This is a genomic window from Vibrio sp. 10N.247.311.49 (genome assembly GCF_041467655.1).
GTDB lineage: Bacteria > Pseudomonadota > Gammaproteobacteria > Enterobacterales > Vibrionaceae > Vibrio > Vibrio crassostreae_C.
Window position 1 is genome coordinate 1 of the sequence record NZ_JBFSVA010000005.1, and the last position, 57,671, is coordinate 57,671.

Genomic DNA, 57,671 nt, shown 5'->3' on the forward strand with positions numbered 1-57,671 from the left:
AACCGAGGTCCACGGATTTGCAATCCGCTGCATAGCCACTCTGCCAAGGCGCCTTAGTAACTCCAATCGAATCGCTCATTGCCATCCTCTTGGGTACGGGATGCATTCTACGGATTCAGACGATTGAGTCAATATTATTTTTGTATTTTTAATTCGTTTGAATAGATTTCATACGAAACAGGCCAAATAGCTGACTTTATGTTCAAAACACACTGTGAGCGGGTTATTCAAAGGAGATCTATATCACATTAGATATCCACTATTGATAACTTAACCTTAGGTTAAAGATCAAAAAAGCGAGCCTCAGCTCGCTTCTTCATCAATGATGTTTTTCGTCTAACAAATCGTCTTTGGCAGCCATCAAGTATTGTGCCATTGACCAATAAGTAAGAACGGTGGCGACATACAGTGCAATGTAACCTACCCACACCATCCAGTCGTCGTATCTCCAGATAAGTACCCAAAGAGCGAACATCTGAGAAACCGTTTTGACTTTACCAACCCAAGATACCGCAACACTTGCGCGTTTACCGATTTCAGCCATCCATTCACGAAGCGCTGAAATGATGATCTCACGAGCAATCATGGTCACGGCTGGAATAGTTATCCAAATAGAGTGGTAATGCTCTGTAATCAGGATAAGAGCCGTAGCGACCAACACTTTGTCAGCCACAGGGTCAATGAAGGCACCGAAGCGAGACGTTTGCCCTAACTTACGAGCTAGCATGCCATCTAGCCAATCAGTGAAACCGGCTACCCAAAACACCATCGCAGCAGCGAAAGGAGCCCATTGATAAGGTAGATAGAAAACGACAACGAATACTGGGATCAAAAATAGTCTCAGTAAGGACAAAATGTTAGGTATATTCAAACGCATATTATTGGGCTCTTATTAATTGCGCTTTAATGGTGCGGGATTTTTACTATTGTTTCAATGCTTGATAAATGTTTTCTGCCAAAGAATGACTAATGCCCGGCACTTTGGCTATTTCTTCGACAGTTGCACGCTTAAGTTCTTGTAAGCCACCCATATATTTCAGCAAAGCTTGACGACGTTTAGGTCCTACCCCTTCAATTCCTTCCAAAGCACTGGTTCTGCGCGTTTTACCACGTTTCGCCCTGTGCCCTGCAATCGCATGATTATGGCTCTCATCACGAATGTGCTGGATAAGATGCAGCGCTGGTGCATCGCTAGGTAAATTAAACTCTTCACCTTCAAGGGTTACCAAAGTTTCTAAACCCGGTTTACGCGTCACGCCTTTCGCAATACCCATCATTCTTGGTCTAAACGGCCAATCACCCCAATATTGAGAAATGATCTCATGAGCGCGGTTTAGCTGACCTTTACCACCATCGATAAAGATGATGTCTGGGATCTTGTCGACATCGAGTTGCTTCGAATAACGTCTCTCAAGCGCCTGAGCCATCGCTGCATAATCATCGCCACCTGTAATGCCGGTGATGTTGTAACGACGGTACTCTGGTTTAACCGGGCCTTCTTGATTGAACACCACACACGACGCAATCGTGCTTTCACCCATGGTATGACTGATATCAAAACATTCCATGCGCTTGATAGCATCCATCGACAGCACTTCTTGGAGCTCTTTGAAGCGCTGATTAATCGTCATCTTGTGATTAATCTTGGTGGTAATAGCCGTCAATGCATTGGTATTAGACAATTTAAGGTAACGACCTCGAGTACCTGAAGGGTTGGTATTGAAGTGAATCTTACGACCCGCTACTTCACACAAGGCTTCTTGAATCGGTATGACATCTTCCATCAAATCGGCATTGAGAATCAAACGGGTTGGGATGGTTCTCGCTTCACTATGCGCAAGATAGTATTGGCTTAAAAAGCTCGAAAAGACCTCTTCTCGCACCGTATTGTTGGGAATTTTAGGGAAATGGCTTCTACTGCCTAAAACCTTGCCTTGGCGAATCATCAAGATATGAATACACGCTACGCCATTCTCTTGAGCAAATCCCAACACGTCCATATCTTCCATTGAATCGTCAGATACGTATTGTTGTTCTTGCACACGTCGAATCGCTTGGATTTGATCACGGAAAGCGGCAGCTTGTTCAAAACGAAGCTCACGGCTTGCCTTGTCCATTTTGTCGATGAGCGTCTCAAGGACTAATTTGTCTTTCCCTTGCAGGAACAGACGAACGTAGTCGATAAGTTCACTGTACTCTTCATCAGAGATGATTGAGCTAACACATGGCGCAGCACAACGACCAATCTGATACATCAAACACGGGCGCGTTCTATTGGCATAAACCGTATCTTCACACTGGCGGGCAGGGAAAATCTTTTGGATTAGGTGTAGCGTCTCACGCACAGCGCCGGAATCAGGGTAAGGACCAAAGTATTCGCCCTTTTTCGTCTTAGCACCACGGTGCATCGACAAACGAGGATGCTTGTGACCGCTAATAAAAATATAAGGGTACGACTTATCATCACGCAAAAGTACGTTGTATTTAGGCAAGTACTGCTTGATGTAGTTGTGCTCAAGAATGAGCGCTTCTGTTTCCGTGTGCGTTACAGTGACATCGATATTGTCAATATTACTAACTAGAGCGCGTGTTTTTTCACTGTCGACTTTTTTACGGAAATAACTGGAAAGGCGTTTTTTGAGGTTCTTAGCTTTACCGACGTAAATAACGGCAGCCTCGGCGTTATACATTCGATAAACGCCGGGCTGCTCTGTTACTGTCTTGAGGAATGAGACTGAGTCAAACAAGTTGGTCACTATACGATCTCAGTGTTAAAGGGTCTCAGTGTCTAACATTCCATGTCTAATCGCTAAATGCGTCAGCTCTACATCGCCACTGATATCCAGCTTACTGAACAAGCGGTAGCGGTAACTGTTGACTGTTTTAGGACTTAGATTGAGTTGTTCTGAAATATCCGTCACTTTCTGACCTTTGGTAATCATCATCATGATTTGAAGTTCACGTTCAGATAAGTCTGCGAATGGATTTTCAGACGCAGGCGAGAATTGGCTCAAAGCCATCTGCTGCGCAATTTCTGGTGAAATGTATCGTTGGCCACTATTAACCACTCGAATTGCATTTACCATTTCATCCGGACCTGCCCCTTTAGTAAGGTAACCAGCAGCTCCAGCTTGCATCACTTTAGTTGGAAACGGATTTTCCGTATGAACAGTTAAAACGATGATTTTAACATCAGGGTTGAAACGCAAGATCTTCTTGGTTGCTTCTAAGCCACCAATACCAGGCATATTCATATCCATCAAAATAACGTCAGTATTGTTAGTACGACACCATTTTGCAGCATCTTCACCGCTTTCAGCTTCCCCTGCTACGTTCATTCCACGGACGTCTTCAATAATACGTCGTATCCCTGTGCGAACCAGCTCGTGATCATCTACAAGGAAAACATTTATCAAACTTGTATCTCCACACTATTAATTGGCTCTGCAACCACTGTGTCATTTCATCTGTTTGAAACAATTGAACAAAGGAACAGTGGATGCAGCATTGAGTACATCTTAACTTAATTACTAAAAAAAAGCTCTGTTGAATATGTGCTGAAACACGAACTTTAGCAAGTACTTATTAACAAATAAGCTAACTAAAACAACAAGCTTTTTCTAAAAATCAACCAGTTAAAACAACACCCAATAAAATTACATAAGATAAAGATATTTTCAATACCATTGAATAACCATTCGCGACAATTTCACTTATTTGCTTATAGAGTCCCGTTATTTGCCTCTACTAACTAGAATTTAGTTAGTATTTTTACTGCCTTTTGTGCGCAGAGGGTCGCTAGATGGTAGTATTCGATTCCCCATTTCAATAGGTTACTACATTGGATATTCAGCAAGGCTTTGTACTCACAAGACAAGCAAGAGATTTTTCAGGGCGCACACAAATCGACTTGTGGTTAAGCACCCCTCAAGGCCCTACTCTGCTGACGATTCAAAATGAAAAACCGGTATTTTTTGTCGCTCAATCTGACGTTGAGGCATGTCAGGCAATCGCAGCGAAAGAGTCGATCGATTGCCAATTTAAGCCTCTAGAATTAGCCACATTCGAGCAAACACCTCTCGCCGCGTGTTACACCTCACTGTCGAGAAGCAGCTTTGGTTTAGCGCAAGCCTTTCACAACGAAGAAATCCAAACCTTTGAAAGCGATATTCGACTCGCCGATCGATTCTTGATGGAACGTTTTATCAAGGGAAGTATTGAGTTCACCGGATCTGCTGTGCAAAAAAATCAGCATCGTCGAGTCTCAAACGCAAAATGCCGAGCAGGTGATTACTTACCTAACTTGTCAGTAGTGTCACTTGATATTGAATGCTCAGAAAAAGGCGTGCTTTATTCCATTGGCTTAGACAGCCCGATGGACAGCCGAGTCATCATGGTCGGCGAACCACAAGAAGCAGACACCAACATCCAATGGGTTGTCAACGAAAAAGTGCTGCTTGAAGCGATGATAGCTTGGTTCTCGGAGTTTGATCCTGACATCATCATTGGTTGGAATGTTATCGACTTCGATTTTAGGCTGCTGCACAAACGTTCAGAATGGAACGAAGTGAAGCTCAACATCGGCAGAGACAACCAACCGAGCTTTTTCCGCAGTTCTGCTCAAAATCAGCAAGGTTTTATCACGATTCCGGGGCGCGTTGTCTTGGATGGTATTGATATGCTCAAGACAGCGACCTACCACTTCCGTTCTTGGTCTCTTGAGTCGGTATCGCAAGAGCTGCTTGGGGAAGGCAAAGACATCCATAACGTTCATGACCGTATGGATGAGATAAACCGAATGTTTAAGTTCGATAAACCCTCACTCGCTAAGTACAACCTTCAAGACTGCGTACTGGTAAACAGCATCTTCGAGCACACTCACCTACTCGACTTCGCGATTGAGCGCTCTCGATTAACCGGTGTTGAGCTGGATCGCGTTGGTGGCTCTGTTGCGGCCTTTACTAACTTATATCTGCCTCAAATCCACAGAGCGGGTTATGTCGCACCGAACTTAGAGCCAGAGAATTGGATTGCGAGCCCCGGCGGTTATGTGATGGATTCAATTCCCAATCTGTACGACTCGGTTTTGGTACTCGATTTTAAGAGCCTGTATCCATCGATCATTCGCTCGTTTCTGATTGACCCTATGGGACTAATTGAAGGGTTGAAGCTTGAACTAGGCCCAGCAGAAAACCAAGCCGTTGATGGCTTTCGAGGTGGGCAATTCCACCGCTCTAAACACTTCTTGCCCGAGATGATCGAAAACCTTTGGGCTGCACGTGATGTGGCGAAGAAGAACAACGAGAAAGCGTTCTCTCAGGCGATTAAGATCATCATGAACTCATTCTATGGTGTGTTAGGTTCGTCTGGTTGTCGTTTCTTCGATACCCGGTTAGCGTCTTCAATTACCATGCGTGGACATGAGATCATGAAGCAAACCAAGGTTCTGATCGAAGACAAAGGCTATCAAGTGATTTACGGCGATACCGATTCAACCTTCGTGTCTCTGAACGGCAGTTATGATCAGCAAAAAGCAGACGAGATCGGGAACACACTGGTCGCTTACATCAACGATTGGTGGACGAATCACTTAAAAGAGACCCACAACCTAACCTCAATACTCGAATTGGAATACGAGACTCACTATCGCAAGTTTCTAATGCCGACCATTAGAGGTTCAGAAACCGGCTCGAAGAAACGTTATGCCGGATTAATCACTCAAGGCGATAAAGAAAAGATCATATTTAAAGGGCTTGAGAGTGCACGCACCGATTGGACACCTCTCGCACAGCAATTCCAACAAACCTTGTATGAGATGGTGTTTCACGATCAAGATCCAACCGACTACGTCAGACAGTTTGTTGATGAAACCTCTGCTGGCAAACATGATGATTTATTGGTGTATCAAAAGCGCTTACGCCGCAAATTACATGAATACCAAAAGAACATTCCGCCGCAGGTTCGCGCAGCTCGTATGGCCGATGAGATCAATGCTCAGTTAGGGCGCCCTCTTCAATACCAAAATAAAGGACGCATTGAGTATTTGATTACTCTGAGTGGCCCTGAGCCCAAGGAGTATTTAAAGAGTGGTATCGATTATCAGCACTATATCGACAAGCAGATTAAACCGGTCGCAGAGGCAATACTGCCCTTCATCGGTTTAGACTTTGAAAGAGTTAGTGGGCAGCAGTTGGGTTTGTTCTAGCACTATATTCAATATGCTCTTAAAACGAAAAAAGCAGAGATATGTTCTTCAGCACACTCTGCTTTTTAGTATCAATGGATCGGTTATAAATCTCTATCCGATTCTGAACTCGGTTTTCTGATACTGCTTAATCAACCACTCACCAAAGCCATCAAGAATACCGATCACCGAACGTTTAGGGATTGGTCGACCAGAAAGTAAAATGCCCAACCTTTGGATTTCGACTTCTCGATCTGGGTGATACTTCAAGAACTGTTGGCCACATTCAACAGGATCATCGTACCAATATTTATCGCGGTACATCACCAGTGAGTAACTCGCCCGTAGAAGCTTCTTGGCAATAATCACCTGCACAGCGACTTGTTGTTCTGGCGTTGTCGCTCGTGCGATCTTGTTGCGATACACCGCCAACCAGTTTTCCGCATCCATATTCCAGTGCTTAGCGATTTCCCAACTTGTTTCAAAATCACCATAGCAGTCTGATAAGTCTTCACCATGCACACACACGGCTAAATGCTTGAGCATAAAACCCCAAGTGAAGATATTGTCGAAATCGACTATCTCACTCACTAAGGTAGTTTTTATCGCCACTTGAGTTACCTGCGGGAAGCTCTTTTGGAAACGCCATTTGATGGTGTTCAACAAAGTGGTTCGTTGGTCAGGAAACGGTCGATGGGTCACCACAACCACATCTAGATTGGAGCGACCGAAGACGGCTTGCTTACGAGCCACACTGCCATAAATATAAATACTGTGCAGATTAGATCCTAACCCACCTTTTAGAAAGGTAATCAGATCGTTAACCACAGGTTGAAATTCAGGTTGAAAAGGCTGTGTTGGGTCAATAACGGGTAGCTGCATAGGTCGTTTCGGTAAATAAAATAATGATTTAACTATAACTCTATGATCGCCTAGGTGACTTTATGATTCAAGCTATTCCTATTTATAGCATCTCCGAGATATAATCAGCGGATAGACCCACTAAGGACAAACACAAAATGCCTAGAGCAAGTGAAATTAAAAAAGGTTTTGCTATCACAGTAGAAAGCAAAACAGTGATCGTTAAAGATATCGAAGTAACAACACCAGGCGGCCGTGGCGGCCAAAAGATTTACCGCTTCCGTGGTAACGATGTAGCAACTGGCGTTAAAACTGAAGTTCGCCACAAGGCTGACGAAATTGTTGAAACTATTGACGTAACTAAGCGTGCAGTAATGTTCTCTTACGTTGATGGCAACGAGTACATCTTCATGGACAACGAAGATTACACACAATTCATCTTCAACGGTGAGACTATCGAAGACGAACTACTGTTCATCAACGAAGAAACTCAAGGCATGTACGCGATCCTTATCGACGGCAACGCTGCAACGCTTGAGCTACCAACATCTGTTGAACTAGTTATCGAAGAGACTGATCCTTCAATCAAAGGTGCATCAGCGTCTGCTCGTACTAAGCCTGCTCGTCTTTCTACAGGTCTTACTATTCAAGTACCTGAATACATCGCGACTGGCGACAAAGTAGTAGTAAACACTGCTGAACGTAAATACATGAACCGCGCAAGCTAAGACACTTATTATGACCGAAGCTAACGACCTAATGTCTTATGACGACGCAATTGACACTGCATACGACATCTTCCTAGAGATGGCACCTGACAACCTAGAGCCTGCAGACGTGATTCTTTTCACTGCTCAGTTTGAAGATCGTGGCGCAGCAGAGCTTGTTGAAACTGGCGATGATTGGGTTGAACATGTTGGCTTTGAAGTCGACAAAGAGATCTACGCTGAAGTGCGCATTGGTCTTGTGAATGAAGCTGATGACGTTCTAGACGACGTATTTGCTCGCATGTTAATCAGCCGTGATCCAGAACATAAGTTCTGTCACATGCTGTGGAAACGCGACTAATACCGCTGTTGACGCTCATCTGCATGAGTAAACAAGTATTCATGTAAGCGAGTTAAAAGTTAGCCGAGCCCATTGCTCGGCTATTTTTATCACGCTATTTTCCATCGTGATTCATCACTTTCATCATCAACGTTAGATTCACTGATTATGACCAAAGCAAAAACAGACACACAATCAAAAGGCTATGCCTGCATTGGCCTAGTTAACCCAAAGACGCCAGAAAACGTAGGCTCAGTGATGCGAGCAGCTGGCTGCTACGGCGCCAACTCTGTGTTTTACACTGGCACACGCTACGACCATGCGCGAAAATTCCATACCGATACCAAAGAAAAGCACTTAGCCCTGCCTTTGATTGGTGTTGAAGAGCTGAAAGATATTATTCCAGTAGGCTGCGTGCCGGTTGCTGTTGATCTGATTGAAGGTGCTAAGCCTCTACCTGATTACAAGCACCCACCACGTGCGTTTTACATTTTTGGCCCAGAAGATGGCACGCTAAAGAAAGAAATCACAGATTTCTGTCGTGAGACGATTTACGTTCCGACCAACGGCTGTATGAATCTAGCGGCATCAGTGAATGTTGTGCTTTACGACCGACTGGCGAAAGGCGATAACTTTTCGAATCATAAGTAAAAGAAACGAGATACGAGATACGAGATACGAGATACGAGATACGAGATACGAGATACGAGCAGATTATAGATGCGCCTACACGAGATAAGAGATGCGAAAAGCTCGCTTACTGTCACTTATGGCAGCATGTTTTCGATACTCGGTTACTCGCATCCCGCATCTGCTATTTCTCCAGACGTAAAAAAACCTGCTCAATGAGCAGGTTTTTTAGTATTCAGTGCTTTCAGCTAATGAAGCTTTACGCGTAAGAAATTACGTAATTACTGACGTGTTCTTGGCTTAGCTGGTTTAGCCGGACGACCGTTGTTCTGTTTAGGCTTACTTTTGTTAGCCTGAGGTTTGCCTTTGTTTGCAGCTGGAGCGCTACGACCTGAATCAGGTGTTGTAGTACCGCGAGTTGCAGGCTTCTTACGCTTAGTTTGGTTGCTACGGCCTTTTGGTGCGTTTGCACGCTCTTCGTGACGTTTAACAGCACGACGAATTTTTTGGCTACGAGAACGCTCACGCTTACGAGAAGTGTTTGAAGGATCAAGATCCAACAGTGTCTCTTTCTCAGGCTTAAGCTCAACAAGCTCACGCAGGTAGTTAACTTCTTGAAGATCTAGCTCTTTCCAACCGCCACGAGGCAGTTTCTTATCAAGGTAGATATCACCGTAACGTACACGTTTCAGGCGGCTTACTGTCGTTTCTTGAGATTCCCAAAGACGACGAACTTCACGGTTACGACCTTCGTTAATCGCTACGTAGAAAGTATGGTTCATACCTTCACCACCAGCGTAAACAACATCTTCAAAACGAGCCATGCCGTCTTCTAGTTGTACACCACGAGTAACGTTTTTAACTTTTTGCTCAGTCACTTCACCGAATACACGTACTAGGTACTCGCGCTCAACCTGACGGCTTGGGTGCATTAGACGGTTTGCAAGCTCACCATCAGTAGTGAAAAGCAAAAGGCCTGATGTGTTTGCATCAAGACGACCAACTGAAATCCAACGAGAACCACGGATCTTAGGTAGACGATCGAAAACAGTACGGCGGCCTTCAGGGTCGTGACGAGTACAAAGCTCACCTTCAGGTTTGTAGTAAGCAAGTACACGACAAACCACTTCTTCAGAAGCCTTGCCTGAAACAGTATGGCCATCGATACGGATCACTGAGTTCTCGTCTTCAAGACGCTCGCCCAGTTTCGCAACTTGACCGTTAACACTTACACGACCAGATTTGATTAAACCTTCTAGTTCACGACGAGAACCGTGACCAGCTCGCGCTAAAACCTTCTGTAATTTTTCGCTCATTTACTCTTTTCTACCTAATTGTCGTCTTCACAGACGTCGAATGAATTTTTCGCGACCAAATCGCGGTCGCGTATTATCGCAAATAACCTGCCAAAAAGCACTTGTTATTTACTGTGGCAGGTTTGCTGTATCGTTACAGACTGTTAATCAGTAAAGCGATTATTCAAACGGCGCAGGATCGCCAGCACCACGACGTAGAACCACGGCATCATCGTCACTGAAGTCAATAACGGTCGTCGGTTGCTCACCTAAGTAACCGCCATTCAAAATCACATCAACCGCATGCTCTAGGCTGTCACGAATTTCTTCTGGATCCGACTCTGTAGTCTCGTTACCCGGAAGAATCAGAGACGTCGACATCAGTGGTTCGCCCATCGCTTCCAACAGGTCGAGTGCAATCTTGTTGTCTGGGACACGAATACCAATCGTTTTACGCTTGGCGTTCATCAAACGCTTTGGCACTTCTTTAGTTGCTTTAAAGATAAACGTGTAAGCACCTGGCGTGTGTGCTTTCAGCAGACGGAAAGCCACGTTATCAACGCGTGCATACAGTGATAACTCAGAAAGATCACGACATAACAAGGTGAAATTGTGCTTGTCATCGATGCGACGAATTTTACAGATACGTTCAAGTGCTTGTTTGTTTTCAAGCTGACAGCCCAGCGCATAACCGGAATCTGTTGGATAAACCACAACGCCGCCATTGCGAATAATCGCAACCGCTTGAGTAATTAAGCGTGCTTGTGGGTTATCTGGGTGTACATAAAAAAACTGGCTCATTGTTGATCCTCGTTATCGAATCTCTCGACTCTATCATCAGAAGGAGCTGGCTCACCTAAAGACTATTCAGATGGTGAAACCGTTTGAAACTCCCAATCTTTCCATACTTCTTCGACCCCAGAAGGTAGCCAGAGATTGCGTCCAAGTTCCATCCACGGAGATGGGTAATGGAAATCACTGCCTTGGGAGGCTAATAGTTTGTATTGTATAGCATAATCCGCGAGTGTGCGTCTTTCTTGTTGCGCTTGCTGAGGTTGAGCTACTTCCATCGCATCCCCTTTCGCTTCAACAAATGCCGCTAGCAGGCGCTTAACCCACTTGGCTGTAAGTCCATATCGCCCAGGGTGAGCGAGTACGGCTTGTCCACCAGCAGCATGAATAGCCGTGACAGCATCACTCATTGAACACCAAGTTGGCGGCACATAACCTGGGTTATTACGAGTAAGAAACTTTTTAAACACCTGCTGCATAGTTTTCGCATAGCCATTGTCGACTAGCCATTTAGCAAAGTGAGCGCGAGTGATTGGTGCATCACCCGCAATCAATTTAACTTCTTCTAACACCCCTTCACGAGTCGCTTTCTCAAGACGGTGAGCGATCATCTCAGCACGCCCAATACGGTGTTGCTTCTGTTGTTCAATGAGCGCTTTGAGTTCTGGTGACTCAGGATCAACGTTTAACCCAACAATATGGATATCTTTGTTTTGCCAAACAGTCGAAATCTCAATGCCGTTTATCAACTGAATAGGAAGGTTGTTATCCGCAATGTAGCTGCGTGCTTCAGCAAGCCCATCAGTCGTGTCATGATCTGTAATCGCTAGCGCTTCGATGTTAAAGCCAAGCGCTCGGTCAATTAGCTCAGGTGGAGTAAGTCGGCCATCTGAGGCTGTTGTATGACTATGTAGATCAATTCTCATATATTCTTTTTCATTGTTTTCAATTTTTATCGTTATATTTGTGTCAACACACTTGACCCGCAAGCAGAAAACTAGTTAACTAGTACACAAATACGAAGTATCACATTTGATAGGTTCACCATGTTACAAGAATTTAACCAAAACCATAAAGATAAAGATAAAGTTTTAGAACTTTCTTCAGTAGAAGCAAGTTCAGAGCTTAATTGGTGGCGCACTTGGACAAGTTCTTGGTGGGCTAACGTGTACTTCTAGTTAAACAGTTTGTTTATAAAAAAGTTATCACTAAGCCCGCTTTAATAGCGGGCTTTTTAATTTGTCGAACATCTCACATTCAACTGACTAACAAATCATCGAATTGACCATATTCTAGATTGGGTGAAAGGTATCTTTATGCGACTATGTACGGCAGGAAATTTAAAGAATCATAAAGGAGGTCTTGTGAACAAGGCCATTGAAATCAAAAAGCTGGGAACCATTGAGGTCATCAATTCCTCAGTTCCTTACTCGCAAGATCCAACCAGCGTTTTTCATACTTTGTGTGAAAACAAAACTGATAGTCTTTTGTTGGAATCTGCCGAGATTGAATCTAAACAGAACCTGACAAGCCTACTCCTTATCGACTCTGCTGTTCGCATCGTATGTCGCGGACATGAAGTAACCTTTCAAGCATTGACTGAAAACGGTCAAGCGCTTATCGAACATCTCACTCAAAACGTGAAAGCAGAAATTAAATCTGACCTTACTGATAACGTTTTGACGCTGACTTTTATCGAACCAAGCAACGAATTAGACGAAGACTCACGTTTAAGAGAAGCCTCTTCATTCGATGCACTGCGTTTGGTTCAGCACAGCTTTGAGCAAGACGCGGATAACAAACACGCATTATTCATGGCGGGCTTATTCGCTTACGACATCGTGGCAAACTTTGAGCCACTAGGTGATGCTGAAGCAACCAACAATTGTCCTGACTTTGTATTCTACGTAGCTGAAACACTATTGCGTTTCGATCACCAAGAGAACGAAGGCCTACTTCACGCGAGCTTATTTGCTCAAGATGACAACATCAAAGCGCAATTAACTGACCGTCTAGCCGACATTCAAACTCAGTGTCAGTCCCTGAAAGCCATCACTGAAGTAACGCCGTTAGACAACGTTGAAGCTGTACCTAGCGTTTCAGATGAAGACTTCTGCCAAACGGTTAGTGATTTAAAAGAGTACGTAGTTAAAGGCGATGTATTCCAAGTGGTACCTTCACGCCGCTTCACTCTACCTTGCCCAGCCCCACTGGCGGCTTATAAAGAACTCAAACAAAGCAACCCAAGCCCTTACATGTTCTACATGCAAGACGAGCTGTTTACTCTGTTCGGTGCATCTCCAGAAAGCTCGCTGAAATACGAGACAGAAACCAACCAAATCGAGATCTACCCGATTGCTGGTACTCGTCGTCGTGGTAAGCGCCCTGACGGTCAAATCGATTTCGACCTAGACAGCCGTATCGAGCTTGAACTGCGTACCGACAAGAAAGAAAACGCCGAGCACATGATGCTAGTTGACCTAGCGCGTAACGATGTGGCACGTATTGCCGAAGCTGGCACTCGCCACGTAGCAGACTTACTGAAAGTAGACCGCTACAGCCATGTAATGCACTTGGTTTCTCGTGTTGTTGGTCAGCTCCGTGAAGACTTAGATGCTCTGCACGCTTACCAAGCTTGTATGAACATGGGCACGCTAACGGGCGCACCAAAAATCCGCGCAATGCAGCTTATTCGTGACGTAGAAAAAACGCGTCGTGGTAGCTACGGTGGTGCAGTCGGTTATCTAACCGGTGAAGGGACTCTAGATACTTGTATCGTAATTCGCTCTGCTTACGTTGAAGATGGCGTAGCACAAGTACAAGCTGGCGCTGGTGTGGTATTCGATTCAGACCCACAAGCAGAAGCCGATGAAACTCGCGGCAAGGCACAAGCGGTTATCTCAGCGATTCAAGCAGCTCATACTAAGAACCTAACAAATAAGAAGGAGTCGTAATCATGGCTGATATTGTATTCATCGATAACTTCGACTCGTTCACTTACAACCTTGTAGACCAGTTTCGTTCATTAGGTCACAGCGTAAAAATTTACCGTAACAACATTCCTGCAAAAGTAGTTGAAGCGGCGATCAACGAACTAGACAACCCTGTTGCACTGCTTTCACCAGGCCCTGGCGCTCCAGCAGATGCGGGCTGTATGCCAGAGCTGATTCAGCTTCTAAAAGGTAAAGTGCCAATGATTGGTATTTGCTTAGGCCACCAAGCGATTGTTGAAGCCTATGGCGGCACCGTTGCAGGCGCTGGCGAAATCATTCATGGTAAGGTGTCGATGATGGAACACCAAAACCATGCGACTTACCAAGGCTTACCTTCGCCATTGGCTATCGCTCGCTACCACTCTTTAGTGGCAACGCATGTATCTGATAGCCTAACGGTGACCGCTGAAGTCGATGATTTGGTGATGTCTGTGGTTCAAGAACAAGACAAGGTGTGTGGATTCCAATTCCACCCTGAATCAATTATGACGACCTACGGTGCAACGCTTCTAGCAAACGCTATCGAATGGGCTCTTGAGAAACCTCTTCGCCTTGAAAAGACTGGAAAATAGGAAACGATCATGGAACAGATTAATAAACTTTACGAACAGCAGTCTCTTACTCAAGAAGAAAGCCAACAGTTATTTGATGTGATCATCAAGGGTGAACTAGACCCAATCTTGATGGCTTCTGCGCTAACTGCACTGAAAATCAAAGGCGAAACGCCCGATGAAATTGCAGGCGCAGCAAAAGCACTACTTGCGAATGCAAACCCGTTCCCGCGCCCTGATTACGATTTCGCAGACATCGTAGGTACAGGTGGCGACGGTCACAACACCATCAATATCTCGACGACTTCTGCATTTGTTGCCGCAGCGTGTGGCTTAAAAGTCGCGAAGCACGGTAACCGCAGCGTATCGAGCAAATCAGGTTCTTCTGACCTATTGGATTCGTTCGGTATCAACCTAGCGATGACAGCAGAAGACACGCGTACGGCTGTTGATGAACTTGGCGTAGCGTTCCTATTTGCTCCGCAGTATCACGTTGGTGTACGTCACGCGATGCCTGTTCGTCAAACCATGAAAACGCGCACTATCTTCAATATCCTTGGCCCACTGATTAACCCAGCTCGCCCTAACATCGAGCTAATGGGTGTTTACAGCAAAGAGCTTGTACGCCCTATCGCGGAAACCATGCTGCAAATGGGCATGAAGCGCGCGGCGGTTGTTCACGGTAGCGGCCTTGATGAAGTAGCGATTCACGGCGAAACCATGGTTGCTGAAATCAAAGATGGCACAATTCACGAATACACAGTGACACCAGCAGACTTCGGTTTGAACACTCACCCTCTTGAAGCAATCAAGGGCGGCGAGCCAGAAGAGAACAAAGCCATCACAACCGATATCCTGACGGGTAAAGGCACTGATGCTCAAGTTGGCGCAGTGGCAGTCAACGTTGCTCTACTGATGCGTCTGTTTGGTCACGAAGACCTAAAAGCCAACGCACAGCAAGCAATTGACGCGATGAACTCTGGCAAAGCATACGAGCTTGTACAAAAGCTTGCTGCACACGCCTAACGAACGACGAATCGAGACAAAGAACATGACACAGACTACCGATAAACTGTCGACCCACGTTTCAGTCAAAGAAGCTGAAATGGCGGAAGTATTAGCAAAAATCGTTCGTGATAAATACCAATGGGTTGAAGCACGTAAGCAGACTCAACCATTAGACGAGTTTAAAGCGTCACTAACTGCAACAGACCGCAGCTTTTATGACGCTCTGAGCGGAGAACAAACGGTTTTCATCACTGAATGTAAAAAGGCCTCTCCGTCAAAAGGTTTAATCCGTGACGAGTTTGACCTCGACTACATTGCTTCTGTTTACAACAACCACGCAAACGCGATTTCTGTGCTGACAGACGAGAAGTACTTCCAAGGTGACTTTGAGTTTTTACCTAAAGTTCGCAGCATTGCTAAGCAGCCTATCCTGTGTAAAGACTTCATGGTTGATACCTACCAAGTGTATCTAGCTCGTCATTACTCAGCTGATGCTATCTTGTTAATGCTATCGGTATTAGATGACGAAGAGTACAAAGCGCTGGCGGAAGTCGCTCACTCACTCAACATGGGTGTATTGACCGAAGTCAGCAACGAAGAAGAGCTTCACCGTGCAGTCGCTCTAAACGCTAAGGTGATCGGCATTAACAACCGTAATCTTCGTGACCTTTCGACTGATTTGAACCGTACTAAAGAGTTGGCGCCGCTGATTCGCGAACTGGCTCCAAACGCAGTTGTGATTTCAGAGTCTGGCATCTACACACATCAACAAGTTCGTGACCTTTCAACGTTTGCAGATGGCTTCCTAATCGGTAGCTCTCTAATGGCAGAGAAGAACCTCGAGCTTGCGGTACGCAAAGTAACACTGGGTGAAAACAAGGTGTGTGGTTTAACTCACTCTGACGATGCAGCAAAGGCTTATCAAGCTGGTGCGGTATTCGGTGGTCTGATATTCGTTGAAGCATCTAAGCGTCATGTGGATATCGAAGCGGCTCGTTTGACTATGAGCGGCGCACCTTTGAACTACGTGGGTGTGTTCCAAAACCACAGCGTTACTGACGTTGCGAAAACGGTTTCTGAGCTAGGCCTGTTCGCTGTGCAATTGCACGGTGATGAGTCTCAAGCGTTTGTCGATGAGCTAAAACAGTCACTACCTGAAAGCGTTGAGATTTGGAAAGCTTACGGTGTTGCTCCCGATGCTGAGAGCTCGCTACCAGAATTACTGGAAAGCAACGTGACTCGTCACCTGCTAGATACTAAAGTGGGTTCTCAAACTGGTGGCACAGGCCAAGTGTTCGATTGGAACCTAATCAACAACCAAAGCGCAATCATGTTGGCGGGTGGTCTAACCCCAGAAAATGCTAACCAAGCGGCTAAGTTGGGTTGCTTAGGATTAGACCTAAACTCTGGTGTTGAATCCGCTCCAGGAAAAAAAGACGCAGACAAACTGCAACGTGCTTTTGCAGCGATTCGCAATTACTAGTCCAAACTCGGCGCTAGAAATTAGAAAGCAGAAACTAAAAACATATTTGTGAGCTTTGCCTTTTGCGAAGCTCAAACAAGATTAAATGACTTGGTGTGAATACACATCGATAGAATTGAAGGAATAACACAATGGCTAAACTCGATGCCTACTTCGGTGAATACGGTGGTCAATACGTACCGCAGATCCTAGTGCCAGCACTAGACCAACTAGAACAAGCATTTATCGATGCACAAGCCGATCCTGAGTTCCGCAGTGAATTCATGACGCTTCTGCAAGAGTACGCAGGCCGTCCAACGGCACTAACGCTAACGCGTAACCTGACTAAAGGCACAAAAACCAAACTGTACCTAAAGCGTGAAGATCTACTTCACGGCGGTGCTCACAAGACAAACCAAGTTCTTGGTCAAGCATTGCTAGCAAAACGTATGGGTAAACAGGAAATCATCGCTGAAACTGGCGCAGGCCAACATGGTGTTGCAACGGCTCTAGCTTGTGCTCTATTGGGCCTTAAGTGTCGTGTTTACATGGGTGCAAAAGACGTTGAACGTCAAAGCCCGAACGTGTTCCGTATGAAGCTAATGGGCGCAGAGGTTATCCCTGTTCATTCTGGCTCTTCAACGCTAAAAGATGCATGCAACGAAGCGCTACGTGACTGGTCTGCAACTTATGAAGACGCGCACTACCTATTGGGTACTGCGGCTGGCCCTCACCCATTCCCAACGATTGTTCGTGATTTCCAACGCATGATTGGTGAAGAAACGAAGCACCAAATCTTAGCTCGTGAAGGTCGCCTTCCAGATGCCGTTATCGCTTGTGTCGGCGGTGGTTCAAACGCTATCGGTATGTTCGCGGATTTCATTGAAGAAGAGTCTGTACGCCTAATCGGTGTAGAGCCTGCTGGTAAAGGTATTGATACCGACCAACACGGCGCGCCGCTTAAACACGGTAAAACTGGTATCTTCTTCGGTATGAAAGCACCACTGATGCAAGATGAGAATGGTCAAGTAGAAGAGTCTTACTCTGTATCTGCGGGTCTAGACTTCCCATCAGTTGGCCCTCAACACGCGCACCTAAATGCTATTGGCCGTGCTGAATACGACAACGTAACCGATGACGAAGCACTAGAAGCTTTCCAAGCTATCGCACGTAACGAAGGTATTATCGCAGCGCTAGAGTCATCTCATGCTTTGGCTCATGCAATCAAAATGGCTCACGATGATCCAGAGAAAGAACAGCTATTAGTCGTTAACTTATCTGGCCGTGGTGACAAAGACATTTTCTCTGTACACGACATTCTTAAAGAGAAAGGAGCATTATAATGGATCGCTATCAATCACTCTTCACTCGCTTAGCTGAAAAGAATCAGGGCGCATTCGTACCATTCGTAACAGTTGGCGATCCTAACCCTGAGCAATCGCTTAAGATCATGGAAACTTTGGTTGAAGCGGGTGCAGATGCACTTGAGCTTGGTATTCCATTCTCCGATCCGCTTGCAGATGGCCCGACAATCCAAGGCGCAAATATTCGCGCGTTAGATTCAAAAGTAACGCCAGATGTGTGTTTTGATCTTATTGGTCAAATTCGTGCTAAATACCCAGATCTGCCAATCGGCCTACTGATGTACGCAAACTTGGTGTACGCACGTGGTATCGAGAACTTCTACGAGCGTTGTGCGAATGCAGGTATCGATTCAGTATTGATTGCTGATGTACCAACCAACGAGAGTGGCGAGTTTGTTGCTGCAGCTAAGAAGTTTGGTATTCACCCAATCTTTATTGCTCCACCAACAGCAAGTGATGAGACGCTTCAATCGGTTTCTGAGCTAGGTGGTGGTTACACTTACCTACTTTCTCGTGCTGGCGTAACGGGTGCAGAAACCAAAGCAAACATGCCTGTGACAGCCCTACTTGACCGTTTGAACAAGTTTGATGCGCCACCAGCACTGCTTGGTTTCGGTATCTCTGCTCCTGAGCAAGTAAAAGAAGCCATCGAAGCTGGCGCTGCTGGTGCTATCTCTGGCTCTGCGGTTGTGAAAATCATTGAAAACAACGTTGAACAACCAGAAGCAATGCTTAAAGCACTTGCTGAGTTTGTTACGCCAATGAAAGCGGCAACGCAAAAATAATAAATAGGCTCCCACTAGTGCGATAATTTGCGCTGTGGGAGTTTTTCTCCGAGAACACGTCCAAACCCTCTCAATTGTTAAATTTCTGACAAAAACAACACCTCATACAAACCTGTAGCACACCTATAATACCCCACCAAAACATCACCACCATTTATAAAAATAATGACAAATCAAAAAGCAAACGTTTGCTTTAGTGTGAAAAATCATCAAATGACATTTGATTACTGCTTTTTGGTGTTCTTTCATCTCTGCTCATATTGATAAATGTAAAAGATACGTGTAAAACTTCTCGCGAAATATTAATCCAATGGTACATCGTACATTGGTGAGTAGTTCTGGGATTTTTATATTTAGTAGCACAGAGGTTATGGAAGTGTTAAAAGAAAAGAGTTTACTAAGCAACATCGGCGTTCAAGTCGTTATTGCAATGATCATCGGTACCCTAGTCGGTGCGATGATGGGTGACAGCGCAACTATGTTCGCTCCACTGGGTGCTATCTTCATCAATTTGATCAAGATGCTGGTTATCCCTCTAGTCGCGGTTGCCCTAATTTCAGGTGCTGCTGGTCTAGGCAACAGCTCATCAGCAGGTAAAGTGGGCGTGACCACTCTAGGTTACTTTGCACTAACGTCTGCACTTGCTGTAGCACTAGCGCTAGTAATGGGTGAAATATTCGAACCGGGTCGTGGTATCGATGTTTCTGGCGTTGAAGGCATGTTCTCTTCTGAATACGCTGCGAAAGGTGAACTTCCAACGTTCTGGGCAACCATCACAGGCATGATCCCGACCAACGTTTTCCAATCACTGAATGAAGCAAACATTCTGCAAATTCTAGTTTTCTGCTTATTCTTCGGTATTGCGATTTCTAAACAAGCGAAAGAGAAACGTGACCCTATCATCAATGGCGTAAACGCGATTGTTGACGCTATGGTTTGGATGATCAACAAGGTTATGATCATTGCACCACTTGGCGTATTCGGCCTAATGGCAGAAGCTGTGGGTACATTCGGTTTTGGCGCACTTATGGTTGTGTTCAAACTGTTCGTTGTTTACATCGCTGCGATTCTAATCTTCGGCTTTGTTGCTTACCCGCTAATGATTCAAATCTTCACTAAGACTTCTGCGAAGAAGTTCCTAGTGGCGATGAAGAAGCCTCAAGCGGTTGCACTATCAACAGCATCTTCAATGGCGACACTGCCAGTAACAATGGAAACGGTAGAGAAAGAACTTGGCGTTCGTAACTCTACGGCTTCATTCGTTCTGCCTCTTGGTGCGACGATCAACATGTCTGGTAACGCAATTTACTACGGCCTAGTTGCTATCTTCTTCGCACAGCTGTTCAACATCGACCTTTCTATGGGTGCTTACGTTGCTATCATCGTAACGTCTACCCTAGGTGCAGTTGGTCAAGCAGGTGTTCCTGGTCCTTCTTTCCTAGTGGTTGCAGTTCTTCTAGCGGCTGGTATCCCTATCGAAGGTCTACCTCTGTTGTTCGCTCTAGACCGTATCTTCGACATGATCCGTACTGCTCTGAACATCACTGGTGATGCAGCATGTGCAGTCATCGTTGATTCTCTAATCGAAGACGAAGCGAAAGAAACTGAGCTACAAAAACAGCAAGCGTAATATTAAGCTTCAGTTTTGATTGATAAAAAAACCGCCTTCACACAGGCGGTTTTTTATTAGGTGATGATCAATATTGAGTCGGTAAACCTTACCCTTGTTAGGCTAATTGATTAGTCCAAACGCACGAGGCAGAGCCAAACTAATTTCAGGAATAAAAGTAATAGCCAACAGTGTGACGATCAATACGGCACAAAACGGCATGATACTTCTTATAACGTTTTCAATCTTAGAGCCACTGACACTACAACCCACAAATAGCGCCGTACCAACGGGTGGCGTTGCAATGCCAATACATAAGTTGAAGATAATCATCATCGCGAAGTGAATTGGATGCATGCCTAAATGCTCAGCAATCGGCATAAAGATAGGGGTAAAGATCAATACGGCTGGCGTAAGGTCCATAAACATACCCACAATCAGTAGAATCAGGTTCATCAGAATAAAGATGATAATTGGATTGTCTGAAATAGAGAGCATCCAATCACTGATCATGGTTGGTAGACCGGTAAACGCCATTGCCCATGACATAATGGTAGAAGCACCAATCAAGAACAGCATAATGCCAGTAACCTGAACCGTTTCTCTACAAATTATCGGAAAGTGTGCCCATTTGAGGGTTCGGTAACAGAGTGACAGTATAAAAGAGTATAGAACCGCTATACATGCCCCTTCTGTTGCAGTGAATATACCACCAATAATACCGCCAATAACAACAACAATAAGCCCTAAGCTTGGTGTTGCTTGCCAAACAATATTCAGCACATCTTTCGTTGTGAAGCCGTCATTCGCACTTGTTTTGTAGCCCTTCTTTTTAGCGATGAAATAGGCGACGACCATACAACTTAAGCCCATTAGAATACCTGGGACATACCCTGCGATAAACAACGCCGCAACGGATGTTCCACCCGATACCACTGAAAATACGATCAGTGAATTACTCGGCGGTATTAATAAGCCTGCCGGGCAAGATGCAACGTTTACTGCTGTTGCTAAGTTTTTATCATAACCATCTTTTTCTAATTCTGGGCCTAAGGTTTTACCAACCGCAGCTGCTGCTGCAACGGCTGATCCTGAAACGGCGCCAAACATCATATTGGCGAAGATGTTCACGTGAAAAAGTGAGCCCGGGATCCAACCAACCAAGAGCTTTGCAAGGTTGATGAGTCGACTCGCGATGCCACCTACATTCATTATATTCCCCGCGAGGATAAAGAAAGGGATGGCTAATAAACTGAAACTATCAATACCGGTAATGATTTTTTGACCCGCAGTAATACTGGCGACTTCAAACGGTAAGATGAAATACATGATGGTTAAAGATGACATGGCAATTGCAATCGCAATCGGCATGCTTATCGCGATCATGAATAAGAATAGGCCTAGCAGCCAAACACCAATGGACAAATCCATAATATAGAGTCCTTTTAAAACTTATTTTTTGTTGGGTTCACAAAAAAGATCAAACGTATTCATGACCAAATAAATGAGGATAATAACGGCTGAAATCGGCAATATTGAATACACCGTCGACATCGGTAATTGCAGTGCTGGAGAGAGTTGTTGTGTGGTTCTTCCCATTAGGGCGATGCCACCTTGAAGCATTGCTAGAAATACAAATGCGCCAGAAATGATATTGATGAGTACATGTAATGCGATATGTGCTTTACCCTTAAGATAACCATCCAATAACGTTATTGCTAAGTGTCCTTTGATACCGAATAAGTAGCTTGCTCCTAATAAGCCAAGCCATACCATCGCATAACGAGCAAGTTCATCAGTCCAGTTACTTGGATCATTCAAAACATAACGACTAAAGACCTGCCAAGTGACAGTAACGACAAGTAACATTAGTGCAAAAGAAGAGACAAAAAGAATCAGCCTATCAAGTAGGTTTCTGAAAGTTGCTAACATGGTGTGATACCTCAAAAAATTTTGCCTTAGCAAAGCCAAGGCAAAATTATATTTTCACTAAGACTGATTAAAGAGCTTCAATTTTTTCAATGAATGGAGCTAGTTTTGGATCTTTTTTCGCCTCATCAATCATAGGTTTAACAGCTGCACGGAAAGGGGCTTTATCAACTTCAACAAACGTGACACCTTCTTTCATTCCTTTCTCTTTGTTCATGTCATCTGTTGCATCCCAGATTTTGATCTGCTCTTCAAGAGACTCAGCAGCAGCTTCTTTTAAGATCTTTTGCTCTTCTGCCGTTAATGAACCCCATTTGTATTCTGAAATGATGATCACGTCAGGTGTCATCATGTGCTGGTCCATAGAGTAAAATTTGGCAACTTCACTGTGTTTCATTTCAACTAAGCTAGAAATATTATTCTCAGCACCATCAATTACACCTTGTTGCAGAGCCGTGTATACCTCATTGAAAGGTACAGGTGTTGCTTTACCACCAAGTAAGTTAACCATTTCCATCATGGTTGGAGAACCAGGAACTCGAACTTTCATGCCAGCTAGATCTGCTGGTGAGTTGATGGCTTTCTTAGCGTAGAAGCTACGTGTGCCTGAATCATAGAATGTAAGACCGATGAAACCTTTACCTTCGCTTGAAAGCAGCATCTCTTGTGCAGCTTCACTTCGCATGAAGGTTCTCATATGTGGAACGTCACGGAATAAGAAAGGCAGTGCATTAACCTTAAACGTTGGTTCAAAAGATTCGGCTAACCCACCATTGATTTTGGCCATATCAATCGCGCCAGTAACAACTTGCTCCGCTTGGTCACGTTCAGAGCCTAATTGACCGTTTGGAAAGATCTTAATCGTAAGTTCACCATTCGATTTTTCTTTAACTTTATCAGCCATGATCACCATGCCTTGGTGAGCTGCGCTTTCTAATGACATTGCATGCCCTAACGTCAAAGTTTTTGCTTGAGCGCCAAATGCCATAAGAATTGAAGCCGCTGCAATCGTCAGTAGGTGTTTTTTCATGTTCTTCTCCAGAATCCATTTTGTAAGAGGTACAGTTTTTATATGCAACGCTATAGCTAAGTTTGAAATCTAACGTTCAATTGCACATCGCTCATAGCAGTAACGTTTCATTACAATATTCTTACCCTATGAATCTTGTATTACAATACTATATGTATATTTTGTGAACTAAGGTTTATCTATTGGCCTGAGAACCTAATTGATTGTGATACCAATCATATTTGGGACTAATTAGACCATTAATCAGTTCTACTTTGGGTTTTTTTGTAATTTCGATTACTTTCAACTGCTTTAAGAACAATCTCTTAGTAAAAGAGTATCGATCTATTTATGTTATTTTAAGACATTAAATTCAGTTATGGAGCACGACAAAGAAGGTCTCCTCGCTCGAAAACGCGAGTCGTGAACAGTGCTTTGTGAGGTGATGAAGGCAAGGTTTTCGGTTGGATTTAGGTAACAAGAATAGATAAAGGCAATAGAGAGAAGCTTGAGAGGATGAATTGTTTGTAACAAAAATCCGAGAGCCTTACAGCCCTCGGATTTTTGTTTTTGGTGTTCTAATTTTTAGGCGTTAAACGAATTACAAATCAGCGCCATAGATATCAAACGTGAAGTACTTAGCGGCGATCTTGTCGTAAGTACCGTTTGCTCTGATCTCTTCAATCGCAGCATTGAATTGTTTCGCCAATTTTGAATCCTGCTTTCTTAATGCTAACGCCGTACCCTCACCGATGTAGGCTTTGTCGGTAACGGCTTTGCCTTTGAACTCAAAACCCTCGCCTTCTTTCTTATCTAAGAAAGCCAATGACAGTTGATCTGAGTTGCCGAAGGTTAGATCTAAGCGACCGTTTTGCAGATCCAGATACACTTCATCTTGCCCTGTGTAACGCTTAATGTTGGCAACACTACCAAACTTGTCGGTTACGTAGCGATCGTGAATCGTACCTTGCTGAACACCGATGGTTTTACCCGCTAAGCCTGCCTCATCAACGCTGAATTCTGCGCTTTTAGCAGCAACAAATACGGCTGGTGTTTGGTAGTACTTATCAGTAAATAAGATCTTACGCTTACGCTCTTCAGTAATACGCATTGAAGCCATGATCACATCTGACTTTCTTGCCAACAAACTTGGAATTAGCGAGTCCCAGCTTTGTGAAACCCAAGTACAATCGAGTTTAGCTTGCTCACACAAAGCATCAGCTATCTCAATATCAAACCCGACAGGCACACCGTCGCTGTTTTTATAGTTGAATGGCGGATACGTAAAGTCCGACGCCAAACGGATTTCTTTCGCCTGTACCGTTGTACCAAGTAAAGCGACCGCACAAGCGAGTCCTAGTATTATCTTTTTCATCATTGCCATCCTAGATATGATCTTTATTGAGTTGAGATTGAGTTTCTTTATGTTGAGCTTGTTGAATGTGTTTGCCTTGTTGAATCTGTTCTAATTCGGTTTGGTAACGTGTTAGTGACGTTATCACTTCTAGCATGCTCTCTTGGCTACCAATACTGATTCGAACACAGTTACGCAAAGCCGGTTCATGGTTTTGGTTCCTTGTCACAATGCCGTCCTTCGCCAAGACACTGAACACTTGATGCCCAGCTTTTTGACGCAGCAAAATGAAGTTTGTCGATGAAGGGTAAACAGACTCGATGAAATCAAACTGCGTTAACTCACAAGCAAACCAGTTACGCAGCTCAACCAGATTCTGCGTCGCATCTTGCATCACTGAGACTCGTTCATCAGACAACGCGTCTAATACAATTTGAGATGAGCAATCTGGCATCGGATAAGGTGGAATCAGCTTCGCGACATACTGCATCACATTTTGACTCGCTAAGATAAAACCACAACGAACTGCAGCCAGTCCAAATGCCTTAGACAAAGTGCGAATCACAACCAAGTGCGGATAACGCTCAATAAGGCTAACGGCTGACGTTTGTGGTTCAAATTCGATATACGCTTCATCGACGACCACTAGAGATTTTCCAGTCGTGCCTTCCAGTACCTGAATCAAATCCGATTTAGGAATCACATTGCCCGTTGGATTGTTTGGTGAGCAAAGAAACACTATATTCGCCAGTTCTGCCTTATTCACAATATCAGCGACGTTCAGGCTAAAGTCTTCCTGCAATGGAGAGTCCAAGGTATTAATCGCCAATGCATCAGCGCAAAACTCATACATCGCATACGTTGGAGAGCAGATAAGTATGTTGTCGCACGCCGGTTTACAGAATGTTCTGATCAGCAAATCAATCGCTTCATCTGCACCACGAACAGCCACAGTCGCGGCATCGGTACTACAGTAATCTTGATAAGCCTTAGCAATATCTTGTGGTAAGAAGTCTGGGTATCGGTTGTGACTTGCTTCTCCTTGAAACAGCGAGCTTTCCAATTCATTGGCGTTTAGCCAGACACGTCCATCACCACCAATTCTTCTTGCCGATTGATAAGGTATTAATTTTTTTACAGCCTGAGGCACTAAGCTATCAATAAAAGATGTCAAGAAGCTATCCCTTTCACAAAATCACAATGTCTTCATCATTGCCTTCATATTCAAAAAATGTGACTTATACAAATATTGAATCACAAATGATGATTAAGTATTTACATTCAAACAGAACACTATTGATAAATGAATCGAAATAATCACATAATAGCCATGATAAAAAGTCATAGGTAAAGATATGAATCGCACACTTCCTTCAACCAAAACCTTGCTCGCGTTTTTGTCTACGGCAAGGCACCTCAACTTTACACGCGCGGCACATGAGCTCAAGGTTACGCAAGGTGCAGTGAGTCGTCAGGTATTGTCGTTTGAAGAAAGCCTTGGCTGTGATCTCTTCTATCGCCATGCTCGCGGATTGTCTTTAACGCCGAAAGGAGAAGAACTGGTTCCCCTGATACAAGGAACGATTCATCAGCTGCAATCGGCTCTAAATCAAGTGGCTAGCTCTCCGTCTAAGATCAAACTCAACGCACCGAGCTGTATTACCTCTTGGCTACTACCTAAGTTGATGTCTTTTCAGCAAGCCTATCCTGAAATTGATGTCGAACTGACGTCGACCATCAAGCACGTCTTCGAACCAAGCTTTGATCCGTTTGACGCCGTAATTACCTATGGTAAGAAGCCAAACCAACAATCGATCGTCAGCCAGTTATTGTTCAACGAGCAACTCGCACCCGTCTGCCAAGCGCAAAGCATCAAACCCAATCACCTTACCAGTGGTTCCTCTTCTCTAATCAAACCGCACCAACTCGCTCACTACACGTGGTTACACGCCAACAATGAACAAAGTGATTGGCGACTTTGGTTGGAGCACATAGGAAGTCATGACCTTTCGAGCAAGAATAACCAACAGTTCGCAACACTCGATCAAGCGATGAATGCAGCTATTCAAGGATTTGGAATTGCGATAGGCGACATCACGCTTGCCAAGCAAGATATTGATTTAGGCAGATTAGTCAAAGTGAGTGAAGACAGTGTCTTTTCAGGAAATGGTTACTTCTTAATTCAGCCCAAGAATCGCCAAAATGTATCCCTAACTACATTGGTCGAGTGGCTTGTCGGTTAACAACGGGGAAATTGCCAAGCTCAAAGACCATAAGGCTTCAGTAAAGCGTCATAATGAGAATGACAACGTTCTCAAAATAAAACTATTTTCCGTCAGCGACGTATTGTTTGGTTGAGAACAGAATTAGCTTTCATTTAACTGATTGAAAAAAGAATCAATTCAATTTGATAACAGAAATATTCTGTGTCTGTGACCCAAATGGCATTCGAATTGCTTTGTCATAGATAACCCAAACAATTTACAGCAGGTTGTCTTTTCTTCGCACCCTGTCACGGAGGATAGGCTATGACCTTACAAAGACATACATATTACGGCTTAATTCACCATGGGGTTAAAACCTTATTAATGGATAGAATCGGCCACTTCACAGAGCGTGAATATCACGAGTTTCTCGACCTAACGACTGGCAAATCAACCTGTTTTGCGATGAGCGAGCAAGAACTCGAAAATACGCTAGATGATTTGAAAAGTGAGGGTTACCTTGAAGACATCAAGAAACTGATACCTCGCTACCAAACCACATCAATGCGATAACTGGCTTGAAATCGTTATAAACGATTAGCGGTTAGATGGAATTAATTGTTACCCAATTGTCTCGGGCTATTTAGCATCGGGACAGTTTTCGTTAGACTGTTGGCAACTCAACTAACTGGACATTCAGTGCCACATGAAACAAATTCTTGATTTCATTCCTCTCATTATTTTCTTTGCGCTGTATAAGATGTACGACATCTACACAGCTACAGGCGCATTGATTGTTGCTTCTGCAGTACAAATCGTTTTGACGTACATTATCTACAAGAAAGTAGAGAAAATGCAGATCATCACATTTTTGATGGTTGCCGTATTTGGCGGCATGACCATCTTTCTGCATGATGATAACTTCATAAAATGGAAAGTAACCATCGTTTATGCATTGTTCGCTATCGGCCTGACCGTCAGTCACCGAATGGGCAAGTCAGCGATTAAAGGCATGCTGGGTAAAGAGATCACACTTCCTGAAGCGGTATGGAGCAAGATCAACTGGGCTTGGACTTTATTCTTTACCCTATGTGCCATTCTCAACGTTTACGTTGCTTTCAGCCTACCCTTGGATGTTTGGGTAAACTTCAAAGTGTTTGGCTTACTGATCGCTACTTTTGCATTTACCTTGCTAACGGGTGTCTACATCTATAAGCATCTACCAAAAGATCAGCAGAACGAGTTAACGGATAAAAATACCGACGAGAAGTAACCCTAAGGGATGAGTCCTCATCCCCTTTTTGATACAATTATTATCAATATGCTATTTAACAGTGGCCAATGATACTCGTGATCATTGGCCACTGATTGTTTGTGTTCGGTGAATACGTTAAAAATACGACCACCGCGAGCGCGGCAAACACATCTATTTAAATTTAAAACAATCAATACCATTAAGAGTACAACAATGACTATTCAATCAACTTTGAACCCGATTGGTTCTTTACTTCTTCGCACATTGGCGATGCCTTCTGATACCAATGCAGCAGGCCAGATTTTCGGTGGTTGGATAATGTCTCAGCTTGACCTTGCTGGCGGCATACTGGCGAAGGAGATCTCTAACGGCAAGATTGTCACTGTTTCAGTATCGAGTATTGAGTTCAAACAGCCGGTTTCAGTGGGTGATGTTGTGTGTGTTTATGGTGACTGCACCAAGATTGGCCGTAGCTCGATGAATATCGACCTAGAAGTGTGGGTTAAGCCTGTACTTGATCACGGCATCGGCGACCGATATAAGGTTTGTGGAGCAACGTTCAACTACGTTGCTGTCGATGAGGGTGGTAAGCCTCGCCCGATCAATAAATAGTACTTTTCACCAAGCTGCTAATGTAGACGGTCTTTAGTTTCAACGAATGAAATCGCTAAAGACCATACTTCTCTCTCGCACCATTTCACAATTTCTTATCATTAGCTCTTCCAATACCAATTAGTTCGCGTAAATTAGCAAGATAGCGAATTTAAACGCCCCCAATTCAGTGAAGTAAAATAAGGATATACCAATATGTGGTACGTGATTTTTTCTCAAGACGTCGAAAATTCATTAGAAAAGCGCCTAAGTGTTCGCCCACAACATCTAGAACGCCTGCAAACACTTCACGATGAAGGCCGACTTTTGACTGCTGGCCCAATGCCTGCGATTGATTCAGACAACCCTGGTGAAGCCGGCTTCACTGGCTCTACTGTAATTGCTGAGTTTAATTCTTTAGAGGACGCACAGGTATGGGCAGACGCAGATCCGTACATTGAGGCAGGTGTCTACCAAAATGTCATTGTAAAACCATTCAAGAAAGTATTTTAACGTGAAAAAATGGATTATTGGCTCTCTGGCTTTAGCTCTGCTCGCAGGCTGTGCTTCAAGTGAGCAAGACCAACAAAGACAGCTTGAAATGATGGCGCAACACCGTGCTGGCGTTTTATCTGCCGGCCTGCCGATTGAGTATGGCCCACTGTCAGTCATGCGTGTACTGGCAAAAAACACCGTTATCGAGATCATGATGATCTACAACCAAGACGCTAAAGGTGCTAAGCCTTTAAACCAAGTCGTAGATATGAGTGTTAACAGCTACTGCACCAACTCTGAAGTTAGAGCAAACCTTGACATGGGCTTGGCTTACAACATTAAGGTTCGCAACACTCGCGGACAACTGATGGTTGAAAAGCTAATCAGCAAAGAGACATGTCAGAGCATTAACTAGATTTGATTTCTAACGTTAAGCTAGTAACAAACAAGAAAGGCCTTGCAGATGCGAGGCCTTTCTTTTCTCAGACTTTTGTTTTTAGAACGATAACACCCTAGCTTTAATTATGCTGATGCTTCTGCCGACTCCCACTCTTTACGCAGCATTTTAGTCGCTGAAACTAAATTAGCCAGTGCCGCTTCTGTCTCTGCCCAGTTACGCGTCTTCAGCCCACAATCAGGGTTTGCCCACAAACGTTCTGCTGGGATTTTCTTTGCCGCTCTCTTAAGTAAATCAACAATCCACTCTTCTGAAGGAATGTTTGGTGAGTGGATGTCATAAACGCCAGGCCCAATCGCATTCGGGTAGTTGAACTCTTCAAACGCTTTCAGCAGTTCCATGTTCGAACGAGAAGTCTCTATGGTAATCACATCGGCGTCTAGCGCAGCGACTGAATCAATGATCTCGTTGAACTCGCTGTAACACATGTGGGTGTGAATCTGAGTTTCTGGTTTAGCACTCGCAGCTGAAATCTTAAAGGCATCCACTGCCCACTCTAAGTATTCTGCATGGTCACGCTTTTTCAATGGCAAACCTTCACGAATCGCTGGTTCATCGATTTGGATAATGTTGATGCCCGCGTCTTGCAAATCAGACACTTCATCTCGCAGCGCAAATGCCAATTGATTAGTGATCTCTTTGCGTGAAATGTCTTCACGTGGGAATGTCCAACATAAGATAGTGACTGGGCCTGTCAGCATCCCTTTCATCTGCTTCGAGGTCAGAGATTGGGCATAGGTCGACCATTCCACCGTCATCGGTTTCTCACGTTCTATATCCGCGACCACAATCGCTGGCTTCACGCAGCGAGAGCCATAGCTTTGTACCCAACCAAACTTGGTGGTTTGAAAGCCTGCTAGATTTTCTGCAAAGTACTCCACCATATCATTACGCTCGGCTTCACCATGAACCAACACATCCAAATCTAACGCTTCTTGACGTTTAACCGCATCAGCAATATGACCTTTCAATGCCGTTGTATATTCCGCTTCGCTCAGTTTACCAGTACGGTAAGCACTGCGCTGAACTCGGATCTCGCCTGTTTGTGGGAACGAACCAATGGTTGTGGTTGGTAATAGCGGTAAGCCGAGAACTTCAGACTGATGTGCCGCACGTTCTGCATAAGGCGCACTTCGATCTGCTAGTGCTTTCGTGATGGTATTAAGGCGCTCTCGTACCTGAGGCTTGTTCACATGAGTCGCGCTCTTGCGTGCAACAATAGGTTGGCTGTAAGTCTCACACGCTAAAATGGCATTTTGATCGCCGTCTAACGCCGCACCCAATAAGCTCACCTCGGCCACTTTCTGTTTTGCAAAGGCAAACCAACTCTTCACTTCATCGCTGAGTGAATCTTCTAACTCAAGGTCGACTGGACTATGCAAAAGTGAACATGAACTTGCTACCCAAAGTTTGTCTCCTAGCTTCTCTTTCACTGGTTGTAGTAACTCTAGTTGAGCGGCTAAATCAGCTCGCCAAACGTTTCGTCCATTAATCACCCCTGCTGAAAGTACCCAGTGTTCAGGTAACTTACCCACTACTTCATCAAGTTGCTGTGGTGCTGCTGCTAAGTCGATATGTAGGCCATTAACTGGTAGCTCTACTATCTTATCTAAGGTATCAGTCACCGAATCAAAATAAGTAGTGAGCAGCAGTTTTACATCACCTTGAATCACTTGATACGCCAACTTGAATGAATCTGCCCATTGACTCTCAAGCTCAAGCGAAAGAATTGGTTCATCGATTTGTACCCACTCAACGCCCAACTTGGCCAGTTTTGCCAGAATCGCTTGGTAAGCGGTAAGCAAGCGTGGAAGCAAAGTTAAACGGTCAAAGCCCTCTTCTACTTCCTTGCCGAGATATAAATAAGATAATGGGCCTAGAAGAACTGGCTTCACCTTATGCCCCGCTTTAATCGCTTCACTCACTTCGTCAAACAGTTGTGGCCAACTCACTTCAAAGGAATCGTCTTTGCTGAACTCAGGCACAATGTAATGGTAGTTGGTGTTGAACCACTTAGTCATATCAGAAGCCGCAGAGCTATCTTTAGTGCCGTCACTAGACGTATGCGTACCACCGCAACAAGTCGACTGAACCTGAGATTGACCACGCCCCACACGGAACAAAGTATCTAAATCTGGGAAGGATTTTTCATCTTCAGAACCACCAGTATGGCGCTTTGGTACGTGGCCTAGAAGTAAAGTCGTTGTTAATACATGGTCGTACCATGCGAAGTCACCCGCAGTTGCAAAGCTTAGATTCGCGTCAGCTTGTACATTCCAGTTACGATTTCTTAGTTCGCTACCGAGTTGCTTTAAATCTGATTGGTTAATCTCACCGCGCCAGTATTTTTCTAAAGTGAATTTGAGTTCGCGTTTTTCGCCGATACGTGGGTAGCCTAAAATATGCGTTGTCGTAGTCATGAACCTGTTCCTTATTCAATAATTTTTAGTGTTCGATCAAACTGCCTAGCTTATGGTTTAAGTTCTTTACAAGGCGTCTAGATGGCTAAACTATCTCCCTAATCTGAACGATGAACAACGTCCAAATATTCATCTTGTTTATTAAAAATATTCATCTTGAATAATCTAAAGCTGAAAAATTAAATCCATCTGGACATCTAGACGTTTACAAATGAAAGAAAACCCCGTAGGGTGATTATTAAGAAATATTGAATTGGCTTAGGGAATATGAGGAAAACTCATGATAGAGCTTAAACACCTTCGAACATTGACTACCTTAAGAGACAGCGGCTCGCTAACAGCGACGGCAACTTCTCTTCACTTGACTCAGTCGGCGCTTTCTCACCAACTGAAAGACCTTGAGGCACGTATCGGTGGTCAGCTTTTCCTACGTAAAACTAGACCAGTTAAGTTCACCTCTGAAGGTGAGATTTTGCTTAGGCTTGCCGATGAGATACAGCCAAGAATAGCTAAAGCGGAGAACGAACTCGCGAGCCTGAAAGAGGATGTGAATGGTCGTTTGCACATGGCGATTGAATGTCACTCATGCTTCCAATGGTTAATGCCTGCTTTGAAGGAATATCAAGTGGCTTGGCCAAGCGTAACGCTAGATTTCTCGTCAGGCTTTGGGTTTGAGCCGCTACCCGCGCTAATGGCAGGCGAGCTAGATTTGGTGATCACCTCTGATATACAGCCTCGCTCTGAGGTTCACTACGAACCACTCTTTGATTTTGAGATGCGTTTGATCACCGCAATCAACTCACCTTTGGCAGAAAAAGCGAGCATTGAACCGCAAGATCTTAGCGATCTCACCATGCTCACCTACCCTGTTCAAAAACAGCGTTTAGATGTCGTGAAGCACTTTTTACAGCCTGCGGGTGTAGAACCTAAAAAGTGGAAACAAGCGGACAACACGTTAATGCTAGTTCAAATGGTATCAGCAGGTTTGGGAGTAGCGGCTCTACCAAACTGGGCGATCAGTGAATTCTCAAGACAAGGGCTGATTGCCAGCAAGCCATTAGGCAAAGGACTATCAAGAAGACTGTTCGCAGCGGTAAGAAACTCTGAGAAAGATAAACGTTACCTGCAAGCTTTCTTTAGCACGGCAAGACAGCAAAGTAAGAGTCACTTAGATGGCATAGAGGTCGTTTAAAGATGATTTATGGCTAAGTTAAGCTCGATCGATTCGTCAGAAACAAAAAAAGTCACAGATAATCTGTGACTTTTTTTCTCTCAACACCCACAACACGCGATGCATGTCATTTTCGATAAAAGATGCGCTAATCTTTAGCTTATCTCGAGTAAGACTTAAACTGGTTAGTCAATGGATCGTATTGATAGCCAAGCATATCGAGCTTGCCCACAACACTTTCTGTATCCATTTCATACATGCTGATCAGCTCTTCAAAGCTATCGCATTCTAGGCGAAGTTTTTCATTAACGATTCCTAGCAAAATAATGCTATCGAAACCTTTGACGTTGCTTAAATCCATCTCGTACTCCTTACGAACACACTGACTAGAGTTAAGTTTAGAACGCTTACCAACGTCACGCTAAAAAACAGATCACACTTCTTAACAAGAATACGTAATTAATGAAAGTGCGTGATTAAAGCGCCCAAACTGGCGTTAAACCCACAACGGCCACCAATAACATCAACAACGAAATACTCAGTTGAAGCTTTTCAGGCGTTCTTGCGAACAGTAAATGCCAACACCACACCACGATTGAGGAGATCAACAAAGCAAAACTAAATAGCAAAGTGGAAATCACAGGTTCTAATTGAGCTTCAGACAAAGAGTAAACACTCACGACGGTCGCCAGTACTACCAACATACCGGTTAGCACGCCCACAACAGGAAGCACTCGATGAAATGCCTGCAACCGTGTCCTTGCAATCGTCAGTAGTAGATGGCCAAACGCTGCTCCTAACAGTACCACTAGCAGCAAAGTAGTAATGATACCAACAGCGGTTGCTTGCTCAGTCGCTTGTATAGCAACATATGACAACGCTAAACCACAGGCCAAGTACATCACCCAGATAGGACCAGAATCGCGAGTCTTCTTGGTTTGAACTTGAGAATAGAAATAAAAGATCGCGAACACGACCAGAAAGGCTTCAATTTTTACTGAAGCGACGGCAAGCCACAGCACGCCAATCGCAGGTAACATCTTGTGGATCCGACCACGCTGCCCCGGACAAATATCCCCTTTCACCAAGATGAGGGTTAAGATCAGTTGGGTTCCTAAAAGCATCGGAGCAAATTGTACTAATAACGTTTCGACCATTGTGGATCTACTTCTTCAAACTTATTTTCGCGAATAATATCAAAAACTGCTGCGAACACTAATCAAAATCACAAATTAGCGACGTTATTCAAGGCTTCAACTATGCTGTTGTATGGCTCTTTTATCGCCATTTACCGTAAAAAGACGAAAGACACCAGAACTAACAGGGGCATGTTCTACTGGCTAGTCTAGGCTCATGCCGCTATAATTCCCGCCTCAAAAATCAGAGGTTGAAATATGTACAGCGATATCACTCCTATTCACGAACACAAAAAATACTGGGCCGAGTGCTACGGAACTGCACCCTTTTTGCCTACCAGTAGAAAGGAGATGGATGCTCTTGGATGGGATAGCTGTGACATTATTATTGTAACTGGTGACGCTTATGTCGATCACCCGAGCTTTGGTATGGCTATCATCGGCCGTCTGCTTGAAGCTCAAGGTTTCCGCGTGGGCATTATTGCTCAACCAAAGTGGGACAATAAAGATGCCTTCATGAAGCTAGGTAAACCTAACCTATTCTTCGGCATCACAGCGGGTAACATGGACTCCATGATCAACCGCTACACCTCTGATCGCAAATTACGTCACGATGATGCTTATACTCCGAACAATGAAGGTGGCAAGCGTCCTGATCGTGCAACTCTGGTTTATTCTCAACGTTGTCGTGAAGCTTACAAAGGCACGCCAATCGTGCTTGGTGGTATTGAAGCGAGCTTACGTCGTGTAGCTCACTACGACTACTGGTCAGATAAAGTTCGCCGCTCTGTATTGTTTGATGCAAAAGCTGACATTCTTCTTTTTGGTAACGCTGAGCGTGCATTGGTTGAAGTAGCACACCGCATTGCCGATGGTGAAGACATGTCTACGCTGACCAATATCCGCGGTACTGCTATCAATCTTCCTGCGGCCCCTGAAGGCTTCAAGATCATTGACTCTTCTCGTATCGAAAAGCCGAACAAAGCGTATGTTCCGGTTAACCCGTACGAAGTTGAAACTCAGTGTGATACCAAGAAAGACGAAAAAGAAGAAGTAAAAGCGCAACCTATTACTATTCGCCCTTCTCGTCACGATGCAAAAACTACAGCGGTTCGTATCCCAGGTTACGAAAAGCTAAACAATGACCGTATTCTTTACGCTCACGCTAGTCGTATTCTGCACCTTGAGACAAACCCGTACTCAGGTCGTGCTCTGATTCAACGTCACGGTGATCGCGAGCTTTGGATTAACCAAGCGCCTATTCCATTGACCACAGAAGAGATGGACTACGTGTTTGGCCTTGCGTACAAGCGTGTTCCGCACCCGATGTACGGCAAAGCGAAAATCCCAGCATACGACATGATCAAAACCTCGGTTAACATCATGCGTGGTTGTTTTGGTGGTTGTTCTTTCTGTTCAATCACAGAGCACGAAGGTCGCATCATTCAGAACCGTTCGAAAGAATCTATCTTGGATGAGATCGAAGACATTAAAGATAAAGTACCGGGCTTCACAGGTACTATTTCTGACTTGGGCGGCCCAACGGCGAACATGTACCGTTTAGGTTGTTCAGATCCAAAAGCTGAAATTAACTGTCGTCGTCCATCATGTGTGTTCCCGAAAATCTGTGAAAAGCTAAACACAGACCATCAACACACTATCGACCTGTACCGCTCTGCGAGAAAAGTACCGGGTGTTAAGAAGATCATGATCGCTTCTGGTGTACGTTACGACTTAGCGATTGAATCTCCAGAATACGTTCGTGAGCTTGTGACTCACCACGTTGGTGGTTACTTGAAGATTGCTCCAGAGCATACTGAAAAAGGCCCACTGGATCTGATGATGAAGCCGGGCATGGGCACTTACGATCGTTTCAAAGAGATGTTCGAGAAGTACAGCGCTGAAGCCGGTAAGAAACAGTACTTAATTCCTTACTTTATCTCTGCTCACCCGGGCACAGAAGATGAAGACATGCTTAACCTTGCAATGTGGCTGAAAAAGCACAACTACGAGTGTGACCAAGTACAGAACTTCTACCCATCGCCAATGTGTAATGCAACGTCGATGTACTACTCAGAGACTAACCCTCTGAAGCGCGTGAAATATAAGAAGCGTGAAGATGTGCCAGTGCCTAAAGGTGATCGTCAACGTCGTCTGCATAAAGCACTGCTTCGTTACCACGATCCTGAAAACTGGAAGATCATCCGTGAAGCGCTGATCAGCATGGGTAAACAGCACTTGATCGGTGATAAAGCAAACTGCCTAGTACCAGCAGAAGACTTTGATGCACAAACACCAGCACAACGTCGTAAGTCTGGTCGTCACGGTTCACAACGCTTTGCGACTAAGCACAGTAAATCTCAGCCAGGTCTTGGTGGCGAAAGCCCACGTAACCACTCTGGTAAGAAACCGGGTGGCAAGAAGCCGAATGGTAACGGCAACGGTAGCCAAGGTAATGCTAACCAAGGTGGCGGTAATGGCAATGCTCGTAAACCAGCGACTGGCTTCATTAAGAAAGGTCCTGGTGGTCAGCAATCACAAGGTAATGGCGGCGGAAATGGCAAACCAAACCGTAACAAAGCGGGCAATGGTCAAGGTGGCAAACCTGCAAGTAACGGCAAGAACCGCCAGCGCGCAGCACAACGCTAATATCGCGAGCCAATTTACTTCGCTATCGTAAAAACACAAAGCGCAGCTATTTAGCTGCGCTTTTTTGTGTCTGCTACTAGGGAGCTTAACGTGTGAACACCCAATACTGACTAAGCAAATAGTTACTGACCATGCCCACCAAGATGCCAACCGCCATTGCGATAAACACTGCCCCAGTAAATGCAGGGAGTAACTCCGTCATCAACTTAAAGCACAGCAAATTAGGTATCGCCGATATCGATGCTGACAGCATGAACTTTTGCCACTGAATCAGCTTTTCGGACCAACTCCCCTGCCCTTTGAGCTCAAAGGTCAACACTCGATTTCCAAACCAAGTTGTCGTTGCAGCTACGATGAAAGAACCAATTCGAGCACTCATCAAAGGCAGTCCAATAACGTAATGCAGCAATGCAAACACGGCACAATCGACAACAAAGCCACCCGCCCCCACCATAGCGAATTTAATCATCTTATGGTGAGGTTGTAGTTTTTTGTTTAGCGCGTCGAACTTGTGGCTAAACAGTCTCGATGACGAGTTAAAATTGAACATCGCCATCACTTCGAATATGGCTCAACGATAGATTTGGTTTGATATTTTGGCTATGACAACTAAATAGAGCGCGCTTGATCTTCACCGTCGGTTCTAAAATACAGGTTAACGCGTTGTCTTTAATCTTGGTTTCTACTTCCGCTCTTTTACCAATCAGATAGAACTTGTCGATACCATCTAACTGTTCAACATCGAGTAACTTTTTCGCTTGTCCATGACTGTAAAACTGCCCGGAGAACGGTCGTTTACCGACATAAAAGCTCGGCGCTTCATCCGTAATCTGTTCGAAGATAATACGGTCACTTTTCTCATTCGCTTTGCCTAAGTTGAGGTAGACCATTGCAATCATTAGCAACACAGGTAGCACTAAAGCCACACTCGAGAACCACTTCTTATCTTTTTCTACTACAAGCATTGCCACCAACAAGCCAAGGGCAGGAATGCCTGGCAACACATAGGCAGGAAGAATATTACCCGCCATGGTAAAAAGAATCAGAGGAGAGACCAACCAACACACGAGGAATGAAAACAATCCACTATGTTCAGCGTTAACTTCTGCGATTTTCTTACGACGGGCGAAAGTCAAAATAGGCAACACAATCGACCACGGTGCAGCCGCTTGAAGCCAAAACAACCAGATCATGCCTCTTGCTTGGTCATGGGCAGAACCGTATAAATCGCCCTCCCAGCCACTCACAACAAAACGCTTAAAGTGCTCGCCAACAATAAAGTAATCAATAAAACCCGGTGTTGCCATTTCAGCCATGATGTACCAAGGCAAGGCAATCGCCAGCATCACACCTAAGCCAGACAACAGTGGAAAGCGTTGCCATAACACTTTAAAAGCGCCAAAAAATCCATGTTGCAATACTAACCAAGGGAAAACGGCGATACCCATAATCACAATCGCTACCGGCCCTTTTGCCAGCAAGCCTAGTGCTAAGCCAATGAAACCGACATAGCCCCAAGACCGATTAGTCTTCGCGCTCCCTTCTCCCTTCGAACCCTCTCCTCCTAACCAACATAGGTAGAAACCTAACATGGCTATGGTCATCGCTAACGTTAATGCCATGTCAGTCATAACAGCACCCGCCGCGATAGAGAAAATCCCACATGTCGCCAATACCACAGCCGCCACCAAGGCACTTTGTCCGGTACGCTTAGCCATGTATGCAACCAAAAGAATCGTCGCAAAACCTGCTAGCCAGTGTGGTGCACGCACAGCAAACTCACTCAAACCAAACAGCTCAATCCCAGCCGCACTCATCCATGTGAACAACGGTGGTTTACCCCAGAAAGGGATGCCGTAATCAAATTGAGGGGTTAACCAATTGCCGGTTTCTACCATCAAGCGAGCCATTTCTCCATAGCGCGCTTCCGTAGTATCCATTAAAGGGTATGTCGCCAGAGATAAGAGCCTTAGAACCAATGCAAAAGCCAACAAATACCATAGGTGCGTTCGGTTCAGACTCATGCTGACTCCTCTAATTTAAAATGTGTTTTTAATGCTGGGGTATCGACCACCGATTGAATCAGATACAAAGGGCGGTTCTTGGTTTCAATGAAAATACGACCTATGTATTCCCCCATTAAACCAATACTCAGAAGTTGAATGCCGCCAAGGGCAAGTTGAACCACCATCATGGATGGGTAGCCAGTAATAGGCTCACCAAACATCATGGTTTTGAACACGATGAAGACGCCATACACAAAAGCGGTAAGCGCCACTAATCCACCAACGGCCGTCGCAATACGCAGTGGGCGGATAGAAAATGATGTGATGCCATCCATCGCCAATCCGATGAGTTTCAGGTAGTTCCATTTCGTCTCGCCACAGAAGCGAGCATCGCGCTTAAACTGAATCGTTGCTTGTCTAAAACCTGGCCATGAAAAGATGCCTTTCATGTAACGGTTACGTTCAGGCAGTTGGTTGATATGGTCGACAACCTCTCGGCTTAACAGTCGGAAATCACCGACATTTTCTGGAACATCGATCTTCGCTGCCACGTTCATGACTTTGTAAAAGCTTGCTGCTGAAAACTTCTTAAACCACGTTTCACCATCACGTTGGCTACGCTGCATATTGACGACGTCATAACCTTCGCGCCATTTGGCAATCATTTGAGGAATCAGCTCGGGTGGGTCTTGTAGATCGGCATCGAGCAAGATCACAGCTTGTCCTCGGCAGTGTTCGAGGCCAGCACTCATCGCTGATTCTTTACCAAAGTTACGGCTTAAACCGATCACAGAAATTGAGCTATTGATTGAAGTGAATGAACTCACCAAATCCAAGCTGTTGTCTTTGCTGCCATCATCGACATAAACAATTTCACTGGTGATGGGTAAGCTATCCAGTACCTTGGTTAAGCGAGAATGAAACTCTTCTAACACCTCTTGTTCATCGTAAAACGGCACAATGATCGATAGTGAAACGGCGGGATTGATCCGTGATGTGGAGACTTTAGGTCGGCTAATATGAAGTTCAGACATAATACGTTCTTCTATTTTTTAATCTGAATCCAATCTACCCCCTCATAAGTGAAAGTTATGTTATTGACATATTTTTCACGCTCACTCAGGATAATGTTACCGTCTATTTCTGTATGAGAATCAAAATGAAACGAGTTCTATTAGTCGAAGATAACCGTGAAATCGCAGGTGTCTTGTTTGATTATTTTGAGTGTATTGGCATGGAACTCGATTATGCGGACAACGGCGAACTCGGCCTGCAACTCGCGTTGGAAAACTCATTTGATATCATCATATTGGATCTGATGTTGCCAAGAATGGACGGCCTCACGGTTTGTAATAAACTGCGAGACCAAGGCAACGCGACACCTATTTTGATGTTGACTGCGTTAGATAGCCGCGATGATATGTTAAAAGGGTTTGAGCATGGTGCCGATGACTATCTAACCAAACCTTTTGATTTGGATATTTTGGAAGCCAGAATGAAAGCGCTTGTTCGTCGTTACCGAGGAAAAGTGGCTTCTTCTAAATTGCAGTTTGATGAACTCACCATCGACCAAAAAACGCGTAAAGCGTACCGTCAAGATAAGTTACTCGCACTCAACCCAACCACTTACACCATCCTTGAGATGTTGTGCCAAAAAGCACCAGAAGTGGTTACTCGCGAAGATATTTCCTACAAACTCTGGGAAGAAGACGAACCCAACAATGACGTGTTGCGCAGTCACATCTATCAATTACGTAACCAACTCGACAAGCCGTTTGATACTCAGATGTTGATTACCGTCCCTAAAGTTGGATTCCGTCTGGAGTCATCGAATTGATTTTAAATGTTCTCACGAGCACCAAAACCCTAACCGGCCGCTTAGCGGTTTTCTTTGGGTTAATGGCCGTGATTGTATCGGCCTTTGTCTATTTAGTCTTTGTTGCCGCACTCTACATGTCAGAAGATCGCGTCGGTGAAAGACGCATCCTGATCGACCGTAACTATGCGGTTGGTTTATTTCAAGCAGGGGAAAGCGGTACGTTAAGAATTGATGACCTGACAATCGCCTACAATGATCTTTCATTGATACCTGCCGAATACCTCAAATACATTAAAGGCAAAGAAAGCTTTGTTGGCGAGGTAGGTGAAGAACCTAACTCTCGCATGGTGTATGTAGGTGAGTATTCTGATAAGGGTCAAACCCACCCAATCGTTCTGCTTTCCGAGATCGACCGCGTCGAGTTTGAGATTTACGAACTGGTTTATGCGACCACCTTCGTACTAACGTTACTCTCTATTCTAATTTTTAGCTTTGGTGCTCTACTCTATCGTTTATCTAAACGACTGATTGAACCCTTTAACTCTATTTCCGAACAATTGGAATCCAATAAGCTCAACCTCAATGAAGAATTTAGTGTCAATGACGACGCCGCAGTTGAATTTCGTCAGCTCACAGATCAACTCAATCAGTACCGAAGAGAAATCAATTCCTTACTCAAACGTGAACAAGCGTTTGCTCGTTACTCAAGTCACGAATTAAGAACACCGTTAACGGTCGCTCGTGGCGCAAATAAATTACTGCTAAGAAGTGAAACCACCGAATTTCAATCTCGCCAAATTGAGCGCATTGACGAAGCCATTGTTCAGATGTCGGAGATGGTCGATGCCCTACTCGGCCTCGTGCGTTACGAAAGAAACAGTGACGATGCGCCACTGCGACTGTTTAGCCAACAAGAGTTAGAGGCTATCGTCTCAAAAAACTCAGCACAGGCAGATGAGAAAGACGTCGAAATTTCCATGCATGTTCAATCCGAACCCACCATTCAAGCCACCAGCGCGATAATGAACATGTTGGTCGGAAACTTGTTGAGAAATGCCATTGCAGCGACCAATAGTGGCACCGTAACGGTCACTCTGTCCCACGAGAGTGTTTTGATTGAAGACCAAGGAGAAGGCCTCCAAGAACAATACAATCCAAATGGGCATGGGTTAGGTTTATTGATTGTCGAGGACTTATGTCAACGCTTCCAATGGGGCTTTGAATTGGTCAATCGCAGTTGTGGTGGATGTACCGCTAAAATCACCTTTCAAACCGATCTATCCTCATCAATCCCAGAGCAAATGAATTCGTAGTTCACGGCTCAATATCGAACGAAAACTTGATTTAGTTGGTTTACAGCGGTCCCTAGCTACTAGATACTCGCTAGTCCTATTTGAACTATAAATGCTGGCTCTTGAGTCAGCATTTTGTCTAAGTGCGATGAAACTAAATAATAGCCCTGTAACTCAACATCAATACAACGACCACACCTTTTTCTTAAAGCGTGACGATCAGCTTCATTCCCACTTTTGCGGCAACAAAGCCAGAAAGTTCATGAAGCTACTGGAAGACGAGCACCCAAGCACTACCACCCTAATAAGCTATGGTTCCGCTCAAGCCAACTCATTGTTCTCGCTCGCCGCACTTGCAAAAATCAAAGGTTGGACGCTTGAGTTCTACGTCGACCACCTGCCTCAATGGCTACAAGAACGCCCACTCGGCAACTACCGTGGCGCTATCGACCTTGGGGCTGAGGTTATTTCAGTCAAAGAAACAGGCTCTGAACTTCATCCACAGACGTATATTGAGCAAGTCAGACAGCCTGACTCACAATGCATTGTGTTACCAGAAGGTGGACGCTCTCAGCTTTCTGAATACGGCGTGAAACAACTAGCCATTGAAATACTCAGCTGGACGCGTTTCGAAAGCAAACACGATTTCGTGGTGGCACTGCCAGCAGGGACTGGCAGTACTGCGCTGTACCTTCATAAGCATTTAAAAATGCACAACATCCCAGTGTTAACTTGCGCTTGTGTTGGCGGCAGTGATTACCTAACACAGCAGTTCAATGAACTCGGCGAAACCGATCACCCGCAGATATTACCACTTAAAGCCAAACACCACTTTGGTAAGCTTTACCAGCAGGACTATCAAACTTGGTTGGATCTGCAAGAACAGACGGATATTGAATTCGACCTGCTCTACGACCCATTGATGTGGCAATGCCTAGAGCAATGGCAAGAAGAGAACCCAACAAAAACCGTCATCTATATCCACCAAGGCGGCATCTTAGGTAATGAGTCGATGTTGCCGCGCTATCAACGTAAGTACCCAGAACTTCGAAGTAGTCACACCGCTGATAACGCTACTTGGTAGTAATCCGTTCTTTTCTACTCTAATACCCCCCGCGTTTCTGCGGACCTGAGAATTTCTCAGCACATCATGAACAGCCATCGCACTCCCTTTCGATGGCTGTTTATCAGTAATCACCACCTGCTATCCCTGCCATACATTTCAAGTTAGAGACATAAATCTGGCGAGAATCATCGCGTTATCTATACTTTCGATTGGAACGTCAATTGTCATCGAAAGGAATTACGCATGCGAAAACTCACTACGCTCGGCCTGTTTTCAGTTTTACTGCCCTTCTCTGCGATTTCAGGAGAAAACGTCACTTATCAAGTCGATGGGATGGATTACGAAGGTTATTGGAGTGAAGCCAGTGACCAAGCGCCTTTGGTACTGCTAATACACGATTGGGATGGCTTAACCGATTACGAAAAGAAACGTTCTGAGATGCTCAACGAACTCGGTTACAACGTGTTCGCCATCGATCTATTTGGTAAAGGCATTCGCCCGACCGAAGTGAAAGATAAAAAGCAACACACAGGCGAGCTGTATAAAGACAGAGAAAAAATGCGTGCGCTACTTAGCGCGGGAGCAATGGAAGCGAAAAGGCTTGGTGGTAACTTAGATAACAACGTGATGATGGGTTACTGTTTTGGTGGCGCAGCCGTTTTAGAAGCCGCTCGTGCGGGTATCCCATCGAAAGCTTATGTTACCTTCCATGGCGGTTTATCGACACCAAAAGGCCAAGACTACTCGCAGACTAAAGCTCCCGTAGTCGTGTTCCACGGCACGGCTGATGCCATGATTTCAATGCACGACTTTGGAAGCCTCGCCGCTCAACTTGAATCAACCAAAGTTCCGCATGAGATGATCACTTATAGTGGTGCGCCGCATGCCTTTACCGTATTCGGCTCAAACAACTATCAACAAGAAGCTGACCAAAAATCTTGGGATAGATTTACCCATGTGCTAGAAACCACGACCAGATAATCTTCTCCCTCAGAACCCACAACCCCATTCGAAAACTTAAGAATGGGGTTGTTTAATTATCACTGCATCATCTCGCTACAAATAGCGGTGGATACTTAAGTCATCAGTTTTAATATCACTAGCTGAGCCACTGACCACGCTTGCCAAGATCTTTCCTGAGCCACATGCCATTGTCCAACCTAATGTCCCATGTCCAGTATTTGTAAATAGGTTCTTGATAGGCGTCTTACCGATAATAGGCGTACCATCCGGCGTCATTGGTCTTAACCCAGTCCAGTATTCAGCCTTAGAAAAGTCACCCGCTTGTGGGAAAAGATCTTTAATCACCATATCAATCGTGGCTTTGCGTTTTTCAGGGATAAGGTAATTAAACCCCGCAAGTTCTGCCGTCCCTGCAATGCGAATACGATCATCAAATCGCGTCATCGCTACCTTGTAAGTTTCATCCATCACAGTCGAGGTTGGTGACTTATCTGCATTCACGATCGGCAGTGTTAGCGAATAGCCTTTCACTGGATAAACCGGGATCGACAAATCGACTTGCTTCAACAGTTCTCGAGAATAGCTTCCTGAAGCGACCACGTAAGCATCCGCTTTGAACTCGCCTTGAGTCGTTGTAATACTCTCAATGGTTTGATTCTGATGATTGAGCCTAACCACTTCGGTATTAAACACGAACTGAACGCCGAGTTGCTTGGCTTTTTCGGTCAAGGTTAAACAGAACTGATGACAATCACCGGTTTCATCGTGTGGTAAATACAGGCCGCCCACCAGCTTGTCTTTAACGTCTGCTAAACCAGACTCCACTGACAGACACTGTTCAACATCAAACAGCGAGTGTTCGATTCCACTCTCTGTTAATAGCTTCATATCCTGCTGAATAGCGTCCAATTGTTTTTCGCTTCTGAATACTTGCAAGGTGCCTTTCTGCCGGCCCTCATAAGCCAAATCTTCACTGATTCTTAGATGAGTCAGGCAATCTCGGCTGTAGTTAGCGACTCGTAACATCCGCGATTTATTCTGTGCGTACTTGGCTTCATTACAGTTGGCGAGCATCTTAGTCGCCCAAGACATTAACTCTGGAGAAAGAGAAGGCTTCACTTTAAGTGGCGCATGTTCTTGGGTAAGCCATTTCATCGCTTTCAAAGGGATGCCCGGTGCCGCCCATGGTGATGAATAACCGTAAGAAATTTGCCCGGCATTCGCAAAACTGGTTTCTTTGCCACTGCTATCTTGACGATCGATAACCGTCACCGAGTGGCCCTCTTTCGCCAGATACCAAGCACTGGTCAAGCCAATCACACCGCTGCCAATTACAATTACTTCCATTCTCTTCCCCTAATGCCCGACAAAGCCAAAACCAGCCGAACACAACTGTCAGTGTAAAACTCGTTTCGTTAATGGTTTGTAACTTATTCCGCACGTGTTGACTTAACAATAGAGAGAGCGTTGACAAAAACTCAATTCGACTTAAAAACGAATTCGGCAGTTTGAAAGTGTGATATTGGCGGTATTTGAAAGCTTAGGTAGGAGTCGCTAAGTAAATCAACTAAGCCTAGATATTGTAAGCGTCATGGCTTAAGAAAGTGGCGTTCTCGAGTAAGAAATCCAACAAGGTTTCGGCTTGTAGCGTAAGTGCACGGCCTTTCAAAGATTGAACCTTAACCGTCGCCTTCGATAGCATCTCCAACTCGGTCGCAACCACTTCAATCTGCCCTGACTTTATTTCATCGATCACAGTGAGCTTAGGCATAAAGGTGACGCCCAACCCTGCTGAAACGAAGTTAGTCAGTGCCGTGACTGAGTTAGTTTGAAGTTTTGGCTGCAAGGTAAGATGGGAAATTTGTTCAGCCTGCTTTACTAGCCTCCCCATACCGGTCGAGTTATCGATCAAGGCGAGAGAAGCGTCTTGAATATCTTGCATTACCACTGGTGCTTCTTTCATCGTAAGGAAGTGCCCCTTCGGAGCAATCAATTCGAGCGGATGGCTGCGTTCAACGTGGGAGTGCAGTTTAGGGTGCGGTGCAGACGCATAGGTTATCGCAAAGTCTATCTGTTGATCTTCCAACATCTTGACTGCATCCAATGCCCCAGCGATCTCAATAGAAAGATTGATATCAGGATAACGAGTCATGAAGGTTTGCATCGGTTTTGACACCAAGTTGGTAATAAATCCTTCACCGATAGCAATGCTGACATTGCCTCCTTTGAGGTTTTTAAGCTTAGTTAGTCGAGCAAGTACAGCGGCCTCTCCACGAACAATGGAACGGTAGTAATTCAGCAGTTCATTACCCGCTTCGGTTAACAGTGATTGGCGGTTGTTGCGCTCCCATACTTTCATTTCCGCTTGCGCTTCTAACTGTGTCAACATCCGACTCATCGCGGCAGGGTCAACGTTCATCATCTTAGATGCCTTACGTAACGACCCATATTTTGACAACGCATTTAAATACTCAAGAGCACGGATATTAAAGTGGTGCATTCAACTTCCTTGTGATTCGACTAACACTTGATCAAGCGTCTCACAATTTTACTACGAACATATATCCCAATTTATCAAGATTGTAATTGCACTTTCTAACTTGTGCACCGAGTCACTTCAAGACATCACATCAAAGGCTGATATACGTGTTTTAGCTTGCTGTCGATAAAACAAAGGCGACAACTTTCGTCATCACCTTTGTGGTCATTATCCCGATGTAAACCTCAAGCAGTCAATAACCGGTCACTTCACTACAGACCAACAAAGAAACTGATCACTAGCGCATTAATCAAATCAACAAAGAAACCACACACTAATGGCACCACAATGAACGCTTGTGGGCTTGCGCCATAGCGGTGAGTTACTGCGGTCATGTTCACAATTGCTGTTGCGGTCGAGCCTAGAGTGATACCACCGAAGCCTGAACATATCACCACAGAATCGTAGTTTCTTCCCATCAAGTAATAAACGACAAACACAGTAAACAACAGGGAAAGCAAGATCTGGATACTCATGACAACAGAGATATAGCCAAACAGTCCATCGAGATCCCAGATACGCAACCCCATCAATGCCATGGTCAAGAACATGCCTAAGCAGATATCAGAGATCATCGCTAAGCCTTTTCGGCCTTGAGCGATTTTCTCTTGTGTACGACGCTTCTTAAACAGTGCGCGACCGACGTTTCCGATTAAGATACCAGCGATTAAACAGCTAACGAATAACGGCAGTTTTAGGCCCATAGAGTCGATAACTTCACTCAAGCTGTAACCCAGCATCAGTGTTAAGTTAAGAATCAACCATGCCCACAGAACGCCGTAGTGGCTTAGCTCTGTTTTTGTTTCACTCTCTTGGAATGCACCAACCGTAACCTCTTCTTCATTAGAAGGGCTTACTTTGTGTTTATTGAGCAGGTAGTTCGCAATCGGGCCACCAATCACACACGCTGCAATTAAACCAACCGTGTTTGAAGCGACACCAAGTTCGAGCGCGTTAGCAATACCAAACTCTTCCACAAACATTGGCGCCCACGCTAACGTTGTGCCTACGCCGCCTATCAAGCTAACAGACCCAGATAGCAAGCCTGCTTTAGGATCCATTCCAAAGCCAGAAGCGACTGCCATTCCGACTACGTTTTGCAACACGATAAAAATGGCAGCAAGACACAGTAGGATGAACAACGGTCGCCCACCTTTAATCAGTGTTTTAATATCCGCTTGTAGCCCGATGCCAGCAAAAAAGTAGAGAAGCAAAAAGTCTCTGACATCTAGGCTAAAAGTGATTTGGATTTCAAAAATATAGTAAAGCGCCGCTACGGTCGCTGCGCAGACAAAGCCACCAATCACAGGCTCTGGCAGTGAATACTTTCTTAATACTTCAGATCGCTCGATCAAACCTTTACCGATAAACAGTAATGAAATCGCGATCGTAAAAGAGAGCATTGGAGAAACTAGGGTTTCTGTCATGAGGTTATGGATTCCTAGTAGTTAGATTATTCATAATATTGCGTACTATTAATAATCTAGGTTCACGCCAAAAAATCAAGCGATTATCTATGATAAAAACACCTAATATGGTTAATTCTGCGACGGTATTAATAGAGATTATAACTATAAAGCAATGATTAAAGGAACGGATATTAGGGAGGTATACAGATGAGGTGGGATATAGAGGCTCTAAAACGAGAAAACCCCAGCATTTCTGCTAGGGTTTTGAATAGTGGTGGAAGGATGGGGATTTGAACCCCAGATACGCTATAAACGTATACTCGCTTTCCAGGCGAGCGCCTTAAGCCACTCAGCCATCCTTCCACAAATTGTGTGTTGAGCATGTCACTCAACGAGGCGCTACTTTATTGATTCTGCTTGCTTTGGTCAAGGGGCATTCTCAAAAAAAGTGCCTTTTTCGGTTTGTTCGATTACAAATTAACTCATTAGTTCAAAAACAAACCAAATTTCATTCTTTCGCTGCACTTACGCTTGTTGCTTTTCTTAAGCTTGTTGATAATAGCCAGGAACTCGAAACCATTTACGACACATATCGAGGAAGTAGCCGTAAAGTACGCCCATACCGCACGAGATAACTGCATTACTGGTGACAGCCGTAACGATCTGGTCGCCTGAAGCACCCACTGCCAACAAAATACCCGCATACACTGGAGACTGGAATAACACGTATGCCATCAAATCAGACAAGTTTTTCATCAATGAGCTTTCTGAAAGTTTTGCACCATTGCGTAAGAACCAATCACGAAAAACGCCATAAGGCCAAGCGATAGCAATGTTTACAGGAATAGATAACGTTCGAGAAGCAAGAGATTGCTCAAACGTCATACCAGAAATAAACACTTCTACGATCATGCCAGAAATAAAACAGAAAACGACCATAGCAAATGTATCCGCAGCTGCGTTTCGAATACAAAATGGACCACGAAACTTCATTGACGACAAACCTAAAATATATCACTGCTTAATTAGTGATTTAGTAACATATAAACAAGGCACATTTGCACCTCACCAGATAATGTCGCTATTAAATCACAAGATTAGTAGTCATACACTCCAAATTAAAAATCAAGTTGTAAATTAACAACCAAAAACCACTTTAAAAGCAGTCACTTTCACCAAAAAATCCAACCAAGGTCAAATATTGGACAGTTCGTCATTTACTTACCGTAATTAAACAACATTTAAGCCATAGGTAGATTTACAGTAATGATATTAATGACATCTTGTGTAGGTGGTGATCCTAAAGCAACCTGCTCTAACGCTTTATCGACTTGTTCAGTAAGTTCCGCGTTGTTCATAGCTTCAACGTGGACACGTAGGCTCTCTAGTGCAAATTGAATCAGTTCTAGGTTGTTGTCTTCTAGCGCCACATACAACGTCACTAACAGCTCTTCAGTGTTATCTTTGTTGCGAAGATCAGGTTTAGGCAGTGACTCGCTTTTACTTTTCGAATCGTGTGGTTTTACGTCTTGGCTTTCGAGCTCATCCGCTTTTACTTCATGGTATTGATAAAGCTTATTTGAATAGCGGAACAAGGCATCATCCAGTTCACGCTCGTCAATCGGCTTAGCAATAATATAATCCACACCTGCCCCCAACATACGCTCACGAGTCTCTTTAAAGACATCAGCCGTACAACCAAACACCAATACCGATGACACATCGCCTATCAAAGCACGAATAGCAGTGGTTGATTCAACGCCATCCATCACAGGCATATGGTTATCCATGAGCACCAAATCAAAGCGCTCAGCAACCACGGCTTGTATCGCAAGTTCACCGTTTTCGACGCTCTTACAGGTAAAGCCTTTACTGCTCATGAAGGCTTCAATGATCACCGTGTTAGTTCGGTTGTCCTCGACGATCAGTACCTTTAAGCCAGAGTAGTCCAACTTCTTATGTGGCAAACTCTCGATTTCTCCTGGCTGACATGGCTGAATCTTCAAGCGAACATCAAAACTCGTGCCTATCCCTTCTTCACTGGTGACGGTAATACTGCCATCCATCAACTGGGCAATTTTCTTCACAATCGCGAGGCCAAGGCCAGTACCGCCAAAACGCCTTGTGGTCGAAGACTCCGCTTGTTCAAACGGTTTAAAAATACGCTTCTGAGCTTCTTTAGAAATACCAATTCCGGTATCACGAACTCGAATGCTCAGATAGGTGTCACTCCCCTCTACAACTTCTTTCAGATACACCTCAACAAAGCCTCTGGAGGTGAACTTCACCGCGTTGTTCAATAGATTAAACAAAATTTGGCGAAGGCGAGCTTTATCTGAGAAGTACCAACGACCCGAAGTCACCTCAGAGTACACTTTGAATTGAAGCCCTTTCTCGGAAGACAATGTGTAGTAAACACTGTTAATACTGCCGATGATCGAATCAAGCGGGAAACGCGTTTCATCAAGATCCAACCTGCCCTGCTCGATCTTCGAGAAGTCTAAGATCTCGTTGAGTAGAGTCATCATATGATCGCCGGACTCATACAAGCTCTTAAGATGCTTCTCTTGTTCAGAATTTAGAGGCGTTTTTAATAGGATTTGAGCGGTACCCAATACCCCATTCATCGGAGTGCGAATTTCATGTGACAAGGTCGCAAGGAAAGCGGTTTTTGCATTGGTGGATGCCTGAGCTTTAACCTTTTCCGCTTCGAGATAAATGGTCTTTTCGTTGAAGGTTTTAATCAAATGGCCGATTTCGTCATCACTCGAGTAATCCACATCAATGATTTCGCCGGCTTTCGAACTATCAACCTGTGCTGCAATCCTTGTGATTGGACTAATCAAATAACGGTTCAATAAGTAATACCCCGCCATGACACAAAGTAGCAATAGCGGAACAATACCGCCTTCAATGCTCATCACCTGACGAAACACTTCGTCTTCTACTCGTGATTTGGAGTTCACCACATCCACTTGCCAGCCGAAATCACCAAATTGATTGCTACTGATGTAAATGCCTTCAACGAGATTAAAGTTATGCGAAACCAACACTTGGTTAAGCTTATCTCTGAGCGTAATGCCAAGGTTGTATTCTTCGGCGTGGTTCTTGATAAAACCAAGCAGCTCTTCGAGCGAGAGATCCACCGTGGCAACACCGGCAAAAGTACCGTCGTAATAATAAGGGGAAGACGCCGTAATCATTCGAACGTGTGTGTATGGATCGATATACACATCGCTCCAAGAGATCGTGCCTTGTTTTTGGTTGACGACAGAGGTGTACCAATACTCTTCTTGATAAGGGGCATTTTGGGGGTTGTTGTAAGAATATATCTGGTCGATTATTCCATCGTCGGCTTTATTAAAAAAGTAACTGTTGAGAAGCTTTTTAGAATCAAGCGCATAAGGTTCGGGCCAAATACCGGCACTGACAATCGTATCGTCGCTCGCCGCCAACATGGACTTAAAGAGCGGAATAACATCATCACCGTTACGATGCGCTTGAGCAAACCCAACGAGACTGTCTACGAAGCCTCGAGAACTACTGAGTGGCTCTGTAATCAATGCGGATAACAGTTGCGTACGCAAGTCGAGGTTTTGTTGTAATTTGGCGCGCACAGGGGATTCTACGACGTAATACGTCACACTACCGACAATGGCAATAAACATCGCAAGGTATAATCCAAGCGCTACCATGCTTTTTTTCTTTAAAGACGACCGTATCTGCATAATTCTTTTATTGTTTTCTTTTCTGTTAAACCTAGTGTTTATCATCCATGACATCAAGCCTTTTTAGATTGAAGCTTGATTGGCACAAGTTCATTGGTACTATAAGCGCAAATATGTTCCCTTTTACGGTACCTCACTTTGACTTTACAAGATATTCTTGCGCTTCCAGAGTTGGAAGGAAAGCTAATCACAGAACACAAAACAATGGGCTTTGTCACTGCAATGGCAGCGGCACCGAATGTGTTAACCCCGCATGAGTGGCTACCGTTCTTATGGGGTGGCGAAGAAGTCGCACCTTTTACGGATGGTGAACAGCTAGAAAGCTACATTGAAGTTATCATCGAGCTTTGGAATAAAACCCGCCCAGAACTGATTGAAGGGACTTGGGTTTGGCCTGAAGCTTGTCAATTAGACGACGAAGAAGTGGTGAACACTGCCGCTCGTGATTTTTGTGAAGGCTTGCTTCAAGGCTGGCAGATTGCTCGCGACGATTGGGAAACACTAATGCCTGAAGAGAGCGAAGATAACGCACTCGTTGGCGGTGTCCTGCTGTCACTGAGCATGCTTTACGATCCAGAAACGTCAATTGCTACGCTTGCAGAGCAAGGCATCGAAGGCCTAGAGCAGTTCGAAGAGATCTTTAACGCTGTTCCTGTGATGCTTTGCGGACTAACGCAGCGTGGCATTGCACTGGCTGAAGCTCAATAACAGTTAGCTTTATACAAGCCAAAAGGCCTCATTATGAGGCCTTTTTTAGTTTTCAGACGAAATAAAATAGTCGCTTTAGAAGCCTTTCCAATCGAAGTCATCAATTCGCTCATCAGCAATATAAAACAGCTTAGTGCCACTGCTGACCACTTGATCTAACTCTGGGTTGAGTTCAATACCGCTCCCCGTATCAATGGCGATCAGAGTTGCTTGATACTTCTCTTTAAACACTGAGAAAATAGGCGCGACGGTGACAGACTCAGCGTCTTCAGGGAAATACGTTGAATACTGTGTCATGCCTCTTGTTGAGCTCAATAATTCTTGGTGAAGCGCACTGGAACCTGGGTCTACCGCAGCCTTTGCTAGCATCTCAGCACCCACCGCTGGAATACATTCTGAGTTAGGGCAATGCTTGTGTAACAAATCGCTCAGCGCTTCATCTTTAAAGTAAACAAGAAGGTGCGCTTTAGGGTTTCGGTTGGCACAGTAAAGCGCCGCAGATAACGTAATGTCGTCTTCTGGGTTATCAATCAGGATGCAACTTGCAGACTCAATGCCCGTTTTCTCCATCTCTTTGCCATCGGTGTAGCTGTTTACTTTGACGAAATTGATTTCACCGGGTAACGGGTTCTCGATATCTGAACGCGTACATAGCACGATTGGTCGTTTACCCGTTTCTTCGTGTTGTAGCATGCGGATGAGATGAATGGTTCTTTGCTCATTCCACCCCAACATCAAAATGTGGTTGTCCACTCTAACTCTCCTTTTTCCTAGCAAGCCCGCTCGCCAATATTCAACACCTTCTGTCGCCACTTTACCGAGCAACGCGGCAAAAAGGCTCAACCCGCCTGGAATCACAAATAGAATAACGATCCACTGCCCCGCTACCGTGGTCGGTGATAAATCACCATAACCAACCGTAGAAGCCGTCACCACCAAGTAGTAAGCGAATACGGTAACCGAACTGGTTAAATCTGTTTCACCCGCCAAATACAGCATCGACCACGATAAAGCGATGTAGCCAAGAAAAGTGAACAGTAAGTTTTTGCCATTCAAAACAAAGATGTTTGCTTTGATCCAGCGTTTGAGTTGTAACCAGATTATCATTCGAGCCTCTAATCTTTTCCTCTTACTTACATGCTAGAAAAAATACGCGATATCAACAAGATGTATCATCAGAAAAAGATACATGACCACAAGATTGATATTGGCGGCCTATACGCAGATACAAAAAAACCAGCACTATTGGCTGGTTTTTTTATTGGTTAGATAAAAGAACGACTTACGCGTTACCTTTTACCTGCACATTTAACTGCTCTGCAAAATCTAGCATGCGGTTCAATGGAATAAGAGACTTCACGCGTAATTCGTCAGAAACGAAGATTTCGTGTTGCTCACCACCATTCTCAAGCGCGTTTTCAATCGCTTCAAGGCCGTTCATTGCCATCCAAGGACAGTGTGCGCAGCTACGACACGTTGCACCAACACCCGCTGTCGGCGCTTCAATCAGCTCTTTTTCAGGAACCAATTGCTGCATCTTGAAGAAGATGCCTTTGTCTGTCGCAACAATCATCTGTGGATGAGGCAGCTCTTTTGCTTTCTTGATCAGTTGGCTTGTTGAGCCTACAGCGTCAGCCAGTTCAACCACGCTTGCTGGTGATTCTGGGTGAACCAAGATAGCCGCTTCTGGGTATACCGATTTCATTTTCTTCAAAGCATCAGCTGAGAACTCATCATGAACGATACACTCACCTTGCCAAAGCAACATGTCAGCGCCAGTTTGATTTGCAATGTAAGAACCTAGGTGACGGTCTGGCCCCCAAATAATGGGTTTGCCTTCAGCGTCTAGGCTTTCAACGATTTCTAAAGCGATGCTCGACGTAACTACCCAGTCTGCACGAGCTTTAACAGCTGCAGAGGTGTTCGCGTATACAACCACAGTGTGGTCAGGGTGAGCATCACAAAATTCTGTAAATTTGTCAGCTGGGCAGCCAAGATCAAGCGAACATTCAGCTTCAAGTGTTGGCATTAAAATGCGTTTTTCAGGAGTAAGAATCTTTGCAGACTCACCCATGAAACGAACACCAGCGATGATCAAAGTGCTTGCTGAGTGACGGTTACCGAACTTAGCCATCTCTAATGAATCGCCAACGAAACCACCAGTTTCTTCTGCCAGAGCCTGAATTTCAGGATCGGTGTAGTAGTGTGCAATTAGAACTGCATCTTTTTCTTGAAGTAGTTTTTTGATGTTTGCGATGTGGGCCTGTTTCTGAGCGTCGCTCAATGGAACTGGCTTAGGCGGAAACGGGTAAACTGTATCGATTTTATCTAGTATATGACTCATTGCTCTTGCTCTACGCAACTTCTTCCGAGAATCCGAGTATTCTACACAGGACAGCGATTGGGATCAAAAAGGATTGGTTGCAAGCGGTGACTAGCTAATGCTTAAAACGCATAAACAAGGCGATGTGTTGTCATCACTAGCAAGAGAAGTAAACACTAAACGGAAGTGAACAGGTATAAAAAAGAGGCGCCTAAGCACCCCTATTTTGGTTATAAGTGGGTTTTGGCCACTTTAGCCGAAGCACTGTTTGGGTGCTCGGTTACGACTTGTTGGTAATATTTCTTAGCTTGCGTCGCGTTGTTGTTGCGCGCTGCTATGTCACCAAGCTTAACCAGTGCATCTGCTCGCTTGTTTGAGTCTTTGTACGACACAACAGCAGCGAAGCTCTTCACGGCTTCTTTATCTTGCTTCTTAGCGAAATAAAGCTGACCTAACCAGTAATGTGAGTTAGGTGTGAAGGTAGAATCTGGGAAGTCTTTTTGAAACTTTTGGAATGCAGCGATAGCACCCGTGTAGTCTCGTTGCTTTAGAATCATATCTACAGCATTTTGATAAGCAGTTTGCTCATCCACATCAGTACTGAACGTACCAGAAGCGTCTTTAGAGCCTTCGCTCGCCGCCACTGCTACCGTTGCTGTTCCTGCTGCTTTCACCTCGCCTCTTACGCGATCCAGTTCAATGAACAGTTCACGCTGACGCTCTAGCATTTGCTTCATATCGTAGCTGTTTCGTTCCAGATCACCACGAAGTTCACTGATCTCCAGTGCCATGTCGTCGATTTGCTGTTGCATTTGAAGCTGAACGAGATTGCGATTTTGAAGCAGGCGCTCTAAACGCTCAATATCTGATTCGTTAGATGCTGATCGAGAGGAAGATGATGAATTGGTTGCGGTGCTATTGAGATCGGATACTGGAGCTGGTGCAGCGAACGCGGTGTTCGCTGCACTTGCCAGTAACGAAAGCAAAATGACTCGCTTTGTGTTACTGAACATGAGGCAATTCCTCAATTATATAGTCTACTAAAATTAGTAAACTAGTACTGCGCGACGGTTTTTAGCGTACACATCTTCAGATTGACCTAGAAGAAGTGGCTTCTCTTCACCGTAGCTTACGATAGAGATTTGGTCAGCTTGAACACCTAGAGCTTGTAGGTATTTCGCTACAGCTTGTGCACGACGCTCGCCAAGTGCGATGTTGTACTCAGGAGTACCGCGCTCATCAGCGTGACCTTCGATAGTAACGTTCATGTCAACGTTCTTAACTAGGTATGCTGCGTGAGCTGCTAGCATTTCTTCGTAATCGCCAGCGATAGTAGAGTTATCGAATGCGAAGTAGATTGTTTGAGTTTCACGTAGCGCTTGCTCTTTAAGCTCTTGCTCAGACAGTTGACCGTTAGCGTCAATTGGCGTTACAACAGTTGTGTCTACATTGCCTTCTGAACCTGAAGTTGTTTGGTTGCTTTCAGTACCAGATGTTGCAGATGTTGCTTCATCAGTTGAGCTACATGCCGTTACTGCCATCACTGGTAGTGCAATCATCAAGCCTTTAAGAACTTTGTTAAGTTGCATCTTTTTTTCCTTACGTTATCAAACTTAGTTTCTACAGCGACTAAGAGTGCTATAGATAGTTAAATGCCACAATAGTTAACACTATCAATAGCTAAAAGAATATGTAATTTTCCCTAGAGGAACGGTGACCATGCAGGCGCTCTTACGCGTCCGTTAGTTGCCGGTAATCTAGCTTTAAAACGTCCATCGATAGAAACCATCGATAGTACATTTGTTTTGTTGTAAATAGAGCTATAGATAACCATACCTCCATTCGGTGCAATACTTGGAGACTCATCTAACAATGTTTTTGTTAGTACCTGAACCGCACCGGTTTCCAAATCTTGCTTAGCCAAGTTAAAACCTGAGTTGCTGCGATTCACCATGATCATGAATCGACCATCAGGAGTGATCTGGCCACCTAAGTTTTGGCTACCTTGCCAAGTAATACGAGAAGTCGAATTATTGGACAAATTTACATTATAAATCTGTGGTTTACCACCACGATCCGATGTGAAAATAAGAGACTTGCCATCTGGGTGCCAGAATGGTTCAGTATTATTCGAACGGCCGCGGGTAATTTGAGTCAGCTTACGGCTAGCAAGGTCAAGTGTGTACACCTGAAGGCTGCCCGTTTTCGACAATACCAATGCCAATGTTTTACCATCTGGCGAGAATCTTGGCGCACCATTGTGACGAGGGTATGACGTCACTTTCTCACGTTCACCCGTGTAAATATTCATGATGAATATTTCAGCTTGGCCATTCTGGAAGCTCACATAAGCTAGCTTTTTGCCGTCTGGTGACCATGCTGGAGACATGAGAGGCTGCTTAGAACGAAGTACTAAACGCTCGTTAAAGCCATCGTAGTCAGCAACACGAAGTTGATACGGGTACTTGTCTTTATCGTTCACTACCACGTAAGAGATACGAGTTAAGAACGCGCCTTTCTCACCAGTTAGCTCTTCATACACTAGGTCTGAGATACGGTGTGCGTAC

At 44.6% G+C, this 57,671-nt stretch carries 53 protein-coding genes, 1 tRNA gene and 1 other annotated feature (1 of these 55 running past the window's edge); of the genes, 25 read left to right on the plus strand and 29 right to left on the minus strand.

The window, feature by feature from the left end:
- Positions 1–319: 319 nt before the first annotated feature.
- Genes pgsA through uvrY form a run of 3 tightly spaced genes read right to left on the minus strand, consistent with a single transcriptional unit; the run spans position 320 to position 3,416 of the window.
- Positions 320–877: a CDP-diacylglycerol--glycerol-3-phosphate 3-phosphatidyltransferase gene (gene pgsA, locus AB6E54_RS07040; protein WP_017061490.1), complete on the minus strand. Its 558-nt coding sequence runs from the start codon at positions 875–877 to the stop codon at positions 320–322.
- A gap of 46 nt (positions 878–923) precedes the next feature.
- On the minus strand, positions 924–2,756 hold the full coding sequence (uvrC, locus tag AB6E54_RS07045; RefSeq protein ID WP_372168810.1) for an excinuclease ABC subunit UvrC: 1,833 nt from the start codon (positions 2,754–2,756) through the stop codon (positions 924–926).
- A gap of 15 nt (positions 2,757–2,771) precedes the next feature.
- Positions 2,772–3,416, minus strand: coding sequence for a UvrY/SirA/GacA family response regulator transcription factor (gene uvrY, locus AB6E54_RS07050; RefSeq protein WP_004729778.1), 645 nt, complete (start codon positions 3,414–3,416; stop codon positions 2,772–2,774).
- 425 nt (positions 3,417–3,841) lie between these two features.
- On the opposite strand from uvrY, the gene AB6E54_RS07055 reads away from it, so the two are divergent.
- The gene (locus AB6E54_RS07055) at positions 3,842–6,205 is read left to right on the plus strand and encodes a DNA polymerase II (protein WP_372107022.1); all 2,364 of its coding nucleotides are present in this window, start codon (positions 3,842–3,844) and stop codon (positions 6,203–6,205) included.
- 93 nt (positions 6,206–6,298) lie between these two features.
- Here the strand turns inward: AB6E54_RS07055 and AB6E54_RS07060 are convergent, their stop codons facing one another.
- Complete coding sequence (locus AB6E54_RS07060; protein ID WP_372107023.1) at positions 6,299–7,066, minus strand: nucleotidyltransferase domain-containing protein; 768 nt, start codon at positions 7,064–7,066, stop codon at positions 6,299–6,301.
- A 137-nt stretch (positions 7,067–7,203) separates the two neighbouring features.
- On the opposite strand from AB6E54_RS07060, the gene yeiP reads away from it, so the two are divergent.
- From yeiP to AB6E54_RS07075, 3 genes are all read left to right on the plus strand, one after another.
- Positions 7,204–7,773 (plus strand): elongation factor P-like protein YeiP, encoded by a 570-nt coding sequence (yeiP, locus tag AB6E54_RS07065; RefSeq protein WP_017055115.1) that lies wholly within the window; start codon positions 7,204–7,206, stop codon positions 7,771–7,773.
- A gap of 10 nt (positions 7,774–7,783) precedes the next feature.
- On the plus strand, positions 7,784–8,113 hold the full coding sequence (locus AB6E54_RS07070; protein ID WP_004741258.1) for an HI1450 family dsDNA-mimic protein: 330 nt from the start codon (positions 7,784–7,786) through the stop codon (positions 8,111–8,113).
- A 147-nt stretch (positions 8,114–8,260) separates the two neighbouring features.
- Positions 8,261–8,743, plus strand: coding sequence for an RNA methyltransferase (locus AB6E54_RS07075; RefSeq protein WP_017061495.1), 483 nt, complete (start codon positions 8,261–8,263; stop codon positions 8,741–8,743).
- 260 nt (positions 8,744–9,003) lie between these two features.
- Here the strand turns inward: AB6E54_RS07075 and rluB are convergent, their stop codons facing one another.
- From rluB to rnm, 3 genes are all read right to left on the minus strand, one after another.
- Positions 9,004–10,038, minus strand: a complete 1,035-nt coding sequence (rluB, locus tag AB6E54_RS07080) for a 23S rRNA pseudouridine(2605) synthase RluB (RefSeq protein ID WP_136982007.1) — start codon at positions 10,036–10,038, stop codon at positions 9,004–9,006.
- Between the two features lie 159 nt (positions 10,039–10,197).
- Positions 10,198–10,818: an L-threonylcarbamoyladenylate synthase gene (locus tag AB6E54_RS07085; RefSeq protein ID WP_009848751.1), complete on the minus strand. Its 621-nt coding sequence runs from the start codon at positions 10,816–10,818 to the stop codon at positions 10,198–10,200.
- A gap of 62 nt (positions 10,819–10,880) precedes the next feature.
- Positions 10,881–11,735 (minus strand): RNase RNM, encoded by an 855-nt coding sequence (gene rnm / locus AB6E54_RS07090; protein WP_017061496.1) that lies wholly within the window; start codon positions 11,733–11,735, stop codon positions 10,881–10,883.
- A 120-nt stretch (positions 11,736–11,855) separates the two neighbouring features.
- Between rnm and AB6E54_RS07095 the strand changes: the two genes are divergently transcribed.
- The 8 genes from AB6E54_RS07095 to AB6E54_RS07130 all read left to right on the plus strand — a co-directional run bounded on the left by AB6E54_RS07095 (position 11,856) and on the right by AB6E54_RS07130 (position 20,602).
- Positions 11,856–11,987, plus strand: coding sequence for a Trp operon leader peptide (locus tag AB6E54_RS07095; protein ID WP_192852923.1), 132 nt, complete (start codon positions 11,856–11,858; stop codon positions 11,985–11,987).
- Positions 11,934–12,048: a sequence feature (Trp leader region), on the plus strand. (Overlaps the previous gene by 54 nt.)
- Positions 12,049–12,173: 125 nt before the next feature.
- A complete protein-coding gene (locus tag AB6E54_RS07100) occupies positions 12,174–13,763 on the plus strand; it encodes an anthranilate synthase component 1 (protein ID WP_372107025.1) in 1,590 nt (529 codons plus the stop codon).
- Between the two features lie 2 nt (positions 13,764–13,765).
- Positions 13,766–14,374 (plus strand): aminodeoxychorismate/anthranilate synthase component II, encoded by a 609-nt coding sequence (locus AB6E54_RS07105; protein WP_017063544.1) that lies wholly within the window; start codon positions 13,766–13,768, stop codon positions 14,372–14,374.
- A gap of 9 nt (positions 14,375–14,383) precedes the next feature.
- The gene (gene trpD / locus AB6E54_RS07110) at positions 14,384–15,379 is read left to right on the plus strand and encodes an anthranilate phosphoribosyltransferase (RefSeq protein WP_229647081.1); all 996 of its coding nucleotides are present in this window, start codon (positions 14,384–14,386) and stop codon (positions 15,377–15,379) included.
- Positions 15,380–15,404: 25 nt separating this feature from the next.
- Positions 15,405–16,844, plus strand: a complete 1,440-nt coding sequence (gene trpCF / locus AB6E54_RS07115; protein WP_372107027.1) for a bifunctional indole-3-glycerol-phosphate synthase TrpC/phosphoribosylanthranilate isomerase TrpF — start codon at positions 15,405–15,407, stop codon at positions 16,842–16,844.
- 131 nt (positions 16,845–16,975) lie between these two features.
- A complete protein-coding gene (trpB, locus tag AB6E54_RS07120) occupies positions 16,976–18,166 on the plus strand; it encodes a tryptophan synthase subunit beta (protein ID WP_372107029.1) in 1,191 nt (396 codons plus the stop codon).
- Complete coding sequence (gene trpA, locus AB6E54_RS07125; RefSeq protein ID WP_017069986.1) at positions 18,166–18,972, plus strand: tryptophan synthase subunit alpha; 807 nt, start codon at positions 18,166–18,168, stop codon at positions 18,970–18,972. Before trpB ends, trpA begins: the two co-directional genes overlap by 1 nt.
- A 310-nt stretch (positions 18,973–19,282) precedes the next feature.
- Entirely contained in the window at positions 19,283–20,602 is a 1,320-nt protein-coding gene (locus AB6E54_RS07130) for a dicarboxylate/amino acid:cation symporter (RefSeq protein WP_372050086.1), read from the plus strand.
- A gap of 102 nt (positions 20,603–20,704) precedes the next feature.
- On the opposite strand, the gene AB6E54_RS07135 is transcribed toward AB6E54_RS07130, so the two are convergent.
- The 5 genes from AB6E54_RS07135 to hisC all read right to left on the minus strand — a co-directional run bounded on the left by AB6E54_RS07135 (position 20,705) and on the right by hisC (position 26,047).
- Positions 20,705–22,012 (minus strand): TRAP transporter large permease, encoded by a 1,308-nt coding sequence (locus AB6E54_RS07135; protein ID WP_010438025.1) that lies wholly within the window; start codon positions 22,010–22,012, stop codon positions 20,705–20,707.
- Positions 22,013–22,033: 21 nt separating this feature from the next.
- Positions 22,034–22,513, minus strand: a complete 480-nt coding sequence (locus AB6E54_RS07140) for a TRAP transporter small permease (RefSeq protein WP_004736522.1) — start codon at positions 22,511–22,513, stop codon at positions 22,034–22,036.
- A gap of 67 nt (positions 22,514–22,580) precedes the next feature.
- Positions 22,581–23,540 carry a TRAP transporter substrate-binding protein gene (locus AB6E54_RS07145; protein ID WP_017063537.1) on the minus strand — a complete coding sequence of 320 codons (960 nt, stop codon included), beginning with the start codon at positions 23,538–23,540 and terminating at the stop codon, positions 22,581–22,583.
- A gap of 580 nt (positions 23,541–24,120) precedes the next feature.
- Positions 24,121–24,894, minus strand: a complete 774-nt coding sequence (locus AB6E54_RS07150) for an ABC transporter substrate-binding protein (protein WP_102393430.1) — start codon at positions 24,892–24,894, stop codon at positions 24,121–24,123.
- 10 nt (positions 24,895–24,904) lie between these two features.
- Positions 24,905–26,047: a histidinol-phosphate transaminase gene (gene hisC / locus AB6E54_RS07155; RefSeq protein ID WP_372107030.1), complete on the minus strand. Its 1,143-nt coding sequence runs from the start codon at positions 26,045–26,047 to the stop codon at positions 24,905–24,907.
- Positions 26,048–26,228: 181 nt separating this feature from the next.
- Between hisC and AB6E54_RS07160 the strand changes: the two genes are divergently transcribed.
- The 6 genes from AB6E54_RS07160 (at position 26,229) to AB6E54_RS07185 (ending at position 29,833) form a co-directional block, all read left to right on the plus strand.
- Positions 26,229–27,116: a LysR substrate-binding domain-containing protein gene (locus AB6E54_RS07160; RefSeq protein ID WP_372168813.1), complete on the plus strand. Its 888-nt coding sequence runs from the start codon at positions 26,229–26,231 to the stop codon at positions 27,114–27,116.
- Between the two features lie 285 nt (positions 27,117–27,401).
- Positions 27,402–27,650: a hypothetical protein gene (locus AB6E54_RS07165; protein WP_010438008.1), complete on the plus strand. Its 249-nt coding sequence runs from the start codon at positions 27,402–27,404 to the stop codon at positions 27,648–27,650.
- A gap of 133 nt (positions 27,651–27,783) precedes the next feature.
- A complete protein-coding gene (locus tag AB6E54_RS07170; RefSeq protein WP_372107034.1) occupies positions 27,784–28,350 on the plus strand; it encodes a septation protein A in 567 nt (188 codons plus the stop codon).
- Positions 28,351–28,545: 195 nt separating this feature from the next.
- Positions 28,546–28,944: an acyl-CoA thioester hydrolase YciA gene (gene yciA, locus AB6E54_RS07175; RefSeq protein WP_010438001.1), complete on the plus strand. Its 399-nt coding sequence runs from the start codon at positions 28,546–28,548 to the stop codon at positions 28,942–28,944.
- 195 nt (positions 28,945–29,139) lie between these two features.
- Positions 29,140–29,436 (plus strand): YciI family protein, encoded by a 297-nt coding sequence (locus AB6E54_RS07180; protein WP_010437999.1) that lies wholly within the window; start codon positions 29,140–29,142, stop codon positions 29,434–29,436.
- Between the two features lies 1 nt (position 29,437).
- A complete protein-coding gene (locus tag AB6E54_RS07185; RefSeq protein ID WP_010437997.1) occupies positions 29,438–29,833 on the plus strand; it encodes a GspS/AspS pilotin family protein in 396 nt (131 codons plus the stop codon).
- Positions 29,834–29,940: 107 nt separating this feature from the next.
- On the opposite strand, the gene metE is transcribed toward AB6E54_RS07185, so the two are convergent.
- A complete protein-coding gene (metE, locus tag AB6E54_RS07190; protein WP_372107035.1) occupies positions 29,941–32,295 on the minus strand; it encodes a 5-methyltetrahydropteroyltriglutamate--homocysteine S-methyltransferase in 2,355 nt (784 codons plus the stop codon).
- Between the two features lie 280 nt (positions 32,296–32,575).
- On the opposite strand from metE, the gene AB6E54_RS07195 reads away from it, so the two are divergent.
- Positions 32,576–33,487, plus strand: a complete 912-nt coding sequence (locus AB6E54_RS07195; protein WP_010437993.1) for a LysR substrate-binding domain-containing protein — start codon at positions 32,576–32,578, stop codon at positions 33,485–33,487.
- Between the two features lie 139 nt (positions 33,488–33,626).
- Here the strand turns inward: AB6E54_RS07195 and AB6E54_RS07200 are convergent, their stop codons facing one another.
- Positions 33,627–33,827: a DUF4250 domain-containing protein gene (locus tag AB6E54_RS07200; protein WP_010437991.1), complete on the minus strand. Its 201-nt coding sequence runs from the start codon at positions 33,825–33,827 to the stop codon at positions 33,627–33,629.
- Between the two features lie 115 nt (positions 33,828–33,942).
- The gene (locus AB6E54_RS07205) at positions 33,943–34,623 is read right to left on the minus strand and encodes a hypothetical protein (RefSeq protein WP_029235143.1); all 681 of its coding nucleotides are present in this window, start codon (positions 34,621–34,623) and stop codon (positions 33,943–33,945) included.
- A gap of 330 nt (positions 34,624–34,953) precedes the next feature.
- Here AB6E54_RS07205 and AB6E54_RS07210 point away from each other — a divergent pair, with 330 nt between their 5' ends.
- Positions 34,954–37,251 carry a YgiQ family radical SAM protein gene (locus AB6E54_RS07210; RefSeq protein ID WP_017067347.1) on the plus strand — a complete coding sequence of 766 codons (2,298 nt, stop codon included), beginning with the start codon at positions 34,954–34,956 and terminating at the stop codon, positions 37,249–37,251.
- A gap of 85 nt (positions 37,252–37,336) precedes the next feature.
- Here AB6E54_RS07210 and AB6E54_RS07215 read toward each other — a convergent pair whose 3' ends face one another.
- Genes AB6E54_RS07215 through AB6E54_RS07225 form a run of 3 tightly spaced genes read right to left on the minus strand, consistent with a single transcriptional unit; the run spans position 37,337 to position 40,291 of the window.
- Positions 37,337–37,801 carry a GtrA family protein gene (locus AB6E54_RS07215; RefSeq protein WP_017070766.1) on the minus strand — a complete coding sequence of 155 codons (465 nt, stop codon included), beginning with the start codon at positions 37,799–37,801 and terminating at the stop codon, positions 37,337–37,339.
- Positions 37,788–39,275 (minus strand): ArnT family glycosyltransferase, encoded by a 1,488-nt coding sequence (locus tag AB6E54_RS07220; RefSeq protein ID WP_372107036.1) that lies wholly within the window; start codon positions 39,273–39,275, stop codon positions 37,788–37,790. The genes AB6E54_RS07215 and AB6E54_RS07220 overlap by 14 nt, the downstream gene beginning before the upstream one ends.
- Positions 39,272–40,291, minus strand: a complete 1,020-nt coding sequence (locus AB6E54_RS07225) for a glycosyltransferase family 2 protein (RefSeq protein WP_050634924.1) — start codon at positions 40,289–40,291, stop codon at positions 39,272–39,274. The genes AB6E54_RS07220 and AB6E54_RS07225 overlap by 4 nt, the downstream gene beginning before the upstream one ends.
- A gap of 125 nt (positions 40,292–40,416) precedes the next feature.
- Here AB6E54_RS07225 and AB6E54_RS07230 point away from each other — a divergent pair, with 125 nt between their 5' ends.
- From AB6E54_RS07230 to AB6E54_RS07245, 4 genes are all read left to right on the plus strand, one after another.
- Positions 40,417–41,094 (plus strand): response regulator transcription factor, encoded by a 678-nt coding sequence (locus tag AB6E54_RS07230; RefSeq protein WP_065585153.1) that lies wholly within the window; start codon positions 40,417–40,419, stop codon positions 41,092–41,094.
- Positions 41,091–42,389: a sensor histidine kinase gene (locus AB6E54_RS07235; protein WP_372107037.1), complete on the plus strand. Its 1,299-nt coding sequence runs from the start codon at positions 41,091–41,093 to the stop codon at positions 42,387–42,389. Before AB6E54_RS07230 ends, AB6E54_RS07235 begins: the two co-directional genes overlap by 4 nt.
- Positions 42,390–42,516: 127 nt before the next feature.
- On the plus strand, positions 42,517–43,452 hold the full coding sequence (locus AB6E54_RS07240) for a pyridoxal-phosphate dependent enzyme (RefSeq protein WP_372107039.1): 936 nt from the start codon (positions 42,517–42,519) through the stop codon (positions 43,450–43,452).
- A gap of 225 nt (positions 43,453–43,677) precedes the next feature.
- Positions 43,678–44,415: a dienelactone hydrolase family protein gene (locus tag AB6E54_RS07245; protein ID WP_372057990.1), complete on the plus strand. Its 738-nt coding sequence runs from the start codon at positions 43,678–43,680 to the stop codon at positions 44,413–44,415.
- A gap of 75 nt (positions 44,416–44,490) precedes the next feature.
- On the opposite strand, the gene AB6E54_RS07250 is transcribed toward AB6E54_RS07245, so the two are convergent.
- From AB6E54_RS07250 to AB6E54_RS07275, 6 genes are all read right to left on the minus strand, one after another.
- Positions 44,491–45,744, minus strand: a complete 1,254-nt coding sequence (locus tag AB6E54_RS07250; RefSeq protein ID WP_229647089.1) for a D-amino acid dehydrogenase — start codon at positions 45,742–45,744, stop codon at positions 44,491–44,493.
- A gap of 226 nt (positions 45,745–45,970) precedes the next feature.
- Complete coding sequence (locus AB6E54_RS07255) at positions 45,971–46,897, minus strand: LysR family transcriptional regulator (protein WP_017062039.1); 927 nt, start codon at positions 46,895–46,897, stop codon at positions 45,971–45,973.
- Positions 46,898–47,148: 251 nt separating this feature from the next.
- Entirely contained in the window at positions 47,149–48,363 is a 1,215-nt protein-coding gene (gene gltS, locus AB6E54_RS07260; protein WP_017072261.1) for a sodium/glutamate symporter, read from the minus strand.
- 254 nt (positions 48,364–48,617) lie between these two features.
- Positions 48,618–48,708: transfer RNA gene (locus tag AB6E54_RS07265), tRNA-Ser, on the minus strand.
- Positions 48,709–48,888: 180 nt separating this feature from the next.
- The gene (locus AB6E54_RS07270; protein ID WP_372107041.1) at positions 48,889–49,338 is read right to left on the minus strand and encodes an L-alanine exporter AlaE; all 450 of its coding nucleotides are present in this window, start codon (positions 49,336–49,338) and stop codon (positions 48,889–48,891) included.
- 248 nt (positions 49,339–49,586) lie between these two features.
- Positions 49,587–52,040: a hybrid sensor histidine kinase/response regulator gene (locus AB6E54_RS07275; RefSeq protein WP_017062063.1), complete on the minus strand. Its 2,454-nt coding sequence runs from the start codon at positions 52,038–52,040 to the stop codon at positions 49,587–49,589.
- A 171-nt stretch (positions 52,041–52,211) separates the two neighbouring features.
- On the opposite strand from AB6E54_RS07275, the gene AB6E54_RS07280 reads away from it, so the two are divergent.
- Positions 52,212–52,781 carry a UPF0149 family protein gene (locus AB6E54_RS07280; protein ID WP_017062064.1) on the plus strand — a complete coding sequence of 190 codons (570 nt, stop codon included), beginning with the start codon at positions 52,212–52,214 and terminating at the stop codon, positions 52,779–52,781.
- A 75-nt stretch (positions 52,782–52,856) separates the two neighbouring features.
- Here the strand turns inward: AB6E54_RS07280 and AB6E54_RS07285 are convergent, their stop codons facing one another.
- From AB6E54_RS07285 to tolB, 5 genes are all read right to left on the minus strand, one after another.
- Positions 52,857–53,888 carry a potassium channel family protein gene (locus AB6E54_RS07285; RefSeq protein WP_017063519.1) on the minus strand — a complete coding sequence of 344 codons (1,032 nt, stop codon included), beginning with the start codon at positions 53,886–53,888 and terminating at the stop codon, positions 52,857–52,859.
- 175 nt (positions 53,889–54,063) lie between these two features.
- On the minus strand, positions 54,064–55,125 hold the full coding sequence (gene nadA / locus AB6E54_RS07290; protein ID WP_136973580.1) for a quinolinate synthase NadA: 1,062 nt from the start codon (positions 55,123–55,125) through the stop codon (positions 54,064–54,066).
- A 209-nt stretch (positions 55,126–55,334) separates the two neighbouring features.
- Positions 55,335–56,117 (minus strand): tol-pal system protein YbgF, encoded by a 783-nt coding sequence (ybgF, locus tag AB6E54_RS07295; protein WP_017062068.1) that lies wholly within the window; start codon positions 56,115–56,117, stop codon positions 55,335–55,337.
- A gap of 33 nt (positions 56,118–56,150) precedes the next feature.
- Positions 56,151–56,693 (minus strand): peptidoglycan-associated lipoprotein Pal, encoded by a 543-nt coding sequence (pal, locus tag AB6E54_RS07300; RefSeq protein ID WP_017062069.1) that lies wholly within the window; start codon positions 56,691–56,693, stop codon positions 56,151–56,153.
- Between the two features lie 113 nt (positions 56,694–56,806).
- Positions 56,807–57,671: the 3' portion of a Tol-Pal system beta propeller repeat protein TolB gene (gene tolB / locus AB6E54_RS07305; RefSeq protein WP_017062070.1), read on the minus strand. It continues 488 nt past the right edge of the window; the window shows 865 of its 1,353 coding nt (coding positions 489–1,353); the start codon falls outside the window, past its right edge — the gene reads right to left on this strand; the stop codon is at positions 56,807–56,809.

Coding starts and splice junctions, on each gene's coding strand:
- pgsA (WP_017061490.1), bottom strand. CDS start 877: ATGCGTTTGAATATACCTAACATTTTGTCCTTACTGAGACTATTTTTG.
- AB6E54_RS07060 (WP_372107023.1), bottom strand. CDS start 7,066: ATGCAGCTACCCGTTATTGACCCAACACAGCCTTTTCAACCTGAATTT.
- yeiP (WP_017055115.1), top strand. CDS start 7,204: ATGCCTAGAGCAAGTGAAATTAAAAAAGGTTTTGCTATCACAGTAGAA.
- AB6E54_RS07070 (WP_004741258.1), top strand. CDS start 7,784: ATGACCGAAGCTAACGACCTAATGTCTTATGACGACGCAATTGACACT.
- AB6E54_RS07075 (WP_017061495.1), top strand. CDS start 8,261: ATGACCAAAGCAAAAACAGACACACAATCAAAAGGCTATGCCTGCATT.
- rluB (WP_136982007.1), bottom strand. CDS start 10,038: ATGAGCGAAAAATTACAGAAGGTTTTAGCGCGAGCTGGTCACGGTTCT.
- AB6E54_RS07085 (WP_009848751.1), bottom strand. CDS start 10,818: ATGAGCCAGTTTTTTTATGTACACCCAGATAACCCACAAGCACGCTTA.
- rnm (WP_017061496.1), bottom strand. CDS start 11,735: ATGAGAATTGATCTACATAGTCATACAACAGCCTCAGATGGCCGACTT.
- AB6E54_RS07095 (WP_192852923.1), top strand. CDS start 11,856: ATGTTACAAGAATTTAACCAAAACCATAAAGATAAAGATAAAGTTTTA.
- AB6E54_RS07105 (WP_017063544.1), top strand. CDS start 13,766: ATGGCTGATATTGTATTCATCGATAACTTCGACTCGTTCACTTACAAC.
- trpD (WP_229647081.1), top strand. CDS start 14,384: ATGGAACAGATTAATAAACTTTACGAACAGCAGTCTCTTACTCAAGAA.
- trpCF (WP_372107027.1), top strand. CDS start 15,405: ATGACACAGACTACCGATAAACTGTCGACCCACGTTTCAGTCAAAGAA.
- trpB (WP_372107029.1), top strand. CDS start 16,976: ATGGCTAAACTCGATGCCTACTTCGGTGAATACGGTGGTCAATACGTA.
- trpA (WP_017069986.1), top strand. CDS start 18,166: ATGGATCGCTATCAATCACTCTTCACTCGCTTAGCTGAAAAGAATCAG.
- AB6E54_RS07130 (WP_372050086.1), top strand. CDS start 19,283: ATGGTACATCGTACATTGGTGAGTAGTTCTGGGATTTTTATATTTAGT.
- AB6E54_RS07135 (WP_010438025.1), bottom strand. CDS start 22,012: ATGGATTTGTCCATTGGTGTTTGGCTGCTAGGCCTATTCTTATTCATG.
- AB6E54_RS07140 (WP_004736522.1), bottom strand. CDS start 22,513: ATGTTAGCAACTTTCAGAAACCTACTTGATAGGCTGATTCTTTTTGTC.
- AB6E54_RS07145 (WP_017063537.1), bottom strand. CDS start 23,540: ATGAAAAAACACCTACTGACGATTGCAGCGGCTTCAATTCTTATGGCA.
- AB6E54_RS07150 (WP_102393430.1), bottom strand. CDS start 24,894: ATGAAAAAGATAATACTAGGACTCGCTTGTGCGGTCGCTTTACTTGGT.
- AB6E54_RS07160 (WP_372168813.1), top strand. CDS start 26,229: ATGAATCGCACACTTCCTTCAACCAAAACCTTGCTCGCGTTTTTGTCT.
- AB6E54_RS07165 (WP_010438008.1), top strand. CDS start 27,402: ATGACCTTACAAAGACATACATATTACGGCTTAATTCACCATGGGGTT.
- AB6E54_RS07170 (WP_372107034.1), top strand. CDS start 27,784: ATGAAACAAATTCTTGATTTCATTCCTCTCATTATTTTCTTTGCGCTG.
- yciA (WP_010438001.1), top strand. CDS start 28,546: ATGACTATTCAATCAACTTTGAACCCGATTGGTTCTTTACTTCTTCGC.
- AB6E54_RS07180 (WP_010437999.1), top strand. CDS start 29,140: ATGTGGTACGTGATTTTTTCTCAAGACGTCGAAAATTCATTAGAAAAG.
- metE (WP_372107035.1), bottom strand. CDS start 32,295: ATGACTACGACAACGCATATTTTAGGCTACCCACGTATCGGCGAAAAA.
- AB6E54_RS07195 (WP_010437993.1), top strand. CDS start 32,576: ATGATAGAGCTTAAACACCTTCGAACATTGACTACCTTAAGAGACAGC.
- AB6E54_RS07200 (WP_010437991.1), bottom strand. CDS start 33,827: ATGGATTTAAGCAACGTCAAAGGTTTCGATAGCATTATTTTGCTAGGA.
- AB6E54_RS07205 (WP_029235143.1), bottom strand. CDS start 34,623: ATGGTCGAAACGTTATTAGTACAATTTGCTCCGATGCTTTTAGGAACC.
- AB6E54_RS07210 (WP_017067347.1), top strand. CDS start 34,954: ATGGATGCTCTTGGATGGGATAGCTGTGACATTATTATTGTAACTGGT.
- AB6E54_RS07215 (WP_017070766.1), bottom strand. CDS start 37,801: ATGTTCAATTTTAACTCGTCATCGAGACTGTTTAGCCACAAGTTCGAC.
- AB6E54_RS07220 (WP_372107036.1), bottom strand. CDS start 39,275: ATGAGTCTGAACCGAACGCACCTATGGTATTTGTTGGCTTTTGCATTG.
- AB6E54_RS07225 (WP_050634924.1), bottom strand. CDS start 40,291: ATGTCTGAACTTCATATTAGCCGACCTAAAGTCTCCACATCACGGATC.
- AB6E54_RS07230 (WP_065585153.1), top strand. CDS start 40,417: ATGAAACGAGTTCTATTAGTCGAAGATAACCGTGAAATCGCAGGTGTC.
- AB6E54_RS07240 (WP_372107039.1), top strand. CDS start 42,517: ATGAAACTAAATAATAGCCCTGTAACTCAACATCAATACAACGACCAC.
- AB6E54_RS07245 (WP_372057990.1), top strand. CDS start 43,678: ATGCGAAAACTCACTACGCTCGGCCTGTTTTCAGTTTTACTGCCCTTC.
- AB6E54_RS07250 (WP_229647089.1), bottom strand. CDS start 45,744: ATGGAAGTAATTGTAATTGGCAGCGGTGTGATTGGCTTGACCAGTGCT.
- AB6E54_RS07255 (WP_017062039.1), bottom strand. CDS start 46,897: ATGCACCACTTTAATATCCGTGCTCTTGAGTATTTAAATGCGTTGTCA.
- gltS (WP_017072261.1), bottom strand. CDS start 48,363: ATGACAGAAACCCTAGTTTCTCCAATGCTCTCTTTTACGATCGCGATT.
- AB6E54_RS07270 (WP_372107041.1), bottom strand. CDS start 49,338: ATGAAGTTTCGTGGTCCATTTTGTATTCGAAACGCAGCTGCGGATACA.
- AB6E54_RS07275 (WP_017062063.1), bottom strand. CDS start 52,040: ATGGTAGCGCTTGGATTATACCTTGCGATGTTTATTGCCATTGTCGGT.
- AB6E54_RS07285 (WP_017063519.1), bottom strand. CDS start 53,888: ATGATAATCTGGTTACAACTCAAACGCTGGATCAAAGCAAACATCTTT.
- nadA (WP_136973580.1), bottom strand. CDS start 55,125: ATGAGTCATATACTAGATAAAATCGATACAGTTTACCCGTTTCCGCCT.
- ybgF (WP_017062068.1), bottom strand. CDS start 56,117: ATGTTCAGTAACACAAAGCGAGTCATTTTGCTTTCGTTACTGGCAAGT.
- pal (WP_017062069.1), bottom strand. CDS start 56,693: ATGCAACTTAACAAAGTTCTTAAAGGCTTGATGATTGCACTACCAGTG.